The following is a 57,671-nucleotide window of genomic DNA, read 5'->3' on the forward strand; positions in this document are numbered from 1 at the left end:
CCATTCATAATCCTGAAGGCCAACCTGTGCATGGCATCCCCGGATATCCCCTTCGAGATGACAAGAGCCCCCGGTTATCGGCGCCAATAGAGCACAGGCTTCAACATTCCATTTCACTCCAGGACGCTGCTTCCGAAGCTCCCGGTTTCCCCAGACAGGGGGGTGGGGCTGTTCTGTTTTCTGCTCCAAGAGTCTTCCGGACCGGGCTTGCCGCCAATCGGCCCTCCGCGATAGCTGGATGCTGAAAAACTGCTTCGCGACGAACGCGCTCTGCTCTCCTGGCCGTCCATCGATTCTCACCGGGACCTACAGCCACATCAACGGGGTGACCACCCTCGAGACCCCGATCGACGCTGGAGCATCTCGGCGGCACTGGTCCTGCTCAGCGCACTTGCGCTGCACAGGCGCGACGTCGGAGCATAGTGGGCGGAAGTGGCCCACTCAGGCAGCTCCATAGTTCCGCTGCCCCTGGTTCTCGGCGCGCCCAGCTCGGCTGACGCCCAACAAGAGGGGCGCCCTGGGCAAATCCGGCCGAGATCCGCTTCCACAAGCGGGCGGTGAAGGTGTCTATTTTGTCCCGCTTCCGTCGTCGTCGGCCGCTTCGGCACCTTCTTCCGCTTCGACCATGGCCGCCTCGCTAAAGGGGACGGCTGCCTGCAGCCCCGTCGTTCCCCGAACCGGGCCGAGCCGGCGCTGGCGCAGCGGGTCGCGGCGCAGGTCAGCGTACAGTGCGACACAGAGCCCGATGATAATCAGCACAAACGGGCTGGCGGCCAGGATGGTGAAAGTCTGCAGGGCGGCGAGCCCGCCGACGGCCAGCAGGACCGCGGCCACGGCGCCGGTGAGGAGGGCCCAGAAGATCACCAGCGGCTTCCAGGGATGCTTGCTGCCGCGTGTGGACAAGGTCCCCAGAACCAGGGCGCCGGCGTCGGCACCGCTGATGAAGAAAACGGCGGTCAGAACCATAACGACCAGCGCCGCCCCGATGAAGAAAGGGTAGTTCTGCAGGGCTGCGAAGAACCCTGCCGCCTCGCTGCCGGTGCCGGCGATGTCCACGCCGTTCAGCTGCTGGTTCATGCCGGCTCCGCCGAAGATGACAAACCACACAATGCTGACGGCGGTGGGCACCAGCAGTACGCCCAGGACGAATTCCCGGATAGTGCGCCCGCGGGAAATCCTGGCGATGAAAGTGCCGACAAACGGGGTCCAGGAGATCCACCAGGCCCAGTAGAAGATGGTCCAACTGGCCAGCCAGTCACTGCCTCCGAAAACAGCCGAATGGAAACTCATCGGGACTAACTCGGTCAAGTAGGCACCGATGGCAGAGGGCAGCAGATCCAAGATGAAGAGCGTGGGGCCGGCCACAAAGACGAACAGCAGCAGGACTCCGGCCAGGACCATGTTGGTGTTGCTCAGCCATTTAATGCCCCTGGAGATACCGCTGGCGGCGGAGATCACCACGCCGACGGTCAGCACACAGATCACGATGATCGGCACCGCGGCCGTGGGGTCTTCCTCGAATTTGCCGGTGCGCAGCAGCGCTAGGCCCGCAGCGATCTGCAGCGCCCCGAGACCGAGCGACGTGGCGGTACCGAATTTGGTGCAGATGATGGCCAAGACGTCGATGGGCTTGCCCCAGCCCCTCATTTCGATGCGTTCCCGGCCAAACAGGGACTGGAACGGGGCGCTCATCAGGTTGCCTCGGCCCATCCGATAGGTGGAATAGGCCAGCGCCAGCCCGACGACGGAATAAATCGCCCAGGGATGCAGACCCCAGTGGAACATCGTGTAGGCCATGGCGGTCCTGGCGGCCTCCGGGCTGCCAGGCGCGACGTCGACAAAGGGCGGCGGGGAAGCCAGATGGGTGACGGGTTCGTACACACCGTAGAACATCAGTCCGATCCCCATGCCGGCGCTGAACATCATGGCGACCCAAGAGAGGGTGCTGAATTCTGTCGCTTCGCCTTCATAGGAGAGTGGGATCCGTCCGTAGCGGCCGAAGGCCAGGACCAGGGAAAATACGACGAATCCGGAGGCGCCCAGGATGAACAGCCAGCCGAAGGTGCTGGTGATCCAGGACAGGGCCGCCGCGGCGCCGTCCCCCACGGCGTCCGTGAAGAATACGCCGAGGAGGATGAGCACCAGAATGATCCCGGCCGAGACGCCGAAGACCGTCTTGTCAACGCTCGCCCAGCCCTGGGCCGGCGGCAATGATGCGGGTTCCCCCAGCCGCTCCTCCAGGTCCTGGTCGTCGTTTGAATGATGGTTCATCGGACTCCTCACAAAATCGTGGGCTATGCCGGGTCCTTGTGCAGTCCACCGTCCGGGAGGATAGCTAGTTGTTCGCCGCGTGTCCTTCGTCAGTATAGTTGCCGGCATGACTGCCAGTGAAGAATCCCCAGCCCCGGAGCCCGCTGACTACACGCGGGACGGAGACGACGGATACACGGAATTCGGCGGCCACGGACGCGTGGCCAAGCGGGATGCACGGGTTGCCGCCTCTGCTGAGTGCGATGAAGCCAACGCGTCCATCAGCGTCGCCGTCGCTATCGGCGGTCTGCCAACCAACCTGACATCCATGCTGGCGAGCGTGCAGAACGACCTTTTCGATCTTACGGCGGACCTCTCCGTCCCGTTAAGCCGGCGGGAGCCGGCGCGGGCAAGGATTGTCCAGGGGCATATCGACCGGCTGGAACGTGCCGCACAACATTTCGCCGCGGATTCCGATGGCGTCAGCGGCACCGTGCTCCCCGGCGGCACTGCCGGGGCGGCGCTGCTGTATATGTCCCGGGCCGTGGTCCGGCGCGCCGAGCGGGCGGTCTGGATCGCCGTCGAGGAATATCCGGATACGGTCAATCCGGTGACCGCGCGCTATCTGAACCGCTTGTCGTCCCTGCTGTTCGTCCTGGCGCGCGGGGCCAATGCCGAGCACGGGGATATCGTGTGGATCCCGGAGGCATCGGTGCAGCCGGTTGGCACTGACACCGCCGCCGCCCAAAGCCCCGACGAGTAGGAACCGGCGGACCGGCGGCTCAGCCCTCGACGCCGGTGGGCTCGTTCGGCGTGTGGGCGGCAGTTCGGTGCTGAGCCGGATTTCGCCGGAGTCGACGTCCACGGCAAAGCAAGCACATGTTCATTCGTAGATTCATCACGACTCTACTGACCACCCAGAGCCATGACGAAGAGGGCCGAGACCAAGCGATGGATGGCCGGCAGACCCTTGAGGCGCAGTCACGGGCCATTAACGCCCATGACGGCCCTACCTTTGCCAGCTACTTTGCAGATGACGCTGTCGTCGTCGATCCCCAGTATCCCGAGCCACTGCGCGGCCGCGCCGCGATAGAACAGGACGTGGCGACGTTCCTCAGGGCCTTTCCTGACCTTGAATTCTCTCTGACCAGCATGCTTGTCGACGATCGCATGGTCGCTGCCGAGGGAAAAATCAGCGGTACCCACAACGGGTCCATCCAGCTGCCTGGCGCAGAAGAGATCCCGGCAACGGGCCGGTGGCTGGAATTCCCCATGGCATTTTTCAGCCGCCTGGACGAGTCCGGCAAGATCATTGAGGAACGCCGCTACTACGATTTGGCGAGCCAGCAAGAGCAACTCGGCCTAACCTAGATGCACTGGTAGAACCGAGGGAAACCGCGGCATACCGTGGTCGCTCCATCCGATTTCCCCCGGTGCCGGGAGGCGGCGATGACAGCCTTCCGCACCCAATGAGCTCGACATCACCGGGCAGCGACACTCCTGTCGATGCCAACATAATCCCCGGTCACCACCGGCCCGCTTGACCAGCAGCACCGAACTGGAGATCGATGACGACGAAAGCAGGCTTCCGGGCCGGCGGCGGCTGTCCAAGAAGATGCAGGCAAAAGACTGTGCGGGTTTTCGCTGCGGGATGCCGGATGGCTGGGGCCGCAGATCTCTGCCCGCGGTCTTTACAACGCAGACCTTCAAGCAGCGCTCCCGGCCGCCGGAACGGTTCCAGGAGTTCTCCGCGGATAAAGTCCTCGCGCAGCACCACAGGGTGGACTGCGATTGTCAACGAGCTCAGCGCCTTAAAGGGCGCGGAGGCAGGCGGATCCTTTCGACCGGGGCGTTTTGCAGCGAACTCCTTGCACAATGAAAGGCAACCCGGGGCCGGTCAGCGACCCGGCAAGTCCGTTCAGGCCTGCCCAGGTGATCCGGGCGGCAGATGCCTGCGGAGAAAGTCCAGCACGGCGGGCCCGGCCGGATCAATGATGTGTCCGCCCGCCACGAGTGCCGTCTCCGCGTTGGGCAGCAGATCGGCCAGGCGCCGGTTGACGGCGTGAAGGGCTTCCGGGGAGTCCTCCGCGGAAACGACCAGGGTCGGTTGCCGTATCTGACCGGCGTCCGCTTCGCTCAACTCCAGCGGCGCCCGGCTCAGGTCCAGGCCTCTGCCCCTGATCTCGGCCAGCACGGCAGGGCTTGCTGCAGTGAAGTGCTCGCGTAGCGGGCCGGGGAACGATTCCCACGCCTCACCACCTAGCACCTCCCGGAACACGACTTCGGAGGCTGAAGAGGGGTCTTCCTCCGCTGCGTCCAGCACCGCCCGACGCAGCTGCTGCGCCCACGCCGCAGCGTCCGGATGCAGTGTCAACACTGCTGGCTCGAGCAGCACGAGTGTCCTGACCATCTCAGGGTGGCGGCGAGCCAGTTCCAGCGCAATCAAACCGCCAGTACTGCGACCGATCACCACCGCCGGGATTGCGGACAAGACCTCCAGCACCGTGGCCGCGTCCTGAACGTGATCGGCGAGATCGACGGCGCCTAACTGATCGGGCCGTCCGCTGCGATAGAAGCCCCGGCGGTCGTAGATGATGCACCTGCTGTTACGGGCGAGCCGCCCGGCGGCGTCTTCCCACATCAGCGCCGAACTGGGCGTGCCGTGGATGCCCAGGACAGGCACTCCCTCGCCGTGGACCTCGTAATATAGGCCGACACCGTTCGCCATCAAGATGGGCATGGCTTCAGCGTAGGAGCAACAACGATCCAGAAACAAGGCGCGGTGCCTGTCCTGAATGCTGTGGCCGCCGCCCTCCGTTTCCATCCCCGTCAACGCCGCACAAGTCCTCCCCGCCTTGACCCCTCAAGGGCCAGAACACACTTCGTCCTGCGCCTCACCTGACGCCATCGGAACAGCTTGACGAATCTCCATTATCGGCACTTAAAGCACGGGAGTAGCATGTGGCACTGACCGGTGACCGAGGTGCCTACTTCCTGTCAACCGATTCCTAGCGCTTGCTGCCCGAGTGGCGTCCGGAAGAGACAAAGTCCGCCGCTGTCCGGGGTATCCCACGCTTCAGAGGACGCGATGGAGTCCATGCGGCTTTGCCTGTCAGCAAGTCGTCCGAGTCCAGGAAGTAGGTTCCAACCAGTCCGATATTGATCAACCGAAGAAGCGTCCGACGAGCCGCCGACAGCTCTAGCTCAGGGTGGTCCTGCTGCATGCCGTCCTTCATACCTACAAAGTTCGGGGAAGGAGATCACGCACATAGCCCTCCTCCCATGCGTTGATGAGCACTTTCCGCTCGGCCGCATCGCGCTCTCGCCAGCTGACGGAATCTTGGGGCATTGCACAACGGTAGCGCCTATTAGGTACGGTTCAGCACAGAAGCTTCGCCACGCCCGTCAAAAGACGGTCCTAACTCCCGGCTGACGAATAACCGTGCATGCCAGTTACAGCAGCGGGCTCTTTCGGCTACCAAAACGGAGCTGCCACAAATTCAAACATCGGAAATTCGCGGCGCCCTTCAACATGACCCTGCCGTATGGAACGTTCCACCAAGATGTTGGTAGTCTCGATTCAGCAGAAAGGTTGTGTGTGATGGTTAGAGGGCGGATCACCCTTCATGACGTTGCCGCTGAGGCAGGTGTTTCCAAGAGCTCGGTGTCAAATGTGATCCGGAACCAGCCTCACGTGAGGGAGTCGGTTCGCAAGCGGGTCTATGATGCGATCGAGAAGCTCGGGTATCGGCCGTTGGCCATCGGGCAGAACTTGGTCACGGGCAGCACCGGCGTGGTGGCCCTGGCCATACCAAACTTTGCCCAGCCCTACTTCGCCGAAGTTGCGAGAGCTGCTGTAGCTGCAGCCTCACGGCACGGGCTCAAGCTCATTGTTCAGCAGACAGATAATGATCTGCTGCGTGAGCGGGAAGTTGCTGACGCATGGAACCTGGGGGCCGCTGACGGCTTGATTTTCAGCCCCTCCACCATCACGGATGAGGAGATTGAGGAACGGCGCGGCGGGATGCCCCTGGTCCTTCTCGGAGAGCGTTCCAAGCTCAAAAGTGTGGACCGGGTCGGTATCGACTCAGTTGCCATCGCTAAGCTGGCAACCCAGCATCTGATTGAGCAGGGGCGCCGGCACGTGGCGATGATCGGACACAAAGACACCGGGGACCCCTTCGTCGTTTCCGAGCGCGAAGAGGGGTTCCATAAGGCATTGGCAGGAGCCGGGCTCGTCGAAGCAACGCCGATCGGCTACGTCCAGGACTGGACACGCCGAGATGGAGAGGCTGCCATGGCTGCCCTCCTGGAGCGGGGCGACAAAATCGACGCCATCTTCTGCGCCAATGACCTTCTGGCCTTAGGCGCCATGAAAACCCTGGCTGAGCGCGGCATCGCAGTACCTGCCGAGGTGGCCATCGTTGCCGTGGACGACATCGAGGAGTCGTCATTCGCCAACCCCTCACTCTCCAGCGTGTTCATCGACCGGACCTGGATGATGGACAAAGCCTTCGCCCTCCTCAGCGCCAGGCTCAAGGACCCTCTCTCCCCGCCCCAGCAGGTCGACGTTCCGTTCCGGCTGGTAGTCAGGTCATCGACCGGTGCATGATCCGCGTTGTCCGGCGGGCCTCGTCGGGCTGAGGCCGGTTTAGGTGACGTCGACGAGTGCCCATTGCTGGTGGGCGGAGCCTCGGTAGAGCTGTTGTTCCGTGGTGGTTCCGTCGGTGGTGGCTGCGCCGGTGAGGCCGAGGGCATAGGTGGAGAAGCGGTTGGTAAGGGCCACTTTTCCGTTACTTATGGGCGTGATTGCCCATTGCTGTTGCAGGACGTTGGCGCTGGTATAGATCGCTGCCTTCTCGCCGATGGTCCGTGAGCGGAAACCGATCTCGAGGACCTTTCCGCTGTTGGCGTCCCTTAGCTTGTAGTAGCCGTCGACGTCGGTGGTCAGCGTCCAGCGCTGGTTCGCCGCGTTGGTGTCGGGGGCCAGGACAACGGCGGCCCTGTTGGCGGTGGAGCCGTTGAGTACGGTCAGTGCCTTCCCGCTGGCGGGGTTGATGAGTTTGTAGGCGCGGTTGGGGGCGACGGCGAAGGACTGGCGGGCGGGCTTTGCGGTGCGGCCGCCGACCCGGAGGCCGGCGACGTTGGTGTAGCCGCCGGAGCCTGCCTTCGCGGTGAACCGGATGTATCCGGCGGTGACGGGGGCCCACTCGGCGAGCTTCGGGGTGGGGCCGGTGGCCCAGGTGCCCGAGGCGACGGTTGTGAAGGTCACGCCGTTGGCGCTGGTGGAGACCTCGTAGGAGGTCACGTCGCCGTCGGTGCCGTTTTCGCGGGACCACTGCTTGGGAAGGTACTCCAGCGTGGTCACACCGGTGTACACACCGCCCAGATCCAGCGTTATCGATACGGGCATGGCGAGTTCGCCGGTGCCGGGCCAGGTGGACCAGCAGGTCTGGAGTTTGTTGTCGGCGCGTCCGTCGATGGCGTAGTACGGGGGTTCCGGCTCACGGAACGCTGTGGCGTGGGCGGCCACGGGTGTGATCAGGTGTTCGGCGCGCAGGGGCTGGGCGGGGAGCGCGCCGCGCGGGTTGGGGGAGAAGGCCGCGCCGACTTCGGCGAGACGGGCCACCACGTTGGGGTCCAGCTTGCCGTTGCGGTTGGGTGGGCAGTTCAGGATGAAGGAGGTCCACCTCGATTCGAGTTCGGTGAGGTGGGTGATGATGGCGTCCCTGGACATCAGTGCCTCGGTGGGGGTGGAGGGGTGCCAGAACCAGCCGTTGCTGATGGTCTGGCCCTGCATCCCGGCCCAGGTATTCCCGGCTGGCGCGGTGATCCCGAAAGGTTCCTCCCAGAAGATCCCGTCGGCCAGCCAGGGGGTGAGGACCGCGCAGATATCGATGATGAGGCAGTTGGGCTGGAGGGATTTGACCAGGTCGCGGACCCGCTGCATCGGGACCTGTTGGTGGCCCATCTGCCAGGCGTAGCCATCGAGCATCAGGACTTCGATCTCGCCGTAGCCGGTGAGCAGTTCTCTGAGCTGGTTCAGCACATAGGTGATCTGGGGCGAGTCGACACCGGCCGCGGGGTCGCTGACATGGTATCCGCCGGTGGCCTGTACGGGATAGGTACGGTCCCAGATGGAGAAGTAGAAGCCCACCTTCAGGCCCCGGGAGCGGAACGAGTCCACGTACTGCCTGACGACGTCGTGCTTGTAGCCCGAGTTCATGACGTTCTGCGTGCCGTATTTGGTGGGCCACAGCGCGAATCCGTCATGGTGCTTGGTGGTGAGCACCCCGTAGCTCATCCCCGCCGAAAGAGCGGCATCGGCCCACTGATCGGTATCCACCGACGGCGGTGCGAAGATCGCAGGATTCTGGTTGGGCGCGGCCCACTCCTCGTTCGTGTAGGTGCCCAGGTTGAAGTGGTTGAACATCCCGAAACGCATATCGACCAGCTTCTGCAGCAGAGCCTGCGTGTCCCACCCCGTTCCTGTTGCCAGGACCTCAGCTGCTGTGGCTGGTGATACTCCGCCACCGACGGAGGTGGCCATCAGACCCGCAGCAGAGGCACCAGCCGCACCGAGAAGGTCCGGGCGATTTTGCGTCATTGTCATTGCTCCATGTTGATTATGCGATCCCGGGGTCGTAGCCTGAACACCCGTCTAATACATCCGATGTTATGGCCAATTTGCAGCATATCAAGTATGGATCTCGCCGCTAAAGGTGTAAGAAGCTTCGTAACATATGATGTCTGTGCCTCTTGGGTCCGCTCCGGGCCTTGACAAGGCACGACAGCACAATCATGATGTAAATCACGGTTTGGAACGGTGCAAACCCTCAGTCAGTCATTTGATAGCCTCCCGAGGCTAGAAACATCCGTTTGGAACGCTACAAACCCCCCGTACGCAGACGAACCCAATAGGGGAAGTCTTCGTGTTTGGAACGTGACAAATGTCTCGAAGGAGAGAAATTATGGATTCCAAGTCTCTGGCCTCGGCCACCGTAACCGCGAAGGTCCGGCGTGCCGGCCGTATCGCTGTTGCCCTTATCGCCCTGACCTCGGTGGTTGGTGTTGCGGGCTGTTCTTCACAGTCCGGAGCCGCGACCGCCAGTGATGGCAAGACTGTTTTGAAGGTGTACGGCTGGAAGGGCGGCGATGCTGAACCGGCCAACATGGAGAAGGTCAACACCGCCTTTGAGCAAGCGCACCCCGATATCGACGTGCAGTTCGAATACGTGCCGGGCAACGATGCCTACACCCAGAAAGTCCAACCTGAACTCCTCGCCGGCAACAGCGCCGATGTCATTATGACGGACTCCAGCAAAGTCCAGGACTGGGGTTCCGCCGGGTACCTGGAGGACCTCGGCGGCAACGACTGGTCCGACTCGGTGATCCCGGAAGTAAGCCCCTTCATCCAGGAAGAAGGCACGACGTACGCGCTGCCAATGGAACTGATCGGCATTGATCTGTACGCGAACCTGGATCTGCTGAAGAAGGCAGGGGTAAACGAGGTCCCAGCGACTTACCCCGACTTCGTGGCCGCATTACAAAAACTCAAGGACGCGGGGATCACACCGATCTCGCTGCCGAACAAAGGCGGCTGGACCGGCGCATCAGTCGTCAACGCGATCGCGGCCACCAAGGTGTACCAGGATGACCCGGACTGGGACAAGAAGTTCCTTGACGGGTCAGCTTCCTTCAGCGACTGGAAAAGCTCAGCTGATCAGATGATGGAGCTCCAGAGCAAGGGATTCGTGGATTTCTCCACCGAACTTGGAGTTGATGAGTGGGGACAAGGCCTGGCCGACTTCACATCCGGCAAGAGTGCCTTCTGGTTCCAAGGTGCATGGAACCAGTCAGCTGTAACCAAGGCCGGGATCAACAGCGTGTTCATCCCGTGGCCGGCCGGCGACAAGGGCCAGGAGTCATCGGCCAACCTGTTTGTCGGCACCATGTGGAGCATCAACGCCAAGTCCAAGGTCAAGGACGCCGCGAAGGAGTACGTGGACTTCTGGTCGGACAGCACCAATGCTGCTCCGTTCGTCGAGGCGGAGAACGCCGTAACCCCGTTCAAGGACGGCAAGACCCCCAGCACGCCGGCCACCAAGGACTTCGTGGCAGCGGTCGACGCAGGGCGCTACCGCATCCTGCCCTCGGACAGCTGGTTTACAGCCGCCGGGGAGAAGCAAATGCAGCAGGGAACCCAGGCACTCTGGCTTGGCCAAGTGGATGTGAACCAGTACGTGTCGGACCTCGACAAGCTGCGGGACAAGAAGTAAACCGCAGCAGTCAAACCGGGGGCGGCGCTGCTTCATGCAGCGCGGCCCTGGCTTCCATTTCGACTTCCAAAGGTAGTAACCCGTGATCCATCGCCGGCCTATGACGGCCTTCCTCTTCCTCGCACCAGGGTTGGCACTTTATTTGCTGATCGTGATCTACCCCCTGCTTCAGGGATTCTCGCTCAGCACGACCAACAGCAAGGTCGGGAATCCGGGGAAATTTATTGGAGCCGAGAATTACATCGATGCTTTCGCTGACCCAGTGGTGACCGGGGCACTCCTCCGGACCGTCCTGTACGCCGTCGTTGTGGTGATTGTTCAGAACGGCGTGGGTCTCTGGCTGGCCCGGGCCCTGTACTACCGCTTCCGGGTACGCCGGATGGCCAGCATCCTCGTTCTCCTGCCCACGCTGATGTCCGCTGTCATGGCTGCATTCGTCTGGACGTACCTTTACGCCCGCGACGGCGCGATTAACACGATGCTGCGCAGCGTGGGTCTTGATTCCCTGACCCGGGTATGGCTCGGGGATCCCTCCACTTCAATATGGGCCATTGCGGTGGTGAACATCTGGATGTTCGCCGGTTACTCCTGCGCAATCTTCCTCGCCGGATACACCGGTTTGCCTGGAGAGCTCCTGGACGCAGCCCGGGTGGACGGCGCTTCGGGATGGCGGAAGTTCGCGAACGTCGAATGGCCTCTTTTGGCCCCCGCACTCACTGTCAACGTCACGCTGTCCCTCATCGGTTCATTGAAGGTTTTCGAGCTGCCCCTGGTGATGACCAGCGGTGGTCCGGCCGGATCATCGACCACTCTCAGCCTGCTCATTTACCAGCAAACTTTCGGCGGTCAGGGCACCTTCGCCTACGGAACCGCTATCGCCATCATCCTTCTGGTTGTCGTGGTCGTACTCGCTGCCGGAACCCAAACGATCCTGCGGCGTCGAGAGGACCTGATCTAAATGACCGCCCCCATCACAGAAGCACAAGAGGCCACCTTCAGCCCTCAACCCCTGCAACCGCGGGCAACCCAGCTCCCCAGACGCCCCCGCCCGGGAGGTGCCGCCGCCTATTGGGCAGGGAACATCGCCTTGGTCATCGTGGTTGCCGCGATCGTTGTTCCGTTCTTCTTCACCCTGCTCACCTCCCTCAGGACCAGTCAGGACGTCGCCAACGACCCGCTGGGGTTCCCGACCTCCCTGACACTGGACAATTTTGCAGCTGTCTTCCAGAAGATGAACTACGGGCTGGGGCTGCTGAACTCCATCCTCATCCTGGTCTTCTCCCTGCTGGCCACCATCCTTCTCGGGGCATTGGCCGCCTACCCACTGGCCCGTGTGTCAAGGAACTGGACCTCGTGGGTGTACCGGCTCTTCATTGCCGGATCAACAATCCCTGTCTTCGTCCTGATCGCACCCCTGTATCTTCTTCAGCGCGACCTTGGCCTGTTGAACAGCCACGTCGGTGTCATCCTGGCCTACGCTGCACTCAACTTGCCGGTGGCCATCTTCTTTTACACCAGCTTCTTCCGTCAGATCCCCATCGAGCTCGAGGAAGCAGCAGCCCTGGACGGTGCAAGCCCGGTCCGGATCTTCTTCACCGTCCTCTTCCCCCTGCTGCGCCCCATCACCGCGACTCTGGCGACGTTCCTGACCCTCGCCATCTGGAATGACCTCATCATTCCCCTGGTCTTCCTGCAAAACCCTGCCTTCAAAACCGTGATGGTCAACGCGTACTCGCTGATCGGCACCTACTCCATTGATCCGACAGTGCTGTTCCCCGCAGCCCTGCTCGGCGTCGCCCCGCTGCTGGTCGTCTTCATGTTCCTCCAGCGCCAGGTCGTGGACGGCCTGACCATGGGCGCCGTCAAGTAACACCTCGCACCACCTCCCTCCGATGAAAGGAAATCGACAATGCCGTTGAACACCCGCTACTTCAGGCGAAGGCCTTCCCGGGTCCGCCTGCTGGCCACACTGACAGCCACGGCAATCTGTGCGGCAGCAGGCCTGGCAGGGGCCGCCCCTGCCAGTGCAGTGAACAGCAGCTACTTCCTTGACTGCTCGGCATCAGCGAACGGCTCAGGAACGCAGGTATCCCCGTGGAACACCCTGAGCTCCGTAAACGCCGTGACCTTCGGGGCGGGCGACAGGATCAACGTCCGGGCCGGTACCTCGTGCACAGGCCAACTCATCGCGAAAGGGTCCGGCGCCAGCGGGAATCCCATCATTCTGGGCAGCTACGGTACGGGTGCAAAACCCATCCTCGACGCCGCCGGAGCAACAGGCACCGTGATTCTGCTGCAGAACGTCCAGCAATGGGAGATCAGCGGCCTTGAACTGCGCAACCAGGCCAGCAGCCCTGACTACAGGTCAGGGATCCTCGCCATTAACTCTTCGGGTACCACGCTCAACCACCTCAAGATCACCGGCATGACCATCCGCAACATCAGCGGCTGGTCCGGCGGCTGGTACTCCACCAACGCCGGCGTCGGCGTCCAGACGAACCACACCAGCACCATCTCCACCTGGAACGACATCCAGGTCAGCGACAACACCTTTGAAAACGTTGACCGAATTGCCGTCGCCATCACCCCCGATCATGACGGGGAAGGCACCGGCCTAAGTACAGGGGTGAAAATCCAGCGCAACACCATCCGCTACTCCGGCGGCGATGACATCCTCGTCGTCAAAGGCCAGGGAGCCCTGATCGAAGGCAACGACACCGCCTTCGGTGGCGCGAAGTCCATCAACGGCTGCCCGCCCAGCGGCCACTACTGCAACGGCGCCTCTGCCGGGATCTGGATGGCAGGGTCCAGCGACACCCTGGTCCAGGGCAACAGTGTGGTGTGCAACGTTAACGAAGCCGACGGCCAAGGCTTCGACGTGGACTGGGGCAACCACAACACCACCGTCCAGTACAACTACGGCCGCAACAACCGCGGCGGGTTCATCCTGATGATGCCGCCCATCAGCGTCTCCAACGAACCCACCTCCCGGGTTCCCTCCGACGGCACCATCGTCCGCTACAACGTCAGCGAAGACGACGCCAACACCACCGGCTGCCCTCTGCAGCCGGCCTGGAACGGGCCACGTGACGTCATCCACTTCGCCGGCTCGATCCCGAACAAATCCGGAAGCAGCACCGCCCAACCGGACATCTACAACAACACCATCTTCATTCCTTCCGACAGGGGAACCTACGTCGTGGGCAGCCGCAGCGGCGTGAACACCTCCGGGTCTTTCCTTTTCCGGAACAACCTTGTCCAAAACTTCGGTACCGGCGGTTACGTCCAGACCAGCGGCTCCACCTACGCCAACAACATCATGTACGGGAACCGGCACTCCACCGAACCTGCGAACTCCGGGACGATCACCCTGGACCCGCAGCTTTCCGGGCCGCTGCCCACCCCGGCCCAGACCTCCGCCGGGTCCGCCTCGTTCAAGATCCGCCCCTCCTCCCCTGCCATCAACGCCGGGGTGACAATCGCGAACAACGGCGGCAGGGACTTCAGCGGAACACCCCTCCCCTCCAGGCCCACCATCGGCGCCTTCGAAAGCACCGGGACACTCGTCTCAAACCCCGGCTTTGAAACCGGAACCCTGTCCTCCTGGACGATCTCGGGCAATGGCACTGCATCCCAGGCCACGGGCGCATCACCTGCGGCAGGAACCACAGCGGTGCAAACCGGCCCAACCAACAGCGGCATCCAGCAGACCATCAACGGCCTGAGCCCAAACACCACTTACATGCTCAATGCCTCCCTCAGGGTTGCAACGGTCGGAGAGCAGATCGCACTCGGGGTCAAGGACTTCGGCGGTGCCGAAACCTACGTCCGCACTACCTCAACCGGGTGGGCGCAGCAGAGTGCGTTCTTCACCACTGGCATGTCCAACACCAGCGCAACAATCTACTGCTACAAGAACGCAGGCGGCGGAGCAGGGTATTGTGACAACTTCGCAGTCCAGGCAATCTCCTCGCCCGCGAACCTTGCCAACAATCCGGGATTCGAAAGCGGCTCCCTGACCCCCTGGACACTCAGCGGAGGCGGCGCAGCCGTGTCAACCTCAGCGGCCAACACCGGAACCTACGGCCTGCTGACCGCAGCCACCAACAGTGGCGCCAACCAAAGCATCACGGGCCTGCTCCCAGGCGCCAGCTACGTGCTGAGCGGTTTCCTCCGCGCAGCACCGGGCGAAGAAATTTCCCTCGGCGTCAAGGGCATGGGCTCAGCCGAAACATTCCAGCGTGTGAGCGGGTCAGCGTTCGCTCCCGCCAGCGTGCGCTTCACCACCGGAACAAACGTCACCAGCGCCAGCATCTACTGCTTCAAGAACGACGGATCCAGTGCCGGCGCATGCGATGACCTGCGCCTGACCCGCATCGGCTAACCGCCCCTGCAGTGCGCGGCCAGGACAGACGCCTGTCCTGGCCGCGCGCACCACAGTGCCCTTCCACACGAGAGACACGTACGCATGACACATCACCTCAGGAACATCCGCATCCGGGATCCGTTCATACTGCACCTGCCGAGCCGGTCCACCTATTACCTGTTTGGAACCACCGACGATCAGCCCTGGACCGGCCCGGGCACCGGTTTTGACTGCTACACCAGCTCCGACCTGCAAAATTGGGACGGGCCCATCGCCGCGTTCCGCCCGCCCCTGCACTTCTGGGGCACCACACAGTTCTGGGCCCCTGAAGTCTACGAATACAACGGCAGCTTTTTCATGTTCGCCACCTTCGCTGACGACCACGGCCACCGCGGTACCCAGGTACTCAAAGCCGACGAGCCAACAGGGCCGTACCTGCCCTGGAGCGAGGGGCCTGTCACTCCCGCAGACTGGGCGTGCCTGGACGGCACCCTGTACATCGACAAAACTGGCCGACCCTGGATAGTCTTCTGCCACGAATGGCTTCAGATCAACGACGGCGCTATCTACGCGCAGCGCCTCTCACCGAACCTGAAGACAACAACCGGCCTGCCGTACTTCCTCTTCAACGCCTCCGAAGCAGCCTGGAGCACTCCCCTGCCCGGCGGGTCCCCGCAAGCCCCCAACTACGTCACTGACGGGCCCTTTCTCCAAAAAACAGACACCGGCGAACTAGTGATGCTGTGGTCCAGCCATGGAAAAGATGGCTATGCCATGGGCCTGGCCAGGTCCAGGAACGGCACCATCGAAGGTCCCTGGGACCACGACCCCGAACCCTTGTGGGCCGAAGACGGCGGGCACGGGATGTTCTTCCACCCCTCCCCCACCCAAACCATGCTTGTCTTCCACCACCCCAACGACCTCCCCAACGAACGAACCAAAATGATCGAAATCGCCGGCTTCAGCACCGGCGTCACGACTGAGGAAAACCCAACAGAAGCACTGACACCCACAGCCGCCCTCTGAACAGCACATCACGAGGACGTTGACCGCCAGACCGGTAAGCACATAGGGGGGCGGATTTCTTGTTTTGGCTAAAGGCTCAAACCCCACGCAAGTCACAATAGCCAACCGGAACATTGAAAAAGCGCCAGTAGAAACTACCAGTCACACGCCTGAGCTTTGTTGTGTAACTGCTTCCCAGGTCAGGTCGCAGACTTTGGTGATGAGGCCCTCAATGTCACTTAGTGCTGTGGTGAAGGAGGTGACGAAACGGGCCACGCTACGTTTCCCACCGGTCGTGGTAGAACTCGTAGCCCTCATGAACGCAGTGGGCTGCTGGTCGAGGCCCATGCTGCTAACTGCCAAGTCACCTTCACGAGTTCGCGTCACTGCTGCCCCCTCCAAGCGAGGCCATGAACAGCCAAAGCAAATCTTTGCTGTTTGTAATTCTGATACTCGATCATCGCTGGGCAAGGCCCTCCGCGCAACCAGGGCGCCAAGCCCCGCCCGCGCCACAAAATTTCGTTCGGCGCTCCTCCGTCGCTTATCTCCTTACGAAATTCCTGGCTTCGGTCGGTTCCCCAGGTTGCACTCCGGACCCTGATCCCAGCAGTGACTCCGTTATCAGAACGACGCCTCCATCCAATGGCCGGACAAGCACCGGCAAGGCGATCAAGGAAACGGAATCATGGAAACGCTCGCCATCAAATCCCCTGCAGACCTGCTCAGCTTCATCGGACACACCCTCGGCTTCTGGCCCCAGGAAAGCCTGGTCTGCCTCACACCAGACATCAACCACGTCGGCGCCACCCTCCGCGTAGACCTCCCCCGGCACGACGGCGCCGAACGCACCTACGCCCGCACCTCCCGATCGATCTCGCGCTCGGACGCCTATGACAAGGAAGGCCCCTCGGACGAGCAACAGCGCCAGGTCAGAACTCTTCTCGGCGGTAGTCATATCGTTCGGCCCATGTGCCGTCAATGAATGCTTGTAGGGCTAGGAGAGAGGAGCAAGCCAACCGTGACCAGGTGCTAAAAAGCAGACTTAAGTGTGGCTAGCGTCCACACGATCTTTGGCCCGACAAATGTCCTTACCGGCCCACACACTTAGACGACTGGGAGCAGGCAGTCAGGAAGAAACTTTAGAAAAAGTTCCCCAAGTCATCTCATCAAGACAGGCACGGACCATGAACAGGTAAGCGGCCACCCGGGCCGCCACAACGAAGAAAGGAACGCATAGCCCCACTACACAGCAGGCGGAGGGTCCACTAGCCAGGACCCTGACCCCGCCATCCCACACACCTGAATAGGCCACCGCGGCGGCCAGGCTACAACCCGCGAACCTAGCGTCAGAGGGACGCCATTACAAGCTTTGTACACACGTTGAAGCAAAAATCCCCTCCGACGAGGGGATCTGCTGTGCCCGAGGTGGACTCGAACCGCATTCCAGCCCTTGCAAACACAGGGAACTCCCGAAAACATACCGAATCCGCCCAGTCCGGCCCATGTACGACCCGATCCGAAGCCAAAAGTGTGGACAACGTCCACACTTCTTATGTGCCGACATTGAGCAAGCAATTGCCCCTCCCGGTTTAGGTGCGGGCATTTGCGCGACTTCCAGCGAAGAGAACTCGCCGGGCCGAAATAGGCCGGTTCCGCTATGTGGTCTGCGGGTCACGAGCCCTGGAACCCCGCGAGCCGCGCGTGCGGGGACCGATCGGTGATCAGTGGCACCGCCAGCCTCCGTATCAGCTGCAACACCCGGACAAGGACTTTGCCCCGACGGTAGAAGGGTCCTGCGCTCCGATCACTTTAGGTTCACTCCTGCGAGCCGCCTCATTCGGCGTCAGTTCAGAGCAATCGTCCGATCGCACTGCTCAACAACTCGAGGGTCATGAGTAGAAATGAGAACCATGGCGCCATTCGCCTGAAATTCCTTCAAAATTCTCATCACAGTGTCTGCGTTGGTTCGGTCGAGAGACCCGGTAGGCTCGTCGGCTAGTATCACCGACGGACGCTTGAGCAACAATCGAGCCAAAGCAGTTCTTTGCTGTTCACCCCCGCTAATTTTGAAGACCTTTTCATGCTGAAGATCGGCTAGGCCAACTCGCTCGAGCGCAGTTAGCTTTTCCCGTACCTTTTCAGCTGATCGCAACTTTGAGTAGGCCAAAGCGACATCCAGGTTCTGATCCACGGTCCACGAGTCGACTAACCCGAAATTCTGGAATAGATACCCCAGCTTTTTCCGGAAGAAATTTCGCCGGCCTGCCCCTCTTATTTTTGAGACATCCTGGTCCCCGATGGTTAGAGAGCCCGTGCTGATTTTTTCGAGGAGGCCGATGCAGTTCAGGAGCGTAGTTTTGCCGGAACCGCTGACGCCCGAGATGGCGACCATTTCACCACCACGGATGGTGAACGACATGCCGTTCCACAAATTGCGATCTCCAAACTGCTTTCCTATTCCGCTCGCCTTGATAGAAATCGGGTCAAGAGCAATCGTTCGTTTCATCTCTGTCTTCTCCAAATTCAGCAGTTGTGGTTCACGATCGCTTGACATAGTCCCCTCGAGTCTTCTTTTCATCTGCTTGGACGGCGACCATTACCCCGGTAAGGGCGAAAACAAGGAGGATGCCTCCAATCAGCAGCGCTAGCGTTCGTTCAGTACGGGCCAGCTCGCTGATCGTATTTGTGGCTACCAAAAGTGCTAATGCACCGCCCATCCCATTGATGAGCACGTAAAAACCATGAGTCCTAAAGTAGGTCCACCCGTGAACATGCTTCAGAAAGACGGACACTCTATTGCGGTCGACATAAATCGCAGCCAGGATGCTGATCGAGAGCAAGAGAACCAAGAAGGAAACGGCAATGTTAACTAGGTGCATGGCCATCTCTGTCTTGCGCTTATCCAACTCTTCGAGCGCCCTGATGCTGGAGGAACTGACTCCAACTAGGTGCTTGTCCAAACCGGAAGCCACGACTGCATTGTCCAATTCCTTTGGTTCCGTGAACGTTATCTGCCCGCTGTTCGCGGCTACGGTTAGCAGATACCAGCCGCTGAAGAAATCAGATGCCTCTGTCACTACAGCGATGACCGGGTCCCGCTGGATCCAGCTCTTCATGTCTGCTGTATCGCCGTAGTTGAAGATATCTTGGCCGTCCTTCGTATAGGTCACAGATATGTCCACTGGCGGAAGCGTGCCCATCGGGGTACCGAGTTCCCACGTGTGCCAATTCAGGTTTCGGAACTCGTTGACGATTCGGGCAGTGTCGCTTTTCGCGCTGCTCGGCACGAGGAGCTCGATGTGATTGCGTTGTTTGGGCAAAGCGATGATCCGCCCACCTGATTCATCCAAGACCGCATTTCTGTCAAGGTACGTATTGTTGACGATCAGGCTGTTTCCACTTTCGGGGTTGTACGGGCTCAACCCTCTCGCCTCAGTTTGATTTGGATTCTGTCGGGGGTGAACACTCAACACGGCCATGCCTTGAGAATCCATCTCGGTGTACGTAGGGAGGAAATCGCGAAAAACCTGGCGAACGGCTGGGTCAATATTCTTTGAATCCCGGTCGTTGAGTGTGTAGGGGTTGATTTGCATGGTGACGGAGTGTTCTTCGCCGGCCCACCGCTCAAGGCTCAGCTCATCCTTGGTCAGAGTCGAATAGCTTGTCCATGCCGTGGTTGCGACTGCATATACGAGTACTAGGCTCACCGCCTGTGTAAGTCCCGCGGCCATCCCCAGCTGCGTCAAGGGCTTCTCACCCTTGAGTAGCTGCGCGATTCTCAATGGAGGTAAGGCAATCAATGCCGCAGCATAGGCCAGGAGCATGAAAATGTAGATGACTCCAAGGGAGGCCAGCAACCAGGCCATGAACTGAAAATACTGATTCAGCCCGTTATACAAGAGCAGGAAGACGGTTGTGCACGCTGATAGCGCCAGCCCGGCGACGAAAAAAAGGCGGCTGAAGGCAAACAACTCAGCGGCCGCGCGTCGGACGGTTCCATAGCCGTGCAGGAATTTAATGCCAGACGACTTGCGGTTATAGCTTGCGGTATAGAAGACGCTAAGACCCAATGCCAAAAGTAGTGCGATCAGAATGGGTGCTGATGAAGTAGTGAGGACGCCGCGAAGAAAAGTTTCAAGGGCCGTTTCACTCGTGATCTCGTTTTCGATACTGGCGGTGTCTAGGGCCACGAGCAGAGATTTGAGTACGGGGCCGCCGGCTGTCGTTGTGTATGAGCCGGTGACACCCTGGTTGCCAATTTCACTTCCGCTAATTGTGGATGGCGACCGTGATGGGTCAAAGGCGGGGTAGCCGTGTACCCCCATGTTTTTGTTGTGGCTCTCCGAATTACCTATAAACGAGAAGTACCAGGGGGCGGCTGATACCTGAGCAGGATTGGTTCCCCGCTTGTAGACATTGATATTGAGCTTCTGGGCAGCCGTGTCGATGGCCGCTATGGCTTCCGGCTGGGTAAGGGAGCTGCGGGTCACCGCGAATTGGCCCTGCGTTCCCGGCGGGATGCTCGCGTCCTTCATTTGATAGGACAGGAAGACTACGACGATGGCGAATATCACGGCAGAAATAATGCTGATTCTCAGCACGGGATGAGCAACTCTAATAAACACGCGAAATCCCGTCAGGGTGGGCCATTTAGGTATGTGTGGTGCGAGCCGATATCGGCTGCTCCTTGTCCTGTCGGCATGGAGCAGCCGATATCGGCCTGTTCTATCTCATGGTGAGAGCTGGTCTGCTATCGACTGGGCGTCGGTAGAAAGCAGCGATGAACATGCGTCTGGGATCTAGTAGCTGTAGTAGTAGTTGCAGCCGCTGGCTGCCCAGAGTCCAGCATTGGACCATGACCCGGGTCCTGCAGTTTTCCTGTCAGAGTTCGCTCCACAGACAACCGTCGAAGCATGGTTATATCCGATATTAAAGTCCGAGTAGTTCCACCCCACGGAGTTTCCATAGTTCCACGTGCCGCCGCCCGGATACTGGGTCGCGGCTTGAGCAGGCACAGCAACACTGAGTCCTGCGACTCCGATACCGATAGCCATAGCGCCCCCAAGAGCGATCTTTTTGATCTTCGTCTGCATAAGCTCCGCCTTCGCTAAATAAGGGCCGCAAACACTCCGTTTGAAGTGCGCATCTCCCTCGAACGTTCACAGACTATTCCCAGTTTCATAAATTTACAAACTGGTCCGTAACGTAAAGATTGCGAGAGATAGAATCCAGGACGCACCTGGAAATCCCTGAATCTAAGAGGGTGGTGCTGGAGTATGGGTCCGGCGATCCTATTCGAAGCGCGTGGTGTGGTTCTCGGTAATTTTTCGGGCGGTCTTGAAAGTGGCGGCAACTGCCAAAACGGCTAGAAGGATACTCATCGCCAGAACAGCGTAGTAAGCGGGGTCAGGCCAGGAAATCGTTCGTCTGCCCTCGGTCAGGCCAGCGAGGATTGCCCAGGCCACAAGGAAGCCTAGCGAGATGCAGACGCCGAAAACACTAGCAAGTGGTAGTGCCGTTTCACCAACGATGATTCTCCGCAGGGTTCGAGCCGGCATTCCAGTGAGCCGCAAGAGGCCGAAAACCCGTCGCCGATCAAGAATGCCGGCCGTGGTCGCCACAGCCAGTGAAATCGCCGAGATAAGCGTTGCCACCAAGATCGCCAGATTTGCCAAATCTGCGAAGCTGCGCGCAATGCTGATCATATCCGTTGACTGCGCCTCACCCCGCGTGCGCGGTGAATCTACAAAAGGTATTCCGCTGGCCACAGCTGCGGTCCGTGCCCGCTCTAATCCTTCCTCCGTACCATCGGTCTCCATAAGGACGATGGGCTGGCTGAGCTCATTCGGGTCGACGTGGGGGGCTTCAGCAGCTGTGATGGCCTCGTTTCCTAGGAAGCCCGGGTTCAGCTCGACGAATTCAGCGTGCTTGATACCATCGCCTTTCGTAGACGGGATAAGTCCTAATGCTTCCGCATCAGCCCGGTGAAAGAAGGGTCCACCAAGACTCCGGTGATAGTAGCCGAGGCCAACATGTTGGATACTTGGTGACTGCTCCAGTTGGGCGAGCTCATTTTCGGGTGGCGCAGAGTGCGTGCTGATAGGCCCTATGAGCGTGGACATTGACAGGTGTTGCGAATCGTCGACAGGTCCGCTCTCCTGCTGCACGGTCGTGATCGACGCGGCGATTACTGACACCAAGAACAGAGCCAGTACTAGGCCACTTACAGATCGGAACGTTGCGCGGGGAGTCCTGGAAATCCGGTTCAGGGCTATAACTCCCGCAGCTCCGCGTGCAAAACGTAGTGCCGCTCGGCTAATGATGTACGTGATGTATGTGCCCGCGTAGAGCAAACCTATGGTCGTCAGGATGAAACCCGCGATGAGCACCAAATCAGCGTGGGGGACCTTCAGTTTGTTGGTGCTAGCAACGCCGATGGAAACCATACTGCTCACACCAACGGCGAGGGGTAGCAACGTCACAAGTCTTGGTTTGCGCTCATGCTGCTGCTTCGAATTGCCCAAGGGGCCAATTTCCGCGCGTCGTGTGCGGTGCCACGCCACGAGCGTAGTGGCCAGAACGGTTCCGACTACGACGACTCCGGTGGACAAAGGGCCCACGAAAAGATCAGAGGGGAAGAACGAACCCTCGTCTATGGAGATCCCAGCGGCCAAAGGAACGAAAAAAAGGGCCAAAACCACACCCACGAGGGCCCCTGCGAAGCTGGTGATCGCCGTCTCGGTTGCGGCTATCCGGGCGACTGTACGCGGTGTCGCCCCGATCAGGCGGAGAGTCGCGAACCTCTCCCGCCGTTCGGTGGCTCCCAAGTCAGCAACAATACCAACTAGGAGGAGAACCGGGATCAGTACGGCTATCCCTCCGATCACGGCGACGGTCTGATAAGCGGGGTTCCCGCCGAAGGCACTGCCCTCAAAGTTGCTTACCACCATCACGCTGGGAGCGGCCGCTAACTCGTCAAGTGTCTGGCCGACGACGATGACTAGTGAATCGGGACTCGCAAGGGCACCGTCCGGCAAGGCTCCCATCGAGTTCCCGTACCGTTGCCCTAACTCGTCAGGCGGCACGGAGCCAATCATGTCGGCAAGAGCCGGAGAGGCCAGGTACATGCCCGGCTCCGGGATGTGCCGGGTTCCAGGGATCGACAGCGAAGCTCCCTGAGGTGCGGCGACATTCATTCGGGTAATTATGCGTCCCTCGAAGTAGTCATATGAAACAGCGGCAAGTACTTGGTCCCTTCCGACTTCGCTAACCCCTGTGGTCAACGGCTCCGCCGAGGCACCGGAGAGTTGCGTCCAAGCTGAACGCTGGTCCCGTTCGATGAGCCCGTTATATGAGCCCAACAGCAGCAAGAACAGGGCAACACCAACAGCCACGCCGGAAGAGATTCCCGCCAAACGCCACTTTGATTCCTGATTGCCGGCCACAAGAAGCTTGGTGACTTCGACGCTCATGCAGAAACCGCCGTTACAGACTGGCCAGCAGTGATTCGACCGTCCCGAACGATAATCTCGCGGTCAGCATAGGATGCAGTCCGCGGATCATGCGTAATCACGACCACTGTTGTTCCCAGTGACCTCGCCAGTTCCGTTAGCGTTACCATCACTTTTTCTGCCGCAAGCGAGTCTAGCGATCCGGTCGGTTCATCTGCGAAGACTACCCGTGGTCCAGTGACCAACGCCCGCGCTATTGCGACTCGTTGGGCTTGCCCTCCGGAGAGTTCAGCGGGACGTTTATTGCCGTGGCCGTCCAGGCCCAATCGAGTCAACCAACTCTCAGCCTCGCGAAGCGCCTGCTTTCGCTTCACTCCGGAAAGGAGGAGAGGAATCGTGATGTTGTCGAGCGCCGTGAGGTCCGGCAGAAGCTGTCCAAACTGAAACACAAACCCAAAATCTCCTAGTCGCAGCTGTGCCCGCCTGGCCTCATTTAGACGGGTGAGGTCAGTTCCGTCGTACGAGACGGCTCCCTCGTCAGGGACAATTACCCCCGCCAAGGCATGCAAGAGCGTTGATTTTCCAGACCCTGATGGTCCCATTACTGCGAGAATTTCACCTGGATAGATGTCGATGTCCACGTCTCGGAGCGCTTTTGTCTGGCCATATGTCATCTGCAGCGCGCGCCCACTCAAGATGGGACGGATGGAGGAATCGGTCAACTCATTCACGCGCTCATCACCTGTCCTCGAAGGTCGGTCAATCTCGCCGCAGTAAGATCGATCCAGCGCAGATCCGCTTCGATGTGAAATAGGGCGTAGTCGCACAACAACACCGTCATTAAATCGGCACCCCGTTTTGCACTTGTTAGTTCCCTAAGACGTGTCATGTGTTCCGTTCGTTGCACATCTAGCAGACGGTCAGCGTCATCTTCCAATAGCAGTGCGATGACGGTTTTTGCGAAAAGATTGCTCTGCAACCGCTGGGCCGGGACCTCTGGAGTGAACATCCATTTGTTCACGTGGTCACGGCCTGGGGCTGTGATTTCATACCTTTTTCGTTCGGGTCCGATTCCGGCTTCCTGGCCTAAAGCAATTATCAAGCCGTCGCGGATCAGTCGACCCAAAGTTGAATACACCTGGCCAAAAGCCAGCGGCTTCTTCGACCCAAAAAAGCGATCGTAACTCTGCTTCAAGTCGTACCCATAACTCGGGCCTGTCGCCAGTAGCCCTAACAGGGTTTGTGTGTTGTCCATGCCTGAACTATACACTGCAGATATACACCCCGTGTATATGGCTAGTTTTCCCGATGACACGTCCAATATCCGGTCCGATTTTGTCAGCGCTGAGTCCGCTACTGGCAATAGGTTCAATAGGCGCCGGATGATCCTCATACAGGCGTAGGGAACCCATTTGCCTGTCCTTCGGAATTGGTGCTGATTAGGCCCAGCACAGTATCCAGAGCTACATCGAGGCGCTGGCTCACCTCGTCCCAAGCACCTGTAAAGCTGACAAGCTCTTTCGTTCCCATGCCTGAGGAAACCAGAAGCCACGTGACGGCCTCAATATCAACTTCGGGATTCAGCATTGCCAGATCCCTAGCGTCCGAAAGTTGGGCGAGGATAAAAGCCCGCCAAGTCCGATAGGGGTCGATATTGCGTTCAGGGAATTGCTCGTGTGATTCGATGGCCAAGCGCATACCCGCACGTACCACGGGCATTGTTTGCATATTGCGGCCTACGATTCGAAAGGTGTGCCTCAGGACGTCAAGAGGTTGGCCTTGGGCACGTAAAATGGCGACTTGTTGGGCGATACGCATGCTTGCCCCTTCGGCGTCGAGAATGGCGATAGCAATGCTGCGCATGTTTCCGTAAGTGGCTTCGACGTCACATAGCGGCAACCCGCCCTCAGCTGCCACATCATCAAGGCACACATCCAAGTATCTATTCTGCGTGAGTATCTGTGCGGCTGACTGAAGGATCAGCTCTGGTCTAAGAATTAGGTCAGAACCATTCATCTGGCTACACCACCTGTTAGGGCCATAGGGATTGTAGGATATTCATCCGCAGTCCCTTGGAGAGCCCCGCGCCGCTGACTCATCGTTCACCAATGTCGGTGGCTGCCCCGCAGACGAAAGCTAACGATGCCTCTGCCTGGACCCCATCGGAGGTTCGCGAAGTGACCCGAAGCGTGCGCAGGCGAGTATGACCTATGGTGATCTCAGAGTCCTGCTCGATACTTGTCCTTGCCCGATAGCGAAGACTGTTGGCTGTGGGCTGAAACGGCATCGAAATTCGCAATGTACGCATCCAAAGATTCCCCACTGTTGCTCTGTTGGTCTCGCAGACTCGATATACGAGGGCCTGAGTCAGTTGCCCCATGGTCACCAGATATTCAATGGCTGTGGGCGCAGGCCAGTACTGGGTCCCCAGCCCTTGAGGCGCCGCGCTCGTGACATGAGTATGGAGCAGCTCATGTTCAGATTCGATGGCGCGGCTGTCCGAACTGAAATTTGTAATTACTGAACGGGAGTCAGTGGGCCAGTAGCCTCCAGCATAAACGGATCTCGGAAACGCAACGGTAGGCGTTGGGGTCAGATTGGTGTTGGAGCACCGTCCTTTTACAAGTTCTATACGGACGCGCATGTTTCCCACGGTGGCTTGCATTTCTGTGCTTTCCTGGAACCGGAGCGTGGGCAAAGCTGAAAAGGAAAGCGGTACCCGAGCGAGGTCTGTCCACGGCACTCTCCCTCCGCGAAGTTCCAGCTTCCTCACCCAACGATGCGGCATCAGGCTTGCCATCGAGGCGTCTTGATATTGGCGTTCAACTGCAAGTAAGGGGAGCACAACTGCGTCCACTGAACTGAGATGAGGCGCCCGCTCTGTCCCATCAGCATTGAGCGACCAATTTAGGGGATAGGCGACTTCTCCCCTCCACTTGTTCTCGCCGTTTCCTGGTGAAACCAGCGGCTCCTCGGAGACCACGTGACGAACGTTCCTGTAGCCCGCGCCAAAGTAGCGCCCCTCTGACGGCCCAAGTGCGTCTTCTAACAGCATCGAACTGGCGGCAGCCCCCAAGGTGCGCCCTCCTTCTTGTCCCCACAACCCTCTTACGGGCCGCATTTATTTACAGACTATCCTTTAAACAAAAGTAGCTTGTCCCGGTAACTCAGACGTGCTTCCCAAGGTTGATAGGCTCATCAGATGTCAATCAAGCGTGGCCGCCCCCAAGATCGTGAGATCGGAGATGCGCTGCGTCAGGCGGCTGAACGAGTTATGACCTCAGAGGGATTCTCAGGGTTGACCATTGATGGACTTGTCAGCGAGGTCGGCACCACCCGTCCGAGTTTTTATCGCCGATACCGAAACGTGGCCCATTTGGCGTTTGATGTGATCAGACATCGCTTCGGGACTGAGGCACAGGTCGACACCGGATCTTTGGCTGAAGATTTGCTCCGGCTCCAAAATGATGAGGTCGCCATGTTTGCAGATCCTCTGATGCGCAACAATCTTCCCGGACTGCTCGAATCCGTGCGCACCGACGCTCATGTCAGAGAGCTGTATGCTGAACAATTCATCCGACCGCGACGGGCGGTAGTTCTCGGTGTGGTTAGCGCCGCGGTGGAGCGGGGGGAGATATCGGGATCCGGCTTCGATATCGACTGGGTATGCGACCTGCTCCTCAGCCCTATTCTCACCCGGGCACTGCTCCCGGTGACAGGTGAAGGTCTTGGCGGCGAACTGGCCCGCCGTACCACTCAACTGGCGTTGAACGAACTCCAAGGGCATGTCGATTTCAGCTGAATGGCAAAGACCTCTAGCCATTCTAAGTCAGCTCCGACTTAGCCAGGAATTTCCCTCGGCGCTCCTCCGTCCCTTATTTCTTCTCGAAAATTCCTGACCCGCCGGTACGCAAGTGCATTCCGGCGCCTATTACCCAGCACTGACTCCGATATCAGAAGCCCCAACACATCCAACGACCGGTCAGTCCGGCCCATGTACGACCCGGCGCGAAGCGAGAAGTGTGGACATTGTCCACACATCTTTTCCGGCCCTATGCAGTTTGAGAGGGGCATCACCTGAGGCACAGATCTGCGCTAGATCGTTGCCGAGATCAGTCGCTGTCGGTGCCAGATGGAGGTGGTGCGGCATGAGCGAGGACTCGCAGGGCACGATGGCGGTGGTCTCACCTCTCACACGCATTCATGGCCGGAAGCCTGGGGAATGGGTGACCACAGTCCAGCCGGCAGGTAAATCAATGAGGAGATGCTTCATGACTGCTGCTTGTCGTTCTGATGATCCATCATCGCTGGGCCGGGCTGTCAGTTCCAGAAGTCGACTGCACAAAATGTCAGAAGTCATCTGCACACTTCATTTTCAGAACCCGCACCGCCCATCGACCCGATCACTGCAGCCCGACTCCTGGGCTTATTCCTACGGGAATCCGTCATCGTCTGATGTTCCCTCGCGCTCAATTCGAACAGGATCGGCGTGCACGCGTCCCTCGTTTGGGAACAGGAGTACCGAGCAGAAAGGACCTTTGTGCAGAGGGATACCGACAAGCCAGCGTTCAGAAGTCTTCACGACCCCCGAAAACACGGGAAGGTTTGTGCCGTCACCTTCTGAAAGTGACAACCGGGCAGTGAAAAGCTGCCCCAAAATTTGGCCCCGTACAACTCTTCATTGTCACGGGTTCTGTGCCGGAGGAGACTTGAGGCGACGGCATCCCATCTCGGGCCGCCCGCGGGGCCACCCGGCTGCGGGGCCTCACAGTAACCCTGTAGCGGCTTGGTGGATCGATGAGCTCCATGACACCCCTCGAAGGTGAAGGTGTGGAAGCGAGCAGCGGGGTGTGGAGTCGTAAATCAGGGCGTAAGCGGGTAGCGGCGCTCATTATCAGCCTGGGATTGACGTTTTGGGTCGGCGGCTGCACCTATGAGGAGCCGGATGGGGAGAGGCCGCTTCCCGGTTCGGCCTTTCCGGTGCCTTCGACTTCGGAATCTGAATTATCTGATGCCGCACGCGAAGGCTGGGGCCCTGATGCCCTGTTCTACACGGATGCGGGAAACCTATATGTCGGGGAAAACAGATGGCCACCGGCTCGCGTGGCGTCATTCACAACGACATCCACTGGTGTGGTCTATGTGGATGCCGAGACGTCGAGGCTTCTTTGGGCAGACTGGGAACACGGCAGCAGGGAGCTCGCCTGGATGGAACCCAAAGAAACCCGCGCGGGCCGTCAATGGGGCGAGTTTCGGGACATTCGGGACATAGTCGGTAACCCCAGCCATGACCTGGTCTCTTGGGTCCAAAGGGGCGCATACAGCGGGGACATCGTCGTCGTCCGTCCAAGCACCGGGGAGGTGCTCGCCCAGGCACCAATCCCGTCTCTACCCGCCGAAAAAAGTGTGGTTTACGGATCAATCGATGATGCCGCCGTCTACTACGCAAGCTCCCCAGGTGGAGGGGCCACCGGGGATGTGTGGGTTTGGCGGTGGGCCGCCGGCGAAGTTCCTCAACTGAGCGACCGGCCCGTTGCCGATGTCAGCGGAGACATTTGGGCGGTGGAGAGGGAGGATCGCATCGATTTCGAGAACGCTGACGGAACTGTCTTGTCATCGGTCCACTCTTCCTATGGAGACCGGACGGCTTTCGGCAGTGCCCTCAGCCCTGGTGGCCGGTTTTGGTACGCCCCGGCCTATGACCTGATCGTCGAGACGGCGACCGGGGCAGCGGTCAAGATCGAACGCGGTTTCAAGCAGCGCTACGGCTGGGCCGGGCCTGAAGAGTTGAGCCTGATCGGCCCGGGTATCTCGGTTTGTTCAGCAATAACGGGAACATGCGAGGAACCATTCAAGTCCATGAACGCGACGAGCTACACCCACCACTTCGGACTTCCACTCAACTAAGAGACCGGGCTAACCATCCCTCCCAAAAGCGTTAAGCAGTATTCAAAAACGGTCGAATATGGCGCCTTGGCGCATCTCGCCTCTACTTGCACACCAGCGCCCGCGTTCGCTTCTGACTTGCGGAGATCTAATCGCTGGCAGGGACGTTTTCTCCTGCCCGTTCGCGTGGCCCCTTGTTTACAGGTTTAGAACAGCGTTATGCCTGACACAAGACGAACCTGAAACCAGAAGTCCCGCTTACCGGCGGTGCCGGGAATTCGCCGCGTCCACGGATTTCGCCCAGAGAGCCACAACAGGATCCCCAGAGGGCGGAGCGCTCCCTTGTAGGATCCCGACGGTCGCGCCGATCGGCCGGCTATTGACCACCGGGCATCCCGTGAGGAACATGAGGATTCTGGCAGGTATGGCCGATTCCCGGCGCAAATGCCGGCAGGCACAAAAGGATCTGATGCCATGGCGGGATTCCGGCTTCAACCACCGTTCCTGCGGCTGGTGGCATTCACGGCCGCAGCGGCGATGATCGTTGGTACTGGAGGCTGCACACCGGCTCCGAATCCGCCCGAGCAGCCATCTGCATCCCCCAACCCCTACTCGGAACTTGAAATATTCGGCAAGGCCATGATCGAACGCGGCGCACCAGCCGTCCTGATCCACGTCAGGAAAGACGGCCAGGAATGGTCCCAGGCGATCGGCGTCCGAAACCTGGAGAGCAAAGAACCCGTGCAACTCTCAGATCCTGTAGAAATCGCCAGCGTCACGAAGTCCATGGTTGCCGTGACTGTCCTAAAACTTGCTGAGGAAGGCAAAATCAAACTAGATGACCCGGTCCGCAAACATTTGGCCGACTTCGATGGCCTCATGCGTCCTCCCGGGCCCATCACCATCCGCGAACTCCTGAACCACACATCAGGGATGCCGGAGTACACCCGGGACGTGTTCGCATCCAAGCCCCTGAACGAGGTACTTGGTACGAGGCTAAGCCTCACAGAACGGCTTTCCTCGTCTGCAAAAACGCCGTGGACGAACGGCCCTGTCCCGGAGACCGATTACTCGCACTCGAACTACGTTGCGCTGGGAATGCTGGTGGAAAAGCTTCGGGGGCAACCCATCGGCGACGTCATAAAGACGGACATCATTGAGCCACTGGGATTGAAGGGGACGTCCATGACAGCAGCTGGACCGCCACCCCCGAACATGGCCCACGGTTACCTACTCATAGACGCCAAGCTAGTGGATGTTACATACCCCGCGTACCAAATTGGCTCACCGTCAGGCGGTATCGTTTCCACCGTTTCGGACCTGAACACGTTCTACAGGGCACTAATGCAGGGCGAACTCCTGAAGCCAGCCACCGTTGACGAGATGAAAGGAGCCGACGCTTCCTTCTATGGATTGGGCCTGTGGCGCTGGAACGACGCCTGCACGAACGGCTTCGCCTTCGGCCACCCGGGCGACATCCTCGGATACGGCACCGCCTCTATGACCAGCGCCGACGGCAACCGCCAAGTGAGTATAGCCATCACCTATCCGCCCGCCCCGTACGTCGAAGGCGGAGAAAACCGGTTGGACGCGGAAATCGTGGATATCGCGCAAATGACCCTCCGCGACATGTGCTGATCCGCTGGTCGGAGCGCACTTAGGCAAAGGGCCCCATCATCCGCCGCCCTCGGATGATGGCCATGGCTGAACGAATGCAGCTTTACGCACGCGCCGTTAGCAGAATGCAGAAACTCGACGACAAACACCGTGACGGACGGCAGAGGGGCCTTGAAGCTCCCTAATCAATTGGGCTTTCATGCCCCGCTGTCCAAGAACCGTCGGCTCGCCAGTCGACGGTCCCGAGCGACCCCGCGCCCCGAGGCCTATGACAAGGAAGGCCCCTCGGACGAAGCAACAGCCTCCGTCAGAACTTTGCTCGGCGGTAGTCATGTCGTTCGACCCATGTGCCGTCAACGAACGCTTGTAAGGCTAGGAGAGCGGAGCAAGCCAACCGTGACCAGGTGCTAAAAACAGACATAAGTGTGGACAATGTCCACACCCACTTTGGCAAGACAAAGCGAGCACATAGGGCTTCTGCGAACGTCTAAGACGAGCCCCCAGAAGACTTTCTTACCAAAGCCGACGCAGTCATGTTGTGCCCGCAACCCCAAACCATGAATAGGCGTTGGCCACCCACGACCAACCCAACAGAACCGACAGGAGGAACCACGCAACCGCTCCACAGCAGGCGGAGGACCCACCAGCCAGGACCCTGACCCCGCCACCCACACATCTATATAAGCCACCGCGTATATAAGCCACCGCGGCGGCCAGGCCAGAGCCCGCGTACCAGCGTCAGAGGGAACGCCCCAAAGCTTTGTACACACGTTAAAGCAAAAATCCCCTCCGACGAGGGGATCTGCTGTGCCCGAGGTGGGACTCGAACCGCATTCCAGCCCCTGCAAACACTGCGAAGTTCCGAAAACATACCGAATACGAGCCAGTCCGGCCGATGTACGACCCGATCCGAAGCCAAAAGTGTGGACATTGTCCACACTTCTTTTTTGCCCAGTTGGTACATCCATTTCGACTGCCGCACCCCTCCGGAGGCGCGGCAGTTTCATGCCAGCCCCATGCTGTTTGAGATGGGCATCACCTGGCGCACAGACCTGCGCTAGATCGTTGCCGAGATCAGTCGTTGTCGGTGCCAGATGGATGTGGCGCGGCATGAGCGAGGACTCGCAGGGCACGATGGTGGTGGTTTCACCTCTCACACGCATTCATGTCCTGAAGCCTTGGCAATGGCATGACCAGAGTCCAGCCCGCAGGTAAACCAATGAGGAGATGCTTCATCGCTGCTGCTTGCCGTTCTGATGATCCATCATCGCTGGGCGGGCCCTCTCCGCAACCAGGGCGCTCCCGGGCCGGCCCCGATCAAAAACTTCGCTCTGCGCTCCTCCTTCGCTTATTTCCTCACGAACTTTTTAATCGGACCCGGTTCCCCAAGTTGCACTCCGGCCCCTCATGCCCAGCGGCTGGTCCCCTATCCGAACGATGCCCAAATCCAACGACCGCCAACAGTTCCAAACGAGGTCGAAGAGCGCACCCCACGACATATCATCTATTGGCGTTCGCAAACCCCGGGAGTAGCAGTAGCTGCAAGAAGTCCAGGTCTGATGAAGAGTGGAGTGCCTCAATACATACCTAGACCGCTTGGAAGAGATCTGCAGGGCTCTGGACCCCGAAGTTTCGACTGCAACAAACTAGTCGAGGAAGTAGGCGATAACCTTCTCCTCGGAGTCCAGAATTTCGTCTGAAGCCACGCCGACTCCTCGTGCGAGCTCGACCGATCCAAAGAGCGCGGCCTCCACGTCAGGCGAGAAGGCTCGTTCAAGCAATCCGAGAAAGCCGGACATGCCTTGGTCCAACTTCTCTATGAGCTCCTGGTACTCGGCGCTGAGCTGCTCGTCGAGCACGCGCTGCTCGTCGAGATAGCCCTCGATCAGCTCGGCCTCTCGCTTCGAGAGGGACGATGCGACCGCCTTGTACATTAAGGTGCCAACCGTGTTGCCGATAATGGCGCCGAGGACTGGAACTGGGATGAGCGCCTGGCCGGCAAAAGAAGACAGTGCGCTCACTGCGGCTTCCAGGGCGACGAGCTCCGCGTTCTCAATGAACTCCAGCTGGTCGATCTCGCCACAGCGGAGCTTATTCGCCTGCTCTGCGACACCGAAGGCGGCGGTGACGATTGAGCTTGCGACAGCTGCTGACGTGGCGGTGAAATTCGTCAGCGCGTAGATGCTGAGGCCTCGCACTCCGCCTTTGACGAAGCTGAAGCCGGTCTCCCCTGCGATGTCGAGCCAGTCCTGCTCGCTGAACTCTCTGAGCCGCTTGCCTTCCCGACGCTTGGCGACCACTGCGAGCACGAAAGCTGTCCCGCCCTCAATCAGGGCAGCTGCAACTGTGGCCGTAGCTCCTTCTTGCAGGTTTGGCAGACTCTCCCGATAGGCGTTGCCACGAAGAGACTGGTCGGTAGAAAGGAGGGAGGTTTCCTCGGCCGCCATGGTCGACTCGTAAACGCCCCTTTGTACCTCGTGGTACTTGAGCGTTGATGGTTCGAGCGCTTCAAAGCCGATCGATCCCTCTTGGAAGAACGCATCGATCCGTTGCCAGTCCTTGAAGGAGGGGCCGTCGCCGCTGCGCGACAGGAGCTTTCCTGCTTCTTCGGGCGGCATAGAGTACAGCTTCTTGATCACCTCGAAGTGATCAGCGGGGATCTGGTACTTCCCGCCGTTCTGCACGTAGTCGGGATACCTCTGGAGGTGCTCAGTGAGCGCTCCTAGTGAAAAGCCCGCTGCGACGAACTTCTGCTGGATCTCCACGCCGCTGCGGAGCAGGTCCACGGGTCCGTTGTTGTTCACCCATTGGTGGACGGGCTCATGGCCGAGGATCTGTTGCCGGGCATTGCTGATACCGACCTCGGCGATTTCGGCGATGAAGCCGTGCATCCCGTCCTGTCCGCCGCGATTGGCGGTGACCACTTCGAGGTCGATCTTCCTGATAGCTTCATCGATGCTGGTGAGTGCGTTCAGGAGGTTCTCGTCCTGCTGGCGGAATGAGCTCAGTAGGTCGTCAATGCGGAGTTGATTTAGGTAGTTCACCCATGAAGCGACCGCCTGCTCCTGGTTGCTCCCGATGAGCTTCGGCATGTCAGTCATCAGGTGCGTCCCGCTCGATGCGCCGACTTAGCAGGGCTGCGCACGACTTCGTGTTGTTCACGAGGACTCCCAGCCTCTTCTGGTGGGAATCGGAGAGCGAAAGGAAGTTTGCGCCAAAGTACGGCAGTGCGTCCCGGTAGCCATTCACCAGCTCTACGCGAAGCGTGGTTGTCATCTGGAGGAGGTCGTCGATCTGTGCATCATCGCTTTTGAGCGTCGCAGAGTTTCGCTTCACTGCAGCAAGCGCCTCCTGCTTTGCCGCCAGATTGTCGAACTTTTTCTTGGCGAACAGCGCGATTGACGCGAGGAGGGTGGCTCCTGCGACCGTCCATCCGATGGGGCCGGCCAGCGCCAGTAATGCGCCGCCGGCCGCGGTGCCTCCACCTCCGGCAGCCAAGGCGCCGCCTCCAAGCCAGGCAAGAGCGGCGTTGCTCGCAGCGGCTCCGGAGAGAGCGGAGATAGCGGTACCAGTTGAGGCAGTTCCGAAAGTGGTGGCGACCCACATGGCGGCCGTTGGCGCTACGCTCGCGACTGCAGCTCCCGCGGCAAACCCAGCGCCCGCGCCGGCAGCAGACTGCTGGGCAGCTTCGAGATCCTTCCGGGCGAACTCCTCCGCATCCAGGAACTCGGCTTTGTGGACGCCGATCTCACCGAAAGACGTCTCGAACGACTTTGGGGTGTTGGCGATACTGTTCACCAGCAGCTCGACGAACTCGATCAGGTCCGCTGACCGTTCGCGCTGGCGCAAGAGCGAAAGTCCCCTGTCGCTCATCGCGGCGAAGGCCACGTTGTACTCCGCTATAGCCTCCTCGTAGGCGTCCGGCGCCTTCGCTGCCATTTTATCGACTGTGTCTTTGGCGGCTTCCTTGACGCTTTCAACCTGCTCGATGATCTGCGTCGACGCACTTCGCAAGGCCTTGCCAATGCCCTCTATGGCCTTGTTTACGTCGAACTGTTCAGCCATCGTTATCCCCCAACTCGATTGCGGTTCGCTTCTGAGAAGAGATTATCTACCGCCGGTGACAAAGTGGACGTACCGGCTCGCCACATTGCCCTGTGCTCACATCGTGAATGAGATGCAGACCGCTGTTATCAGCGAGCGTCAGGGCTCGTCGATGAACCAGGCTGCGCCGACCCGGTTCAGATTGCGACCAACAATCGACCACAATTTGAGCCTCCGCAACAAGCCCGGCTGGTCATTGGCCCACAAATGGGCATCCGGGAAATACGGTATGAATGTGTCAGGCAACTTCAATCAGCCCGGAAAGTGGACCAATGGCAGCTACAGATGATTCACCAGCGAAGTTCAAGTCGCTTCCTCAGGAAGCGGGCTACGTCAACGTAGCTGTCATGGTCGATGGTACGGACCTAACGCCGGAGGCCGACGATCTAGCCGCCATATGCGTCACCTACTTAAACGACAAGGCGCGTATTCCAGCGATTCGTTGTGGAGTATATGGCATCGGGGCAGCGACTGGAGTAGTGCCAGGACTGAGCATGGCCTTGTTAAAGTTCCTGGTAGGGAGAGAACTTAAAAAGGTTCGGGATGGGTTCAAACGGAAGGGTCGGCTTTCCCTCAGACGTACGCTGCCAACTGCAACGATCCAGCTTACGGACCTGCGGAGTGTCAGCAGTGCAAACTTTCTTCAGCTCGTCGAGCTGCTGCCACGCTTCCAAAGTTATATCCACGATGAATTCCAAGGTCACGTCATCACCTACAGAGGCACTGGTAATCCGGACCTGAAACCTCATTCCACGTTCGTCGTTGATGACATCGATATTTCCGACAAGCTGCTGCAGTTGTGGGACGGCTACCTTAGGGAAAATTCTGACAAGGAATCCATCGCACTTGGAGTTAGGGCTGGACGATGGGGTCAGCCCGAACCTTACTGTTCGGTTTATCCCTCAGAGTGGGATGTTCAGAAAGCGGCTGATGCCTCAAGGCCATCGCGCCCTGACTACCCAGGCTTGTAAAAGCGACAGTTACGGCGTCCACGTGGACGCGGTTCAAGCTCAGTCCTAAACACTGCCGAGGTGACGGAAGCAGCGACAGCGCTGGTGACCAATCTGATAAGAAATGCGGTGCGCCATGCTCCGCGACAACACCGCCTATCAGCCTCATTTGAAGCCCATCTAGACCGACCGCTTTGTGACTTGGCAAACTAGGGCCATGGCGGACGATAAAACCACGCGCGAACAGGCTGCGCCAAATGATGGCGACGAGGTGGCGGTGGTTAGCCCCTACGCCGGTGGTGGTGGGGGCAGCACTCTTGGTCATCGGGTCGCAACCAGTTACCTTGCCGACATGCTACTCGGCGCAGGCCGCCAGGAAACCGATGAGCTGCCGGTCGTTCAGCTTGCCTTCCAGACCAACCCCACGGATCCTGTTGATGATCTGCGGATAGAGGCTGAAAGGGGCGAAGCCCGGGTTGTTGTTCACGTCGCCGCCCGGCGTGCCCCGAAGTTCATCAAGAGCCATAAGAAGACTGCGGAGCTCGTCGGGGCGCTCCTGGATCAGGTCGAAACCTTCAGCGAGGACGAGCGCGCATACGTCGCGGTGGCCGTTGCAGGGATGACACCTGCACAGAAGGAGGTCCAGCTCCTCGCCTCCCTCGCGCGGGACAACGCGACCGAGGCCGAGTTCCACCTTCAAGTACACGAGCCGAAGCGTCACGCTGGCCACGCAAACCGATACGACCATCTGACCGGGCTGGTGAAGACGGCTCGCCCGAAGACAACCCAAGACGAACACCGGAGCCTTGTCTGGTCGCTTCTCAGGCGACTCTGGATCCTAAACTTCCGCGTCGAGTCCGACGACGAATCGGATTGGGTGGATATAGGCAACCGGCTGAACCCACTCGCGCGGCCAGGAAAAAGTGGTTCTGATGTCCGCAACGATCTCCAGTCGGCCGGGGCCTCTCAGTTCGATCAGAAGGGCTCGGTGGCTGATCTTCCCCTACTTCGACGCAAACTCCACTCCGTACTAGCACCCCATGCCGGAAGATCAAAAGCTTCATGGGCGCAGCTCGATGTCGAACAAAACTCTGCAATGGTTGCCGTCCGCCACGACTTGCCGGATGGGGTTTACCTCCCGCGCACGAAGCTGCGGGAGACTGTCCAAGCTGAGCTCGTTCTCGCCGGGACGACCCGAAGGGCAGCCCTGATTACGGGTGAATCAGGAACCGGCAAGAGTGCTCTGACGCTGTCGGCCGCCTCGGCGCTTGCCGCAGCCGACGACGACTTTCAGTTTGTCGTCCTCAACTTGCGGAGGACCCGCGGCAGCGTCGCGGCGTTGTCATCGGACCTCGGTATGCCGCTCGCCGACTTACTCAGCGAGATGTCGGCACCATCGCGCCTCCTCATCGTCGACGCAGCGGACGCAACAATCGAAGGACGTGCTCCGCTCCTGCGAGAACTCGCGGACGCCGCACATGCTGCCGATGTCGGCCTGATCCTGATCGCCGCCGACACCGCCGCTGAGGATGCCGCCGGCACACTAATCGGCATCTACTCGAAGCCTCGGAAGTTCGAGGTCCCCGGGCTCGACGACGCTGAGTTACATGTCGTACGAGAGGAGGTACCGGCAATCGCCGGCGCGCTCCGCAACCTGCCAGCCAAGTCGCTGTATCGGCGGTTGGCGATCGTTGATCTTCTAGCTCGGACCGGCAGCACGGTAACTACGCCCCTGGATAACTGGGGCTGTCTTGAGCTGATTTGGAAGAACCTCATCGGCCGCGCAGCAGGCGGGAGTTCAGCGACAGCGCGTAGCGAAGCCCTGGTGGCTATGAGCGAGGCCGAGCTCGAACTGCCGGAGGCCCAGAGAACCTCCCCTCGCCCTGACCATGCCGCGCTCGACGCTCTGCGGGCCGACCTCTTGGTGGCGCCAGAGAACCTGCGCAAAGCCGAGCTTGAGTTCGCGCACGAAGAAGTCCGTCGCTTCGCGACAGCCGTCCGCTTGGTACGGTCACCATCCATCACAGAAACCTTGAAAACATCCGGACCCATGCGATGGTCGATGTCCGCGGCCAAGCTCGCATGCGAAGGCAAGCTCACCGGTGCGGACGATCCCAATGCTGAGCTTGCGGCACTGATGGCCCAGTTCGACGCCCTCGGTGACGATTCCACGGCCCGCTGGAAGGACGTACCGCTTGAAGCTGTACTTGAGATGCCGAACGCGTACGACCTTCTCCGGTACATCCTTGACGCAGGTGCCGCCGATTCGGACGACATTCTCGCGACCTTCGTCAGAGTCGTTTCGCTCCATCAGCGGCACGAAAACATGGTCGACGTGCCACGCGGTGAGCCGGTCGTGCGCCTCCTGATCGAGGAGGTCAACGAGCTGTGGCACCAGGACGACGAAGTGTTCCGTTTTGTATGCGAATGGCTCAACTCCGCCATCGTGATCGGGTTGCCCACGGGCAACCCGACCCGGATGGCTCTAAGAGACCTCCTACTTGACCACTGGCGGAACCACCACCCGCCGACCGCTCCCGTAGAAAGCTCCACGGAGTCGAAGGAAGAGGTCGTGTTCAACGTCTTTGTCGGCTACACGAACAAGAGTCGACGCCAAAGTACCCTGAACTGGCAGATTACCCAGGAGCGGTACATCCAGTTGGTCGCGCTCCTCGGCCCAGATATCAACGAGGATGTACGCGCCTGCCTGTCCGAGGTGGCTGAACACTCGCCGTCGAGACTCCAGCCGGCAGTCGACCTCGACTGGAGCGCATGGAGCCTCGGTTTGTACGACCCCAAGTTCCTCCTCCAGCTCACCGAGGCCTACTACATCGACAACCGGGGCGGTAGCGGCTCGAGCCTATGGAACGGCATACGCGACCACCAGACACGCGGCTTCCAAAGTTTGAGCAACCACGGGTATGGGTCGTTCTGGGTTCTGATGCGAATGAGTCAGCACAAAGACTGGGTTCCGGTCGTGAACCGGATACTGAACCATGCAGCAAACATCCGTTGCCTCGCTGAGGACGGCTCAGGAGCTGTCGCTGCCGGCTCGAAGTTCACGCTTGGGATCGACGGCACCGAGCGAGCCTACGTCGGAGACAGCAACGTCTGGGGATGGTACCGAGGCAATACCAATGGGCCGTACCCGTGCATGAGCGCACTCCAGGCGGTCGAACGGTGGGTCGACCGCATGGTCGCCGACGGGGCTGCGATTGGAAATGTGGCGACAGTGCTGTTGAACGGATGCGAGAACCTGGCCATGCCTGCACTCATTGTCGGCGCCACCATTCGTCACTTAGCCGACGACCCGAAGGTGCTTGATCGCTACCTTGTCGAGCCGCTCGTGTGGGATTTCGACTCCATCCGAGCAACTCATGAGACCGTTGGATTCATGCGCGCGCCCGATGACGGCATCACAAATCCCGAACGACGTAAGTGGTACCTGCGCGACATCGTAGGGTTCCTTGCGGTAACCGCCGGCCCAGAGCGCCAACAAGAGCTCAGAGACTTGGGCACTAAGCTAGTCGCTAACGCCGCCCAGTTTCACGCTGGCGAATCCACCGTCCAGCGCTGGGCAGCCGCGCTCGACTCAGGCAACATGACGACCCAGCCCACAGAGGGCGGAGTCCTCATCTCGGTCAAGGAGCCCAGGATCATTGAAGAAGAGCTCGCTCCGCTGCGAGCCGACATGGCCCGTGGCAACCTCCTCATAGGGCTCCAGAACAAGTACTGGATTCCGGCACGACAGCAGAAAGAAGGTTGGACGCCGCCAACTCCGGCTGAGATTGCGGATGACCTAGCACTGGTCAAGGAGCTGCACGACAACCCACCTGCATTCGCAGCATCCGACCCGTTCCTCGCACTCGCCTACGTTGCATCAGCCGCAATCCGTAGCGCCGCGGAAGGAAATCCCGAAGCATTCGGCCAGAATAGTTCCTTCGCGATCACTTCCATCCTGGGCATCCTCGAAAGGGCTGCGCAGGACGCCGCAGGCGACAGCGACGCACTCAGGTTTGAGAACGACATTGGAACGCGAGGAGCCGCCGCCGCAGCCATCCCGCACCTGCTTCTTCCTGAACTTGCCGAACAACTCCAGAAGGCCGGTGCCACCCCGGACGATGTCGCCGCGGCGGCCTCGGCCCTCGGTCCACTCGCAGCAACGGACACCTGCCTGAGGTTCTCCCGCGCGTGTGACACCATCTGGGAGCATCCGTGCTCAGGGGACCCATGTCTGCATCTGACCGCCTACCAGTGGGTGCTCGACCTCGCCCGGCTCTGCGAAATCGGCGAGTTCGATGACGCGCTTCAGCAATTCCCCCAAGTCATGGTAACCGGCGACGTCATGGTTCGAATTCCTGTGATTGCACCGGAGAGGCTCGAGACGTCCCGCCTCAGTGCGACCATCCGCGCGCTCGGGCGCGCCTCCTCGTCCAGCGCCTGCGTCGCCGAGATCGCCCAACAGCACCTGGAAGCGCTCCTGAAGGCACAGGCACACGCCATGGTCACCCAGGAGCTTTCCGACGACGGCTACTTTGTTGACGACCGCGGCGCCCAGACTATTTCCGCGGCACGGGCACTGCTGCACATCCAGTCGCGCGCGGACCCAGTCGACGACCTGCTGTTTGAGTACGTCACGGCCCTTGCCCCTGCCAGCGACATGTTCAGCGCGTTCCTGCGGGACTTGGCCGCGGTCGGAGCAGAGACCCAAGAGCTCGCTGAGGCGGCGAGAGAAGTTTGGCCGACCCTATTCGCACACGTCCTCGACCAGGTGGAAGCGAACAGGGCCATCTACGACCAGGCAGTCGGCTTCAGTGACTACGCATTGAGCCACCTTCTTCCGAATCATCCTGGGACTACCCAGTCACTGCATGATGAGCTCGGCCACCACGCCTTCGAGTGGGTGAAACCCGACGATCTCTTGGACTTTATTCCTCGGTGGCTCCCATACTCGGCCGGCAGATCCTCATGCCTGCTCGAGCTCATCCGGTTCCTGCGCCAACTCCCAATCAACACGCAGTTGAGCAAAGGTCTGAGTTGGCTTGACGCAATGTGCCTTTCGCGGACGGACCGACAGCTCGTCTCCTATGCGCCGATGGACGAGTGGCTGGTGGAGATCAAGCCCGAGGCCGACGCACGAGGAGCTGGAAGCAACTGGCTCAACCTCGTCGACCGTCTGGTGTACGCAGGCAACAGGACCCTCGCAGAATACTCACGCTGAACAGACGAAAAAGTGACCAACGCAGTTCGGGCAAACAGCGATCGTCCAATCGCACGGCGTCTAGAGATCCCCGATTCGGAAGTAATCCGGAACGATGCCGCCTCCACGCGGAAGGCTGGCCATGGCAGCCTGATGCCCCACTCGACCGATCGCCAAATCGACTGCCTGGCACGTGGCAATCAACAGCTCAAGATCACCCCCGCCAAATCCCGCAATCAAGAGCGGCGATGACTGGCCCTCATTTTCCAACTGTCCAAGAATTCTTCCCCCCACGACAGAACGATGTGCCATACCCCGGGAAGCGTGCTGGACCCGTAGGTAGGGGCGGAAAACTGGAATTATGTCAGCGTACTGTCCAAGCGCCCGGTCGGCTGCCTGCATCGCCGACCGGAGCGCCGACGACGCCTCGTCGTGTTCATCGGCATCGTTAGAAGCATTGGCCTCGGCCATTCGCTCCTTGACGGCCGCAAGGGCGACGTTGGACGCTCGAAGCTTGTCCGCGGCCACCTGGGAACCGGCGCGTTGCAGCGTCATTTCTACGATTCTCAGAAAATCAAATGCCTCCCACGAATCGTCGAACTGCTGCTTTCCGGTAGCCAGATGTTCAACGAATATTGGCTCGAGGCGCTGAAACAGCAGCTTGGCTGGCGAATCTGCACTCGAGACTATAGTTTCGGGTGTCAGCGCGTCTCCAGCCAGCCTGACTCCCTCATGTGGGGCCGGAATCGGCATGCGAATGAGTGATCGAGCCAGTTCGTATCGTCCGGAGGCAACTGCCGCCACGCCTGTGGAGTATAAAAATTGGCCTGCGCAAATCATCTGGAGGCGAAGAACATCTGTGAGTCCACTTCCTCTGGCTTGTCCGGCGAACCTGGGAATTTCCGGAATCCACCAGCGGTCAGTGGACTCGCTCCCCCAGTAGGCTGCAGTGGCCAGCAAAGCAGTTGGCACGAAGGTTGCTTCCTCCACTCGCGCGACCATCGCGCGGTATCCGCCGTCGGGCGACTCTTCACCAGTGTGACTTTGAAGGAGATCGTTCTGATTTCTTAACCGGTCAAGCTCCTGCTTGATGAGATCGTGAAGCCCGATAGCGGTGGCTTTGCCTGAAAGATAGCGTTTGGCAGTGCCTACCGCGGCAGCTACGGCTAGAGGGTGCCTCGCAGCACGCTCCTTCAACGAGTCAACGGCGTCAGCCAAATTCCCCAAGGCAGCATCCGCCGTCGACGAAACCTTGACGGCGCCGAGCGCAGATCGTAGGCCCTGAGCCAATTCACTGAGGTCTCTCGGCTCAATCCAATACGGCGTGTAAATGCGACGAGGGCTACGACTCAGGGCTCGAACGAGTGCCGGATCGTACGATGCCGACCAGCCGACCAGCACGAACCCGTAGTCGAAAGTGATCCGATCCAGAAACTGATCGACATGCAATTCGTAACCGGCCAGTTCCTGCTGCGTGTTTCGCATCGCGGTCGGATTCAGGTAATCACCATGCAGGTGGACGACGAGAGCGTCGAGGGTATGGAGCGGCGGCAACCCGTGAATGTCAGAGGGATGGCTAACGACGACAGGTTCGATACCTTCCTCGCGGAGAGCCGCCTCCATCAACCTATCGAAATTGAGCGTCAGGACAATTCGGACCTCCCCGGACCGCACAAGCCTAGCTATCGCACGATGACCTTGCGTAGGTCGCTTCAGAGCTTGTTCACGCTCTTCCTCGTCCGGCTCGAAGAAACCGCGAAGAAGCTTCTGGCGTTCGACTTGTGTAGGCCCCAGCTTCTCCAACAAGGACTCGTACGACGGTTCAACACCAAACCGCTGGGCGTACCATTCGAACGGATCCGTCGGCGATTCGTTCTCCACGGCTGCAACCTTTTGGATCAGCTGTTCTTGGACAGCCCATGCAGAGGGAACTCCACTCGGTACTGAAATCCCCGCCCCAAGCACAAACGCGTAGGATCCAGGTGATGAGTGCATTGAAAAGGCCAAGCCGAGTAGCTGATCAAGCTCTGCGGTATAGGTCGAAGGCATGTATGTTCTCCTGGGAAGTTGCCGGAATAACCCCCACTGTAGCTATCGGCACGGACAACGAACCCCAGCATGCCAGCACGGCATGGTCCGCGGGCGCTAAGGCAGGAAGGCGGCATGAAGCCCCCGCAAGGAATGAGAGTTGCTTGGCACCCTGAAAGGGAACTACTAACACGCCGCAGGTTTACACCATGTCAAGCTTTGTCAACAGAAATTCGCTGGCATACATGTCGGCTAGTCCAAGGGACCGGTCATCGGTCGTGGTCACTGAACATTGGTCGTTGGTGGAACTAGGTGCTCTAGGCCGATTCGGGAGCAAGCACATCCGCGTCTTTCCACGCTTCATTTGCTTTCGCCGTCGTTAAGCCGTTCTCACTTTGAAACTGCATTTTCGTGTATCCACGATTCCGGGCTGTGACTGCTGCACCGGCGCGCAGGAGACGATCCTGGTCGGATACTGGATTGGAGAAAAAGCGTCCGTCACGCAGCAATTCTTTGACGCTCTCAGTGCTCACTTGAAGTCTCCGCGCAATTTCCCGGCTACTGAGTCCGAGGTTTTGAAGCTCTACAGCTCGATGACAGCGTGATAGTCGATTTTGGCGTGCCGCGGTGTTGAAGGCATTTCTGCCGTGGGCAGTGGTGGCGTTCGCTTTGGGCGCGGGGGCCACTTTTTTCGCCACAGGGGACCAAATCCAAGACGTCGTTTCGGTTTCCATAGGGGGCAGCCATTTGGCGAAGACGACAGGCAGCCGAGCGAGATCACGGACGGTGAGCTCAAATAGCCTCAAGTTGTGGCGTACGGCGAGCTGGCGTTTTTGCAGCATCTTCGCCGCATACGCCGGATCGTCAGGCAGTCCCCACAGTTCCACTAAAGTACCGTCTCCCAAAATCCAATCGGCTCTTCGGCGACCAGACCGATTGAAGTCCGCGTCCATTGGGTAAGGCGGTTCACGATCGTGTCTGATCTCAAACTGGTGCAAGAAGTCGCAGACGGCTTTCTCCCCCAAGGACAGACATCGATGACCGTCGCGTGCACGGACGAGTGTGCCTCGGCTCAATCGAAGTCCGGCTTCGGCTAAACCCGTTTTCTCGAGGAGGAGAGTCCATGGAAACTTTCCACGCTTGACGGCAAATTTCAGCAGTAGCAGCTTGTCGATGGTTTCTGGAGTTGCCGGGTGAGCCGGGTCGAGATGCAGGCGCTCCAATTGCCCCTCGAGCATCGGGGCATCGTTGAATTCGAGCTCTCCCAGTATTCTTAGGGCGGAGACCGCCCGCCCTCGATCCTCGAAGACTCCCATGAACGCAAACCCTAGGCATTGATGACAGTACGCTAGGGGTTCCGCGCAGATGGCCGCCTTAAATGTTGATCCGAGTTGCCCGCAGAGCCGGCAACTTTGCGCGCTGGCCTCTAGCTTGTGAACGCCGAATAGTTGTGTCCGCGCGGCCACAAATGGTTCGTGAAGTCGGAATGAGTTTGCTGACTCGGTCAGGGCTCCTTGCATGATTTGAAACTTTTGTGACTCAATGGCGCCCTTGGAGAGCAGCCGTTCCAGACCTGCGGCGTGCGCTGAGTCTGAAAGTTTCCGGATCATAGGCTTCACAGCCTTTTCCCTACGTCGTTCCAGCTTTTTCCGCAGCCCGTAGTTCTGTAGCTCGCGGAAGGAGACTTCATCGTCCAATGTCCAGGGTTTCCTTGGCAGGCCTACTTCTACGATCTCTAAGCCAATGCGTGCTGCATAGCAGAGAGCGGGGCCGACTAGCCGACTGTCTTCGACCCATAATTTGCGTGTTTTCGGATTGTATCGAGCCAACGTTGACGTTGAATGGAAGCGATAGACCTCCGGGTGCGGGTCGACCTGAAGATTTGGCTCCGCGGTTATAGGCCACTCTAACGATAAAGGGACTGCCGGTTCAGAAATTGATTTGGCGACATGTACGCCTTCAGCCGTGAGCAACTCCGTGACAAGGGCACGGTTTCGTTCATCTTCAAGGAGCAGGTAGCCGCGGACAACATGACCTATCAGCCGGTGAGAGACACGATCTCTAACGAGTAATTGGCGTCCGTCTTCTCTCATAGTTGCCGCCACTTCCAAGGCTCCAACGAGCCCCTGCACCGCTGGATATGTCAACAACGGCAATTGATTGTCGCTAGTCTCCTGTGAAGGCTGAGAGTGCTCCCGTGGCGGCGCTCCATCGTAGTCAAGAAATTTGTCGATGGCATTTGCCAATTCCTCTGGTTCCGTTAGATCCAGTTCCAGTCCGGTACGGCTTGCGATTTCTGTGCAACTGATTTCTCCACCCTCCGCGGCTTCCGAGAGATCGGGAAGCCGGGTCATACCGATCTCTCGCAGCTGGTGGTCGTAGAGATATCCGAAGAACCTGCTGTCCAGGTCCCCGCCGAAGCTGGCCGGTGCTGCAATTGCAACGGCATTTGGGTTGTAGTCGTTGTCGGGGCGATGAATCAAAGCAAGCTCCAACGGGAATCTCTCTCCCTGGCGCAAAGTCCGGCCTACAGTTCGCTCGATGAACGTACGGATCTTCTCGTCAGCATCGTTCCACGCGGCGAAGTGCCAGGCGACACCCCCGGGGGGCAGCACTGTCTTCCCGGAGATTAGCCTGATCGTGTAGAGGGATCCCTCCACTTGTGTCCTCTCTATGCCTGATGGGAGTGCCTGTGCTTAGGAGGGGCCAATGCCACCCCGCGCCCATTTGCGTGCCGCAACTGCGGAGGGAAGGTTCAAAGAACTCCGCTTTGTTCTCTGACCTGGCCATAGCCTCGCCCAATAGCGTTACATTCACATCGCCGTGATGCTACTGCCAAAGGGTCGGAACGGCTGGTCTTGAGCAAACATTGCGGCGCGCCCATACCTGGCATACGGCGACGGCCATAACCCTACGGCCGGACAATCCGCTGCATAGACAAAGAAAAGGAGCTCCACTGTTAGCACAAGGAGTGCGAGGTCCCCCACCACCCAACTATCGCCGACTCCGATTGCACTAACCTGCATTTTGAATAATCCCTTCGCGATTGTCAGTTAAGCCCGATTCTCAGTTAAGGCTGCCCCGCAATTCAATACTTCAAGCTTCCGCGTAATTTAACATCATCTGACGTCATTGATTGTGACCAATCAGGCTCATCGTGTAACCCGGCTCGCGCTCATGATCAGCCTCATGTCGGCTGCACAGGCCGAGTCTGCGATACCGGCCAGCCCCTCGCCTTCTAGGAGCCAACGTCCGGCAAAGCTGCGACAACGAGGAAGAAGCGCACCAAAGCACCGTCCTTTCGGCTTTAGTCGTAAAACTCGGGCTTCGGTCGTGACAGGCCTGGCCAGACATCGTCACCATTGATTAGCCGGCAGTGCCTGTTGACGCCTTCAACGAGTCTGTCCGCGAACCTGACTGAGTCGCTTCGTCCGGCAACTCGGGAGACGACAGCTTCGAGCGCCACAGGGATTGAGGTAATCAGTTCCCTGCCCAAGCCGCAGACGAGTTCCGGGTACAGGTCGGACTGATCAACCCTAAGGGCAAAGCAAACAGCGTTTTTTACGAATTTTCCGCACAGAATGGTGTTTCGTTCGTCAAACGCGTTAGTGTTTACCCTGTAAGCACTCAGACGAAGGGCCGTCATGCTTTTAAAACTGCAGGTCGCAAATTTTCGAAGCCTGCGAGACCCAGCAACATTGAATCTGTATCGAACGGGCAAGCGTCCCAAAGATGTTGCCGCGGAAGACTGGTCCGAGGTCTCGCCCATCATGGCCGTATTCGGCAGCAACGCGAGCGGAAAATCCACTCTGTATGAAGCGCTGCGGACGGTCCAGACGGCGGTAAGGAACTCCTACACACGTTGGGAGCCAGACTCTGCCATCCCGATCATGCCGTTCCTGCTGGATCCCGAGTTCATCACCCAGCCCACAGAATTCTCAATAGAATTCAAAGCCGATGACGATCTTGAATATGTTTACGGTTTCTCCTGTGATCAGTCGCGTATTCTTACAGAACACTTGTACGTATACAAATCTGCCCACCGGACTGTGCTTTTTGAGCGCGGGCTTGGCGATGACTTGGATGACATTCGGTTTGGTCCCTCTTTCAAAGGGATGAAAGCAGAACTCAAACAGGCAGTTCAATCCCGTCCTAACGCACTGACGCTCAGCGCCGGTTCCCAGTTGGGAGCATCATCCCAACTGACGCCTGCCTACCACTGGATAACCCAGAAACTCCATTGTTATGACTCCCAGCAATGGGAATTTGAGCACTTGCGGGTTCAGAATCGTCTGCTGCACGATCCTTCCTTCCAAGAGTCGCTGTTGACGATTCTCTCAAAAGCCGATCTTGGGATTGACGGAATCGAAGTCAAGGAGACAGAAGTTCCACAAACTCCAGATGGTGGCGGGCTCGTCGGGCGGTTGAACTACACGTTCTCTAAAAATGGGGCATTGCGTGCGGAGCGCAGTTCGGGGCAACTGACGTCACCTATCAGGCGAGAACTAATTCTTTCGCACAAATCACCCACGGGCTCGACGCCCTTCCCTATGGCATACGAGAGCCAGGGAACCAAGTCGTTCATAGCCCTCGTGTCGAAGTGCCTGCAGGCGCTTGAAACGGGTGGAACGGTGATTGTGGACGAAATCGATAGCAGCCTTCACAGTGTTCTCACGGCGGAAATCGTGTCGATGTTCAAAAGCCAAACGATCAATAAGCGTCAGGCACAGTTGATTTTTACCACTCACGATGTTGCCCTGCTTTCCAAGGGAACGCTGGAGCATCCGTTGCTGGAACGGGATCAGATCTATTTGGTTGAGAAGGACAAGAAGAATGCCTCCTATCTCATTAGCCTGACTGAATACAAAATTCGGCCCGATGAAAACATATTCAGGAACTACATCATGGGTCGCTATGGAGGACTTCCGAGCCCCAGTTTTCTGGAATCAGCCCTGTTAACCGACTTGCCTCTCAACATGGCTAACTAGGCATGGGCAGGAGACACGAATCAAAGTTCGCTGGCCCGCGCTCAAAGGGCCGCACTACAGCAACCCGTCAGCCCCGAGACCGTTTTCTCATTGTGGCTGGCGGGATGACCGAGGGCGAGTATTTTGAATACATCAGGCAGTCACTGTCAAACACCCCGCTGAAACTGGACGTCGAGTCAAAGGGCAGGAACCCGGCCCTGCTTCTGAAACGTGCGATTGACCTTCGCGACGAGGATCGGCTCGAAGCAAGGCGGAACAATGACCGCCAGAATGTTTACCGGAAGGTGTGGGTGGTCACTGATACCGATGACTTCACCAATGAGTTGCTGGACCTAATTGATGGGGCTTCAAACGAGGGCATTGACTTGATCATCAGCAACCCATGCTTCGAACTTTTCGTTGTGCTTCATGACCGTGCTTACGGCGGATATTGTGAAGCCGCCCAGATTCAGGCTGAGGCCAAGCGACTGGAACTGACCACTGGGCGCAACAACAAGCATGTCGTGCTGGACAAGATACAAGGCAACTTTGAACGGGCGGAGGTCTTTTCCCAGCAACTCCGACAGCGCCATGACCGAGACGGCAAGTTCTTTCCGGATAACAATCCATCCACAAATGTCGACACCATAATCCGTTCGCTCATTGAGAGTGCCACTAGAAGCATCCCCGGTTTTGAGCACACGCTGTAAGCAGTCATGTGAACCAAGGGAATCCCCCGGCCGGGATTATTGAGCTGAAGCAGCACGAGGAAGAGCTCGTTTTCTCGAGCTTCGACCACCACGATAACTGGGAAATGCGCCCTTTGGGATACCGATAGACACACCGCCTAAAGGCCGGGGGCCTTGAAGGTATCTAACTACAGGGGCCGTCGACCTGCAGTCCACGGATTTTTTTGCTTTCTGATACATGCTTTCCACGCATGTACCCCACTCCTGCGACGGCGCTATCTCTGGATGCTGCCTGCCAGCCCTTCGCCGGTGTCCGGCCCTCGCTGCAAGTCTCCCCAGTCTTTCACACCTCTGGCCAGCCACCGTTTACGCGGCACTGCCTTGGGGGGGGACAAGACCGTCGACTCCCAATTCTGCCAGCTCCCGATCGACCGGCCCTAACGCACGCTCAGGCCAACCAGGCCTCCTACAGGTTCACGGACGAAGCGACAGTCCTGCTTCGGTAGTCATGTCGCTGAGCCCACCTGCCATCAATGATTCGTATAGGGCTGCGAGAGAGGAGCAAGCCAACCGGACCAGGTGTTAAAAACAGATTTAAGTGTGGACAATGTCCACACCCCCTTTGGCCCGACAAATGGCCTTACCGGCCCACGCACCTAGCCGACCCCGAGCAGCCCGTCAGGAAGAAACTTTAGAAAAAGTTGCCCAAGTCATGTCATCAAGATAGGCACGGACCATGAATAGGTAAGCGGTCAACCAGGCCGCCACAACCAAGAAAGGAACGCATAGCCCCAGTACACAGCAGGCGGAAGGCCCACTAGCCAGGGACTTGAACCCGCCACCCACACACCTGAATAGGCTCCGCGGCGGCCAGGCCACAGCCAGCGCACCAACGTCAGAGGCACCCGTGGCCACAAGCTTTGTACACACGTTAAAGCAAAAATCCCCTCTGACGAGGGGATCTGCTGTGCCCGAGGTGGGACTCGAACCGCATTCCAGCCCTTGCAAACAGTGGGAACTCCCGAAAACATACCGAATCCAGCCCAGTCCGGCCGATGTACGGCCCAGTCCGAAGCGAAAAGTGTGGACGTTGTCCACACCTTCTTTTTGCCACCCTTCTGGCTTTAAAGCGGAATCACATGTCTTCCGCGTCGTGACGAAACGTCCATTATCGGCCTTCGAAAATTGACGGGGGAGCGCCCACCGAACCCGTCTAGGCCTAGCACTCTGTCGAGGCACCCTGCGGATGTCAGTACGACGCCCCGGGCATGCCGAGGGAGGAAAAAGCGAGTTTCATACGTCCCGTCCTGGGCCGGTTCCGGTCATCCTATCCACGGCTTGCGGCGCTGGTCTCGAACGAGGGCTGGGTTGTTGATTGACGTACATGCAGCCGCGGGACGAACTCGACGTGTTCAGTGGCCATTGGTTCGCTTGATCGGCCGAAATTCCCTGCAGGTTCCCTTTCGGCGATCCGGCTGAGAAGCCGCTGGACCGCCCGGTGACCGACCACGCTTTTCCAGGGTGCTACGGCGGTCAGTGGAACGTGGGCTACTCCGGCGATGACGTCGTCGTAGCCGGCAAGGGAAACCTCTCCGGGGACGTCGATGCCTGCGTCCTCCAGCCACATCATGCAGCGCACAGCGAGCTGATCGTTGTGGACGAAGATACCTGTGGCGCCGTCGCGAACGGACTGCAGAAGCAGCTCGGCGGCATCCTCCGAGCCTGCCCCACCTTCGTCGATGACCCCCAGGGACTCCAGGCCCAGCGACTCCACAGCGGACAAGTATCCCTGCCGGACCTGCGGGGTGTTGGGGCCGGAGATCATGACACTGACGAGCTTGCGGTGGCCCAGTTCGGCAAGATGCCGGATTGCGAGGGCAGCTCCCGCGGAGTGGGAGGAGCTGACGGAGTCAAGGATCGACGCTACGCCCGTGGACGCGACGGGACGTTCGACCAGGACGACAGGAACCGAGAGGGACACCAGCCATTGCTGCTGCTCGGCGTCGAGTTCGCCTGTGATGAAATCGGGGGTGGGGGCGATGAGCAGCCCGTCCACGCCTTTGTTCGTGAGTCGGGCGACCTGGTGCATTTCTGTGGCCTTGTCGTAGTCCGAGACGCCAAGGACCAGCCTTGCTCCTGCTGATGCCGCAGCGGCTTTGGCGCCGGCGATGACCCCGTCGAAGTAGTAGTTGCTGTGCGGTACTACCAGACCGATCGTTTTTGGCTCGTCCAGTGCCATCGATGCGGGTTCGGCGGCGGGGGCAACTGAACCGTGCGTCCGGTGGACCAGACCCTGCGCAGCGAGTTCCTCCAGGTCCCGGCGGATCGTCACAGCGGAAATTTTCAGCCGCTGGGCCAGCTCCAGAACGACCTGTGAGCCTTCCTTCTGGACGATCTCCAGAATCGCCTGCCGTCTCTCTGTCACACTCCGCGCCAACGCAAATCCCTCCGAATGACTGATTGATCAATTTGATCATACTCCCACGATTTGCCGACCGGTCGAGTAATACCAGCACAGAACGCGGAAGAACTTTGCGAATTAGGCGTACAGGAGCGCGCTGGCTTTGGAAAAGGCGATCATATGATCTGTTTCGTTGATCCTATGCGCGCTGGCCTGTAGCATCACGAAATCCCCAAGTAGTGACGTGCACCACATGCAGGCCCGCGTTGTTTCTCCATGTTTATCCGGCCCCTATGGCATGGGTTGGGTCCTGCGATGGTGTTTCCTTTTGGGACCCGCACCCTGCCCGCGTGGCGGGCCTATCCCCAGGAAGAATATGAAACCCGCTCTGAAGAGAATGCGGCAACTGGCGGCGGCACTGACCGTTGTTGCCCTGAGTACCACCTTGGCGGGTCCAACCGCCACGGCAGCCAACTCGAATCTGGTCACTAACGCCTCCTTCGAGGCGTTCGGTCCATCCGGGCCCACGTCATGGGGGACGTGGACGCCCTCCGGTACCGCCACCTACACCCAGGTTCCCGGTCGGGACGGCAGCGGCGCTGTCCAGATCGCCACCGCCACTACGACCAGCCGTGGCTTCCTCGTCCAGGACGCTGCGGTGCCCGGGACGGCGAAGAAGCTGCGCCTGACGTTCTGGCAGAAGAAAGGGACCCTCACGGGCACCGGCAGGGCGGGCGTCCGCGTGACCTTCCCCGGCACGCCCACCCAGTTCCTGGGAACCGATGCCGCCACCGCGTGGCGGCAGGTCACCGCACACCTGGACGTCCCCGCAGGCGCAACCACGGTCCGCGTCGAGCCGATGGTGGACGGCATGCAGGGCTCAATGCAGCTCGATGACATCGACCTCTCCGTTTACGATGAAGCCTCAAACCTGGCCACCAATGGCGGCTTCGAGGCGTACGCCGGAGCTAACCCGGACGCCTGGGGCCGCTGGAACGCGGCCGGAACAGGTACGGTCAGCAAAACGGACGGCTACGCCGGAACCAATGCGCTGCGCATCAGCACCGACACCACCTCCAGCCGGCTCGCATTGACGCAGGACGTCACCCTCCCCCCGGGCGGGGGCACGTTTCAGGCAGAATTCTTCAGCCGAATCGGATCCATCTCCGGCGCCGGCAAGGCGGGCCTGCGGATCGACGTCCTCGACGGCGGCGGTGGCTCCACCTTCATCGGGCGGAACACACCGACGTCGGGCTGGCAGAAATCCTCAGGCCTCTTCACCGTCCCGGCGGCCGCCACCAGGATCCGGCTGCATGCCTTCAACGACGCAGTCCAGGGAACCATGGACATCGACGACATCCGGATCTCCCCCTCCACGGTCACTGCCGGTCTAACGACAGCCACCACGGAGGCCGGCGACATCGGCCTGAACTGGACCGTTGCTGCCCCCTCAGGGACACCGGCAAGCTTCGCCATCCATCGAGGACCGGCCGGATTACCACTCACCGCTGACGCATCCACCCTGATCCGCACCGTCCCGGCCAGCCTCCTGCAGGCCACGGACGTGGAATGGCTACCTTCCACTGAGTACAAGTACGTTGTGGTCGCACGCGATGCCTCGGGTGCAGAAGTGGCCCGCACCAACGAAAGCAGGATCCTCTCCCCCGTCGCTGACACCACAGCCACGAGCTACCTCAGCGTCACCACGGACCCCGCCGGCACTCACCTCGGCTGGCGGGCAGCCGGCAACGCTCCGCTCCCGCTCAAGGCCGTCGCCCACACCGAACCCATCACTGCAGCCAACCTTTCCTCCACACGGGCCGCGGCCATGGACTTGACCCGCTTCGGCGGTACATCCACCCAGGATGCAGCCGGCCATTTCGCCCTCGTTGATGCCGGCGGCGCCATCCTTGCCACCGCTTCCCGGGCCGCACTGCCGCACCCCCGCATCGGCCTGACCACCGACGTACTGGCCAAGATCAACCGCGTCATCGGCGCTCCCGGCACACCGCAGGACGCGTGGAAGACCATCAAGGCAAGGGTCGACGGCGGCATGGCCACCTTCGGCTCGTCCGCTGACAGGTACGCACGCGAAGCGGCGTTCGTGTACCAGGTCACCGGCGATGCGGGATACGCTGCCAAGGCCTACGACGCCTTCGTCGCCTCCGCCAACGCCACCCCATTCACCGCCAAGCAGGACCTGGACACCGCGAACCCGGTATCGCAGCTGGCGGTCACGTACGACTGGGCCTACAACGGCTGGACGGACGCCCAGCGGGCCTTCGCTGTCGAATATTTCGAGCGGACTGCCGTCTTCTTCGAATTCGCCAGGCACCCGAACATCATCCTGCCGGACAAAGCCAGCAACTGGGTCGGCGTCGTGCGCGGCGCCGAACTCGCCCAACACCTGGCCGTCCGCAGCGATGCCGGCTACGGCATGCGGGACGCCCGGATCGGCACCCTGGTGGACCAGCTCCGCCAGCACCTGGAAGCCGCCCACACCGAGCACGGCTGGTTCCAGGAGGGACTGGAATACCTCGACTACACCCAGATGATGTCCATGCCCGGCATCCGCGGCAGCCTGGACGTCGGAATTGACGTCCTGAAGCAGGCATGGATGACGCCGGAGACCGCCAACCTCCTGCTGCACACGGTTTCCCTGCGCCAGCCCAACAACCGCCTTCAGTGGGGTGTTGCGGCAGCCAACAACTCCACTGCCTGGCCGCTGTACCTGGGCCAGGCCAAACCCGGCGAACTCAGCCCGATGATTGAGATCTTCGAGCGGGTCAACGGCCACCGCTCCACCAGCCCGTTTTACTCCCCCGGCTTCATCACCCAGGGACTGATCGACTGGCCCGAGGCGATCCCGGCCGGGGAGGGATACGACCCGGCCAAGGTGTACGCGGCAATCCTGGATGACGAGGCTGGGTCCTACTCCTTCCGCAACCGCATCCTTGACGCGGACGACGTCCTGGTCCAGCTGAACAACCGCAACCACTCCCACCTCGGCTGGGCAGGGGACGAAACGTTCGGGATCTCGATGATCAGCCACGATGCAAACTGGGCGGCCCAGCCGGCAAAGTCCGTCACCGCGGCCAACAAGTACTCCCGGGTCCTGGTGGACAACAATCCGGGCCAGGCGGAGGGCAATGGCCGCACGCTGGCCTCACGGTCTTACGAGAGCCAGGGCGGCGGCTACGTTTCGCTCGACGGCAGCGGCAACTTCCAGGTGGCCTCAGCAACGCGCGAAGCGGCAGTGGACCTGACCGACCACGGCGACGCAGATGCCCTGCTCGCCTTCCACGACCGCTTCACCGACACCGCCAGCCACACCTGGGCCTGGCAGCTGGCCCCCGAAGCCGGCGTCACGGTGAACTTCGAAACGATCGGCACGAACATCCAGTTCACCTTCCACAAGGGTGGGTCCTGGCTGCGGGGCTGGCTGCAGAACGCCGAAGGAGCCACCCCCTCCTTCACCGATGGTTCCTTCCGGATCACCCGGACAGGCACCAGCGCCGAGTTCGACATCGTCCTGGCCGCGGGCAAGGGAACCTCAATCCCCACCGCCGCCACCGAGGGATCATCGGTCACTGTGTCCGGGGCAACGATCGACATGGCAAACCTAAACGGTTACCAGCCCGGCGCCGCGAAGAACCTTGCGGCCCCGGCCCTTACCGGGGAACCCGATGTCGGACAGACCCTGAGTGCCACAGAGGGGACCTGGAACGAAACAGGGCTGACCTTCTCCTACCAGTGGCAGCGCAATGGCGACGACATCCCCGGAGCCACCGCCCCGGCCTACACCCTGGTCGGGGCGGACCAGGGCCAGGAGATCAGGGCTATTGTCACCGCAACGGGAGAAGACGGGCTTGGGGCCTCGGCCGCGTCATCCCCGACAACGGTCCGCTACGCAACAACGACCACCGCGACGGTGAAGCGTAAGACCGGTGTGTCCTGGCAGGAGTACGACGTCTCCATCAGCGTCTCCTCCGCCAGCGCGAACCTCGGTGGCCCCATTGTGGTCACTGCCGGAGAGTTCACGGCCACCGGAACCGTCGACAGCAATGGCATGGGGCTGGTGACCCTGCCCCCGCTTCCCAAGGGAACGTACTCAGTGGTGGCGACCTACCAGGGGAACAGCACCACCTCCGTATCGCCGTCCACCTCGGACACGCTCCGGATCGCCGTCTAACAAAGAAGACCAGCAGCACCCACCTGCCCAAAGAGGCGGACCGGATCATCTGATCCGGCCGCCTCTTTTCGTGTTCCAACGGCCTGCCTGAAGGGCGGCGGCGGTCTCGTTTTTTCGTTTCTTTCGTTTGGGCACAAAAAGAGATCGTTTTGTTCATCTGCGCTTGACTGGACAGTCTTGGTGTTTCAGCATTGTGAGTGGGGCCACATCTACTAGGAGTTATCTTTATGCCACGCAGTCGCAAACCAAGCATCGTCATTGCAGCGGGAATGCTCTCAGCAGCACTCCTCGCCGGCTGCTCGGGAACAGGAGCGGGTACCACCGCATCGCCTGCATCCACCGAGCAGGAGACGGTGGAAATCACCTTCTCGTCATGGTTGAAGGGTTCAAAGCAGGTCGTTGAGGCATTCAACGCCGCCCAGGACGACGTCAACGTGACCTTCAACGAAGTCGCAAGCTCGAAGGACAACTACCCGCAGCTGACGAACCAGGTCAAGGCAGGAAACGCACCGGACGTTATCACCGTCGAATACCCGCGCGTCGCCGAAATGGCCAGCCAGGGCGTCCTGAAGGACATCAGCAATGAAGCCGGTGACCTCGTCAAGGACAGCTTCTCCGAATCAACCCAGTCCCTGGTGAACTTCGGCGGATCCACCTGGTCCGTTCCGCTGGACGCAGGCGTCCTGCAGATGTACTACCGGGCCGACCTCTTCGAGCAGTACGGCATCGCGGTGCCGAAGACCTGGGACGAATACAAGGCCGCGGCCGAGAAGGTCGCGGCCGCGGATCCGAACGTCCGCCTCGGGGCCAGCGCGGTGGGCGACCCGGCCCTGTACGCAGCCCTCGCCTGGCAGAACGGCGCCAAGTGGGGAGCGCTCGACGGCGATTCCTGGAAGGTCGACATCGACACCGAGGAAACCAAGGAAGCGCTGAAGGTCCAGCAGGACCTCGTTGACGCCAAACTCCTCTGGACCGGGGATGCCCCGGTGCTGCAGCAGAAGCAGGCAGCCGGTCAGCTCCTCTCCGTCATCAGCGGCTCATGGTACGGCGCCGGCCTGCAGGCCACCTACGCAGACCAGGCCGGAAAGTGGCGCGTCGCGCCGGTGCCCGCACCGACCTCAGAGCCTGCTTCGGCGCTCTACGGCGGCTCGACCTTCGGAATCTCTGAGAACAGCACCAAGGCAGAAGCCGGCGTGAAGTTCATCGAGTGGATGACCACCAACCCTGAGGGCATCAAAGCACGCATCGCCGGAGGCACCTCCACCGTCTTCCCGGTCAACGAGGAAGCCCGCAAGGCCGCCTCCGCTGCCTTCGCCCCTGACTTCTTCGGCGGCCAGAACATCTACGACGTAGCCGCCGAGGGTCTGGCAGCAGTACCCGATGGCTGGGTTTGGGGACCGGGCACGGCCACCACGTTGGCCAAGCTCACCGACGAAAGCGCGAAGGTGAAGGCCGGAACCACCAAGCTCACCGACATCTTCGCACCCACCCAGGAAGCCACGGTCTCTGAACTGAAGAACCGCGGAATCTCCATCAAGTAAAGACCCCCTTGGTCAGTCCGCCGCCTTCCCCCAGGCGGCGGGCTGGCCAAGGCCCCACAGTGCCACCCATTCGAAGGGAAAAGTCATGACAGGCGCCACCACAACGGCCCGCTCCACCGTCATACGCCGTTCACGCCGCCGGTCAGGCAAACACGCTTTCTTGTTCCTGGCTCCGTTCTTCGTGCTGTTCCTGGCGTTCACCATCGCACCAATCGGCTACTCAGGTTTTCTGAGCCTCTTCACCGAAAAGTCCAGCGGACTGGGCCTGGGCGGGACAGCACGGGTTTTCAACGGCCTGGCCAACTACGCCCGCGCCCTCCAGGACCAGGCCTTCCTGGCAGGCTTTTTGAACATCGCCGTCTACTGCCTCTTCTACATCCCCGTCATGATCGGACTGTCCCTGGTCGTTGCGCTTCTGCTGGATTCCGCCGCCGCACGCGCAAAGTCCTTCTTCCGCCTGGCGTTCTACATGCCGAACATTGTCCCCGGCCTGATCGCCGCGGTCATCTGGGTCTACCTCTACACCCCCGGCGTGAGCCCCTTGGTGGAGATCTACGAAAGCACCGGCGCCGGCTGGGACATGGGCAGCCACCTGGCCGCCCTGCTTTCGCTGTCCAACATCACCATCTGGCTGCACACCGGCTACAACGTCATTCTCTTCTACGCTGCCCTGCAGGCCGTTCCGCAGGAGGTCCTGGAGGCCGCCACCGTCGACGGCGCCGGAGCCATCCGCACAGCCTTCGCC

Annotated in this window: 36 protein-coding genes (1 of these 36 running past the window's edge); 19 read left to right on the forward strand and 17 right to left on the reverse strand. The window is 59.9% G+C overall.

Annotated features, from left to right (window positions below):
* Window positions 1-567: 567 nt before the first annotated feature.
* Window positions 568-2,271 (reverse strand): BCCT family transporter, encoded by a 1,704-nt coding sequence (locus M1E05_RS12675; protein ID WP_461163150.1) that lies wholly within the window; start codon window positions 2,269-2,271, stop codon window positions 568-570.
* A gap of 106 nt (window positions 2,272-2,377) precedes the next feature.
* Between M1E05_RS12675 and M1E05_RS12680 the strand changes: the two genes are divergently transcribed.
* Together M1E05_RS12680 and M1E05_RS12685 are read left to right on the forward strand one after the other, a co-directional pair.
* Window positions 2,378-3,013 (forward strand): cob(I)yrinic acid a,c-diamide adenosyltransferase, encoded by a 636-nt coding sequence (locus tag M1E05_RS12680; RefSeq protein WP_461163151.1) that lies wholly within the window; start codon window positions 2,378-2,380, stop codon window positions 3,011-3,013.
* A gap of 116 nt (window positions 3,014-3,129) precedes the next feature.
* Window positions 3,130-3,621: an ester cyclase gene (locus tag M1E05_RS12685; RefSeq protein ID WP_461163152.1), complete on the forward strand. Its 492-nt coding sequence runs from the start codon at window positions 3,130-3,132 to the stop codon at window positions 3,619-3,621.
* Between the two features lie 154 nt (window positions 3,622-3,775).
* Here the strand turns inward: M1E05_RS12685 and M1E05_RS12690 are convergent, their stop codons facing one another.
* Window positions 3,776-4,048, reverse strand: a complete 273-nt coding sequence (locus tag M1E05_RS12690) for a hypothetical protein (protein ID WP_461163153.1) — start codon at window positions 4,046-4,048, stop codon at window positions 3,776-3,778.
* Between the two features lie 120 nt (window positions 4,049-4,168).
* A complete protein-coding gene (locus M1E05_RS12695) occupies window positions 4,169-4,990 on the reverse strand; it encodes an alpha/beta fold hydrolase (RefSeq protein ID WP_461163154.1) in 822 nt (273 codons plus the stop codon).
* Between the two features lie 861 nt (window positions 4,991-5,851).
* Here M1E05_RS12695 and M1E05_RS12700 point away from each other — a divergent pair.
* Window positions 5,852-6,862 carry a LacI family DNA-binding transcriptional regulator gene (locus tag M1E05_RS12700; protein WP_461163155.1) on the forward strand — a complete coding sequence of 337 codons (1,011 nt, stop codon included), beginning with the start codon at window positions 5,852-5,854 and terminating at the stop codon, window positions 6,860-6,862.
* 39 nt (window positions 6,863-6,901) lie between these two features.
* Here the strand turns inward: M1E05_RS12700 and M1E05_RS12705 are convergent, their stop codons facing one another.
* Window positions 6,902-8,857 (reverse strand): alpha-L-fucosidase, encoded by a 1,956-nt coding sequence (locus M1E05_RS12705; RefSeq protein ID WP_461163156.1) that lies wholly within the window; start codon window positions 8,855-8,857, stop codon window positions 6,902-6,904.
* A gap of 364 nt (window positions 8,858-9,221) precedes the next feature.
* Here M1E05_RS12705 and M1E05_RS12710 point away from each other — a divergent pair, with 364 nt between their 5' ends.
* From M1E05_RS12710 to M1E05_RS12735, 6 genes are all read left to right on the forward strand, one after another.
* Complete coding sequence (locus M1E05_RS12710; RefSeq protein WP_461163157.1) at window positions 9,222-10,529, forward strand: ABC transporter substrate-binding protein; 1,308 nt, start codon at window positions 9,222-9,224, stop codon at window positions 10,527-10,529.
* A gap of 82 nt (window positions 10,530-10,611) precedes the next feature.
* On the forward strand, window positions 10,612-11,487 hold the full coding sequence (locus M1E05_RS12715; protein ID WP_461163158.1) for a carbohydrate ABC transporter permease: 876 nt from the start codon (window positions 10,612-10,614) through the stop codon (window positions 11,485-11,487).
* Window positions 11,488-12,399: a carbohydrate ABC transporter permease gene (locus M1E05_RS12720; RefSeq protein ID WP_461163159.1), complete on the forward strand. Its 912-nt coding sequence runs from the start codon at window positions 11,488-11,490 to the stop codon at window positions 12,397-12,399.
* A gap of 39 nt (window positions 12,400-12,438) precedes the next feature.
* Complete coding sequence (locus M1E05_RS12725) at window positions 12,439-14,913, forward strand: carbohydrate binding domain-containing protein (RefSeq protein WP_461163160.1); 2,475 nt, start codon at window positions 12,439-12,441, stop codon at window positions 14,911-14,913.
* Window positions 14,914-14,997: 84 nt separating this feature from the next.
* Window positions 14,998-15,921 carry a glycoside hydrolase family 43 protein gene (locus M1E05_RS12730; RefSeq protein ID WP_461163161.1) on the forward strand — a complete coding sequence of 308 codons (924 nt, stop codon included), beginning with the start codon at window positions 14,998-15,000 and terminating at the stop codon, window positions 15,919-15,921.
* Between the two features lie 664 nt (window positions 15,922-16,585).
* The gene (locus tag M1E05_RS12735) at window positions 16,586-16,882 is read left to right on the forward strand and encodes a DUF4192 family protein (protein ID WP_461163162.1); all 297 of its coding nucleotides are present in this window, start codon (window positions 16,586-16,588) and stop codon (window positions 16,880-16,882) included.
* An 861-nt stretch (window positions 16,883-17,743) separates the two neighbouring features.
* Here M1E05_RS12735 and M1E05_RS12740 read toward each other — a convergent pair.
* The 8 genes from M1E05_RS12740 to M1E05_RS12775 all read right to left on the reverse strand — a co-directional run bounded on the left by M1E05_RS12740 (window position 17,744) and on the right by M1E05_RS12775 (window position 26,472).
* The gene (locus tag M1E05_RS12740; RefSeq protein WP_461163163.1) at window positions 17,744-18,454 is read right to left on the reverse strand and encodes an ATP-binding cassette domain-containing protein; all 711 of its coding nucleotides are present in this window, start codon (window positions 18,452-18,454) and stop codon (window positions 17,744-17,746) included.
* Window positions 18,438-20,501, reverse strand: a complete 2,064-nt coding sequence (locus tag M1E05_RS12745) for a hypothetical protein (RefSeq protein WP_461163164.1) — start codon at window positions 20,499-20,501, stop codon at window positions 18,438-18,440. The genes M1E05_RS12740 and M1E05_RS12745 overlap by 17 nt, the downstream gene beginning before the upstream one ends.
* Before the next feature lie 198 nt (window positions 20,502-20,699).
* Complete coding sequence (locus tag M1E05_RS12750; protein WP_458114330.1) at window positions 20,700-20,993, reverse strand: lactococcin 972 family bacteriocin; 294 nt, start codon at window positions 20,991-20,993, stop codon at window positions 20,700-20,702.
* Between the two features lie 198 nt (window positions 20,994-21,191).
* Window positions 21,192-23,372, reverse strand: a complete 2,181-nt coding sequence (locus M1E05_RS12755) for an ABC transporter permease (RefSeq protein WP_461163165.1) — start codon at window positions 23,370-23,372, stop codon at window positions 21,192-21,194.
* A complete protein-coding gene (locus M1E05_RS12760; RefSeq protein WP_461163166.1) occupies window positions 23,369-24,082 on the reverse strand; it encodes an ABC transporter ATP-binding protein in 714 nt (237 codons plus the stop codon). The genes M1E05_RS12755 and M1E05_RS12760 overlap by 4 nt, the downstream gene beginning before the upstream one ends.
* On the reverse strand, window positions 24,079-24,606 hold the full coding sequence (locus tag M1E05_RS12765; RefSeq protein ID WP_461163167.1) for a PadR family transcriptional regulator: 528 nt from the start codon (window positions 24,604-24,606) through the stop codon (window positions 24,079-24,081). The genes M1E05_RS12760 and M1E05_RS12765 overlap by 4 nt, the downstream gene beginning before the upstream one ends.
* A gap of 134 nt (window positions 24,607-24,740) precedes the next feature.
* Entirely contained in the window at window positions 24,741-25,283 is a 543-nt protein-coding gene (locus tag M1E05_RS12770) for a hypothetical protein (RefSeq protein WP_461165240.1), read from the reverse strand.
* Between the two features lie 163 nt (window positions 25,284-25,446).
* Window positions 25,447-26,472, reverse strand: coding sequence for an AvrD family protein (locus tag M1E05_RS12775; RefSeq protein WP_461163168.1), 1,026 nt, complete (start codon window positions 26,470-26,472; stop codon window positions 25,447-25,449).
* Window positions 26,473-26,553: 81 nt separating this feature from the next.
* Here M1E05_RS12775 and M1E05_RS12780 point away from each other — a divergent pair, with 81 nt between their 5' ends.
* The 3 genes from M1E05_RS12780 to M1E05_RS12790 all read left to right on the forward strand — a co-directional run bounded on the left by M1E05_RS12780 (window position 26,554) and on the right by M1E05_RS12790 (window position 30,875).
* Complete coding sequence (locus M1E05_RS12780) at window positions 26,554-27,153, forward strand: TetR-like C-terminal domain-containing protein (protein ID WP_458114336.1); 600 nt, start codon at window positions 26,554-26,556, stop codon at window positions 27,151-27,153.
* Between the two features lie 1,004 nt (window positions 27,154-28,157).
* Window positions 28,158-29,258 carry a hypothetical protein gene (locus M1E05_RS12785; protein ID WP_461163169.1) on the forward strand — a complete coding sequence of 367 codons (1,101 nt, stop codon included), beginning with the start codon at window positions 28,158-28,160 and terminating at the stop codon, window positions 29,256-29,258.
* Between the two features lie 453 nt (window positions 29,259-29,711).
* Entirely contained in the window at window positions 29,712-30,875 is a 1,164-nt protein-coding gene (locus tag M1E05_RS12790; protein ID WP_461163170.1) for a serine hydrolase domain-containing protein, read from the forward strand.
* Between the two features lie 1,625 nt (window positions 30,876-32,500).
* Here the strand turns inward: M1E05_RS12790 and M1E05_RS12795 are convergent.
* Together M1E05_RS12795 and M1E05_RS12800 are read right to left on the reverse strand one after the other, a co-directional pair.
* The gene (locus M1E05_RS12795; protein WP_461163171.1) at window positions 32,501-33,955 is read right to left on the reverse strand and encodes a hypothetical protein; all 1,455 of its coding nucleotides are present in this window, start codon (window positions 33,953-33,955) and stop codon (window positions 32,501-32,503) included.
* Complete coding sequence (locus M1E05_RS12800) at window positions 33,948-34,919, reverse strand: hypothetical protein (protein WP_461163172.1); 972 nt, start codon at window positions 34,917-34,919, stop codon at window positions 33,948-33,950. Before M1E05_RS12800 ends, M1E05_RS12795 begins: the two co-directional genes overlap by 8 nt.
* Window positions 34,920-35,230: 311 nt before the next feature.
* Between M1E05_RS12800 and M1E05_RS12805 the strand changes: the two genes are divergently transcribed.
* Entirely contained in the window at window positions 35,231-35,929 is a 699-nt protein-coding gene (locus M1E05_RS12805; protein ID WP_461163173.1) for a hypothetical protein, read from the forward strand.
* A gap of 196 nt (window positions 35,930-36,125) precedes the next feature.
* Window positions 36,126-41,129: a hypothetical protein gene (locus M1E05_RS12810; protein WP_461163174.1), complete on the forward strand. Its 5,004-nt coding sequence runs from the start codon at window positions 36,126-36,128 to the stop codon at window positions 41,127-41,129.
* Window positions 41,130-41,189: 60 nt separating this feature from the next.
* On the opposite strand, the gene M1E05_RS12815 is transcribed toward M1E05_RS12810, so the two are convergent.
* Together M1E05_RS12815 and M1E05_RS12820 are read right to left on the reverse strand one after the other, a co-directional pair.
* Window positions 41,190-42,989: an SIR2 family protein gene (locus M1E05_RS12815; RefSeq protein ID WP_461163175.1), complete on the reverse strand. Its 1,800-nt coding sequence runs from the start codon at window positions 42,987-42,989 to the stop codon at window positions 41,190-41,192.
* A gap of 464 nt (window positions 42,990-43,453) precedes the next feature.
* The gene (locus tag M1E05_RS12820; protein WP_461163176.1) at window positions 43,454-45,796 is read right to left on the reverse strand and encodes a hypothetical protein; all 2,343 of its coding nucleotides are present in this window, start codon (window positions 45,794-45,796) and stop codon (window positions 43,454-43,456) included.
* A 984-nt stretch (window positions 45,797-46,780) separates the two neighbouring features.
* Here M1E05_RS12820 and M1E05_RS12825 point away from each other — a divergent pair.
* Window positions 46,781-48,124 carry an AAA family ATPase gene (locus tag M1E05_RS12825; RefSeq protein ID WP_461163177.1) on the forward strand — a complete coding sequence of 448 codons (1,344 nt, stop codon included), beginning with the start codon at window positions 46,781-46,783 and terminating at the stop codon, window positions 48,122-48,124.
* A gap of 104 nt (window positions 48,125-48,228) precedes the next feature.
* Complete coding sequence (locus M1E05_RS12830) at window positions 48,229-48,813, forward strand: RloB family protein (protein ID WP_461163178.1); 585 nt, start codon at window positions 48,229-48,231, stop codon at window positions 48,811-48,813.
* A 1,306-nt stretch (window positions 48,814-50,119) separates the two neighbouring features.
* Here M1E05_RS12830 and M1E05_RS12835 read toward each other — a convergent pair.
* Window positions 50,120-51,217, reverse strand: coding sequence for a LacI family DNA-binding transcriptional regulator (locus M1E05_RS12835; RefSeq protein ID WP_461163179.1), 1,098 nt, complete (start codon window positions 51,215-51,217; stop codon window positions 50,120-50,122).
* Window positions 51,218-51,569: 352 nt separating this feature from the next.
* On the opposite strand from M1E05_RS12835, the gene M1E05_RS12840 reads away from it, so the two are divergent.
* From M1E05_RS12840 to M1E05_RS12850, 3 genes are all read left to right on the forward strand, one after another.
* A complete protein-coding gene (locus M1E05_RS12840; protein ID WP_461163180.1) occupies window positions 51,570-55,385 on the forward strand; it encodes a hypothetical protein in 3,816 nt (1,271 codons plus the stop codon).
* A gap of 227 nt (window positions 55,386-55,612) precedes the next feature.
* A complete protein-coding gene (locus tag M1E05_RS12845; protein ID WP_461163181.1) occupies window positions 55,613-56,926 on the forward strand; it encodes an ABC transporter substrate-binding protein in 1,314 nt (437 codons plus the stop codon).
* Between the two features lie 85 nt (window positions 56,927-57,011).
* A protein-coding gene (locus M1E05_RS12850; RefSeq protein ID WP_461163182.1) for a carbohydrate ABC transporter permease crosses the window boundary here: on the forward strand, window positions 57,012-57,671 show its 5' portion. Its footprint extends 267 nt past the window's final position; the window shows 660 of its 927 coding nt (coding positions 1-660); the start codon lies at window positions 57,012-57,014; its stop codon lies beyond the right edge, outside the window.

The organism is Arthrobacter sp. R4-81 (assembly GCF_054792365.1).

Excerpts from the sequence above, each read along its gene's own strand:
- M1E05_RS12810 (WP_461163174.1), top strand. The coding sequence starts at position 36,126 with ATGGCGGACGATAAAACCACGCGCGAACAGGCTGCGCCAAATGATGGC.
- M1E05_RS12755 (WP_461163165.1), bottom strand. The coding sequence starts at position 23,372 with ATGAGCGTCGAAGTCACCAAGCTTCTTGTGGCCGGCAATCAGGAATCA.
- M1E05_RS12840 (WP_461163180.1), top strand. The coding sequence starts at position 51,570 with ATGAAACCCGCTCTGAAGAGAATGCGGCAACTGGCGGCGGCACTGACC.
- M1E05_RS12705 (WP_461163156.1), bottom strand. The coding sequence starts at position 8,857 with ATGACGCAAAATCGCCCGGACCTTCTCGGTGCGGCTGGTGCCTCTGCT.
- M1E05_RS12710 (WP_461163157.1), top strand. The coding sequence starts at position 9,222 with ATGGATTCCAAGTCTCTGGCCTCGGCCACCGTAACCGCGAAGGTCCGG.
- M1E05_RS12685 (WP_461163152.1), top strand. The coding sequence starts at position 3,130 with ATGTTCATTCGTAGATTCATCACGACTCTACTGACCACCCAGAGCCAT.
- M1E05_RS12730 (WP_461163161.1), top strand. The coding sequence starts at position 14,998 with ATGACACATCACCTCAGGAACATCCGCATCCGGGATCCGTTCATACTG.
- M1E05_RS12800 (WP_461163172.1), bottom strand. The coding sequence starts at position 34,919 with ATGGCTGAACAGTTCGACGTAAACAAGGCCATAGAGGGCATTGGCAAG.
- M1E05_RS12765 (WP_461163167.1), bottom strand. The coding sequence starts at position 24,606 with ATGGACAACACACAAACCCTGTTAGGGCTACTGGCGACAGGCCCGAGT.
- M1E05_RS12735 (WP_461163162.1), top strand. The coding sequence starts at position 16,586 with ATGGAAACGCTCGCCATCAAATCCCCTGCAGACCTGCTCAGCTTCATC.
- M1E05_RS12825 (WP_461163177.1), top strand. The coding sequence starts at position 46,781 with ATGCTTTTAAAACTGCAGGTCGCAAATTTTCGAAGCCTGCGAGACCCA.
- M1E05_RS12700 (WP_461163155.1), top strand. The coding sequence starts at position 5,852 with ATGGTTAGAGGGCGGATCACCCTTCATGACGTTGCCGCTGAGGCAGGT.
- M1E05_RS12790 (WP_461163170.1), top strand. The coding sequence starts at position 29,712 with ATGGCGGGATTCCGGCTTCAACCACCGTTCCTGCGGCTGGTGGCATTC.
- M1E05_RS12775 (WP_461163168.1), bottom strand. The coding sequence starts at position 26,472 with ATGCGGCCCGTAAGAGGGTTGTGGGGACAAGAAGGAGGGCGCACCTTG.
- M1E05_RS12750 (WP_458114330.1), bottom strand. The coding sequence starts at position 20,993 with ATGCAGACGAAGATCAAAAAGATCGCTCTTGGGGGCGCTATGGCTATC.
- M1E05_RS12695 (WP_461163154.1), bottom strand. The coding sequence starts at position 4,990 with ATGCCCATCTTGATGGCGAACGGTGTCGGCCTATATTACGAGGTCCAC.
- M1E05_RS12785 (WP_461163169.1), top strand. The coding sequence starts at position 28,158 with ATGACACCCCTCGAAGGTGAAGGTGTGGAAGCGAGCAGCGGGGTGTGG.
- M1E05_RS12830 (WP_461163178.1), top strand. The coding sequence starts at position 48,229 with ATGACCGAGGGCGAGTATTTTGAATACATCAGGCAGTCACTGTCAAAC.
- M1E05_RS12725 (WP_461163160.1), top strand. The coding sequence starts at position 12,439 with ATGCCGTTGAACACCCGCTACTTCAGGCGAAGGCCTTCCCGGGTCCGC.
- M1E05_RS12805 (WP_461163173.1), top strand. The coding sequence starts at position 35,231 with ATGGCAGCTACAGATGATTCACCAGCGAAGTTCAAGTCGCTTCCTCAG.
- M1E05_RS12845 (WP_461163181.1), top strand. The coding sequence starts at position 55,613 with ATGCCACGCAGTCGCAAACCAAGCATCGTCATTGCAGCGGGAATGCTC.
- M1E05_RS12680 (WP_461163151.1), top strand. The coding sequence starts at position 2,378 with ATGACTGCCAGTGAAGAATCCCCAGCCCCGGAGCCCGCTGACTACACG.
- M1E05_RS12720 (WP_461163159.1), top strand. The coding sequence starts at position 11,488 with ATGACCGCCCCCATCACAGAAGCACAAGAGGCCACCTTCAGCCCTCAA.
- M1E05_RS12740 (WP_461163163.1), bottom strand. The coding sequence starts at position 18,454 with ATGTCAAGCGATCGTGAACCACAACTGCTGAATTTGGAGAAGACAGAG.
- M1E05_RS12780 (WP_458114336.1), top strand. The coding sequence starts at position 26,554 with ATGTCAATCAAGCGTGGCCGCCCCCAAGATCGTGAGATCGGAGATGCG.
- M1E05_RS12675 (WP_461163150.1), bottom strand. The coding sequence starts at position 2,271 with ATGAACCATCATTCAAACGACGACCAGGACCTGGAGGAGCGGCTGGGG.
- M1E05_RS12795 (WP_461163171.1), bottom strand. The coding sequence starts at position 33,955 with ATGACTGACATGCCGAAGCTCATCGGGAGCAACCAGGAGCAGGCGGTC.